The 44,815-nt window shown below is 70.4% G+C and carries 33 protein-coding genes and 5 pseudogenes (1 of these 38 running past the window's edge); 22 read left to right on the top strand and 16 right to left on the bottom strand.

What is annotated here, in order from left to right; all coding sequences use genetic code 11:
• Positions 1-126: 126 nt before the first annotated feature.
• Positions 127-1,293: an FAD-dependent monooxygenase gene (locus ABZ562_RS22930; RefSeq protein ID WP_361482718.1), complete on the bottom strand. Its 1,167-nt coding sequence runs from the start codon at positions 1,291-1,293 to the stop codon at positions 127-129.
• A 608-nt stretch (positions 1,294-1,901) separates the two neighbouring features.
• Between ABZ562_RS22930 and ABZ562_RS22925 the strand changes: the two genes are divergently transcribed.
• The 3 genes from ABZ562_RS22925 to ABZ562_RS22915 all read left to right on the top strand — a co-directional run bounded on the left by ABZ562_RS22925 (position 1,902) and on the right by ABZ562_RS22915 (position 6,249).
• Positions 1,902-4,271 carry a glycosyltransferase gene (locus ABZ562_RS22925; RefSeq protein ID WP_361482715.1) on the top strand — a complete coding sequence of 790 codons (2,370 nt, stop codon included), beginning with the start codon at positions 1,902-1,904 and terminating at the stop codon, positions 4,269-4,271.
• Complete coding sequence (locus ABZ562_RS22920; protein WP_361482712.1) at positions 4,268-5,512, top strand: acyltransferase; 1,245 nt, start codon at positions 4,268-4,270, stop codon at positions 5,510-5,512. Before ABZ562_RS22925 ends, ABZ562_RS22920 begins: the two co-directional genes overlap by 4 nt.
• 125 nt (positions 5,513-5,637) lie before the next feature.
• Positions 5,638-6,249 carry an extensin gene (locus tag ABZ562_RS22915; RefSeq protein ID WP_361482709.1) on the top strand — a complete coding sequence of 204 codons (612 nt, stop codon included), beginning with the start codon at positions 5,638-5,640 and terminating at the stop codon, positions 6,247-6,249.
• 41 nt (positions 6,250-6,290) lie between these two features.
• On the opposite strand, the gene ABZ562_RS22910 is transcribed toward ABZ562_RS22915, so the two are convergent.
• The 5 genes from ABZ562_RS22910 to ABZ562_RS22890 all read right to left on the bottom strand — a co-directional run bounded on the left by ABZ562_RS22910 (position 6,291) and on the right by ABZ562_RS22890 (position 11,790).
• Positions 6,291-7,070 (bottom strand): lysozyme, encoded by a 780-nt coding sequence (locus ABZ562_RS22910; protein ID WP_361482706.1) that lies wholly within the window; start codon positions 7,068-7,070, stop codon positions 6,291-6,293.
• Positions 7,071-7,384: 314 nt separating this feature from the next.
• Positions 7,385-8,014: a TetR family transcriptional regulator gene (locus ABZ562_RS22905; protein ID WP_361482703.1), complete on the bottom strand. Its 630-nt coding sequence runs from the start codon at positions 8,012-8,014 to the stop codon at positions 7,385-7,387.
• A 10-nt stretch (positions 8,015-8,024) separates the two neighbouring features.
• Positions 8,025-10,199, bottom strand: a complete 2,175-nt coding sequence (locus tag ABZ562_RS22900) for a xanthine dehydrogenase family protein molybdopterin-binding subunit (RefSeq protein ID WP_361482700.1) — start codon at positions 10,197-10,199, stop codon at positions 8,025-8,027.
• Positions 10,196-11,197 (bottom strand): xanthine dehydrogenase family protein subunit M, encoded by a 1,002-nt coding sequence (locus ABZ562_RS22895; RefSeq protein ID WP_361482697.1) that lies wholly within the window; start codon positions 11,195-11,197, stop codon positions 10,196-10,198. Before ABZ562_RS22895 ends, ABZ562_RS22900 begins: the two co-directional genes overlap by 4 nt.
• Positions 11,194-11,790: a 2Fe-2S iron-sulfur cluster-binding protein gene (locus tag ABZ562_RS22890; RefSeq protein ID WP_361482694.1), complete on the bottom strand. Its 597-nt coding sequence runs from the start codon at positions 11,788-11,790 to the stop codon at positions 11,194-11,196. Before ABZ562_RS22890 ends, ABZ562_RS22895 begins: the two co-directional genes overlap by 4 nt.
• Positions 11,791-11,840: 50 nt before the next feature.
• Here ABZ562_RS22890 and ABZ562_RS22885 point away from each other — a divergent pair, with 50 nt between their 5' ends.
• On the top strand, positions 11,841-12,992 hold the full coding sequence (locus tag ABZ562_RS22885) for an XdhC/CoxI family protein (RefSeq protein ID WP_361482691.1): 1,152 nt from the start codon (positions 11,841-11,843) through the stop codon (positions 12,990-12,992).
• 79 nt (positions 12,993-13,071) lie between these two features.
• Entirely contained in the window at positions 13,072-14,424 is a 1,353-nt protein-coding gene (locus ABZ562_RS22880; RefSeq protein ID WP_361482688.1) for an MFS transporter, read from the top strand.
• A gap of 52 nt (positions 14,425-14,476) precedes the next feature.
• On the opposite strand, the gene gndA is transcribed toward ABZ562_RS22880, so the two are convergent.
• The gene (gndA, locus tag ABZ562_RS22875) at positions 14,477-15,931 is read right to left on the bottom strand and encodes an NADP-dependent phosphogluconate dehydrogenase (protein ID WP_361482686.1); all 1,455 of its coding nucleotides are present in this window, start codon (positions 15,929-15,931) and stop codon (positions 14,477-14,479) included.
• 1,171 nt (positions 15,932-17,102) lie between these two features.
• Here gndA and ABZ562_RS22870 point away from each other — a divergent pair.
• Positions 17,103-17,708: a dihydrofolate reductase family protein gene (locus ABZ562_RS22870; protein WP_361482683.1), complete on the top strand. Its 606-nt coding sequence runs from the start codon at positions 17,103-17,105 to the stop codon at positions 17,706-17,708.
• A gap of 244 nt (positions 17,709-17,952) precedes the next feature.
• Here ABZ562_RS22870 and ABZ562_RS22865 read toward each other — a convergent pair whose 3' ends face one another.
• The gene (locus ABZ562_RS22865) at positions 17,953-19,152 is read right to left on the bottom strand and encodes a serine hydrolase domain-containing protein (protein WP_361482680.1); all 1,200 of its coding nucleotides are present in this window, start codon (positions 19,150-19,152) and stop codon (positions 17,953-17,955) included.
• Between the two features lie 324 nt (positions 19,153-19,476).
• On the opposite strand from ABZ562_RS22865, the pseudogene ABZ562_RS22860 reads away from it, so the two are divergent.
• Positions 19,477-20,130, top strand: a pseudogene (locus ABZ562_RS22860) (IS5 family transposase); the annotation flags it as partial.
• Here ABZ562_RS22860 and ABZ562_RS22855 read toward each other — a convergent pair.
• Positions 20,127-20,867 (bottom strand): nitroreductase family protein, encoded by a 741-nt coding sequence (locus tag ABZ562_RS22855; protein ID WP_361482677.1) that lies wholly within the window; start codon positions 20,865-20,867, stop codon positions 20,127-20,129. The pseudogene ABZ562_RS22860 and the gene ABZ562_RS22855 sit on opposite strands and share 4 nt — an antisense overlap.
• Before the next feature lie 102 nt (positions 20,868-20,969).
• On the opposite strand from ABZ562_RS22855, the gene ABZ562_RS22850 reads away from it, so the two are divergent.
• Positions 20,970-21,563, top strand: coding sequence for a TetR family transcriptional regulator (locus ABZ562_RS22850; RefSeq protein ID WP_361482674.1), 594 nt, complete (start codon positions 20,970-20,972; stop codon positions 21,561-21,563).
• Positions 21,564-21,714: 151 nt separating this feature from the next.
• Positions 21,715-21,849 (top strand): annotated as a pseudogene (locus ABZ562_RS22845) (leucine zipper domain-containing protein); the annotation flags it as partial.
• Positions 21,850-22,076: 227 nt separating this feature from the next.
• Here the strand turns inward: ABZ562_RS22845 and ABZ562_RS22840 are convergent.
• Together ABZ562_RS22840 and ABZ562_RS22835 are read right to left on the bottom strand one after the other, a co-directional pair.
• Entirely contained in the window at positions 22,077-23,195 is a 1,119-nt protein-coding gene (locus tag ABZ562_RS22840) for a histidine kinase (RefSeq protein ID WP_361482671.1), read from the bottom strand.
• Positions 23,192-23,863, bottom strand: a complete 672-nt coding sequence (locus ABZ562_RS22835; RefSeq protein WP_361482668.1) for a response regulator transcription factor — start codon at positions 23,861-23,863, stop codon at positions 23,192-23,194. Before ABZ562_RS22835 ends, ABZ562_RS22840 begins: the two co-directional genes overlap by 4 nt.
• A 314-nt stretch (positions 23,864-24,177) precedes the next feature.
• On the opposite strand from ABZ562_RS22835, the gene ABZ562_RS22830 reads away from it, so the two are divergent.
• The 5 genes and pseudogenes from ABZ562_RS22830 to ABZ562_RS22810 form a co-directional block, all read left to right on the top strand.
• The gene (locus ABZ562_RS22830; protein ID WP_361482666.1) at positions 24,178-25,497 is read left to right on the top strand and encodes a DUF418 domain-containing protein; all 1,320 of its coding nucleotides are present in this window, start codon (positions 24,178-24,180) and stop codon (positions 25,495-25,497) included.
• A gap of 233 nt (positions 25,498-25,730) precedes the next feature.
• Positions 25,731-25,958: pseudogene (locus ABZ562_RS22825) on the top strand (aldehyde dehydrogenase family protein); the annotation flags it as partial.
• A gap of 401 nt (positions 25,959-26,359) precedes the next feature.
• Entirely contained in the window at positions 26,360-27,403 is a 1,044-nt protein-coding gene (locus tag ABZ562_RS22820) for an alpha/beta hydrolase family protein (RefSeq protein WP_361482663.1), read from the top strand.
• 576 nt (positions 27,404-27,979) lie between these two features.
• Positions 27,980-28,201 carry a hypothetical protein gene (locus ABZ562_RS22815; protein ID WP_361482660.1) on the top strand — a complete coding sequence of 74 codons (222 nt, stop codon included), beginning with the start codon at positions 27,980-27,982 and terminating at the stop codon, positions 28,199-28,201.
• Between the two features lie 55 nt (positions 28,202-28,256).
• Positions 28,257-28,379: pseudogene (locus tag ABZ562_RS22810) on the top strand (integrase); the annotation flags it as partial.
• 168 nt (positions 28,380-28,547) lie between these two features.
• Here ABZ562_RS22810 and ABZ562_RS22805 read toward each other — a convergent pair.
• Together ABZ562_RS22805 and ABZ562_RS22800 are read right to left on the bottom strand one after the other, a co-directional pair.
• Positions 28,548-29,537, bottom strand: coding sequence for a hypothetical protein (locus ABZ562_RS22805; protein WP_361482657.1), 990 nt, complete (start codon positions 29,535-29,537; stop codon positions 28,548-28,550).
• A gap of 91 nt (positions 29,538-29,628) precedes the next feature.
• Positions 29,629-30,018 carry a peptidase inhibitor family I36 protein gene (locus ABZ562_RS22800; protein ID WP_361482654.1) on the bottom strand — a complete coding sequence of 130 codons (390 nt, stop codon included), beginning with the start codon at positions 30,016-30,018 and terminating at the stop codon, positions 29,629-29,631.
• Between the two features lie 735 nt (positions 30,019-30,753).
• On the opposite strand from ABZ562_RS22800, the gene ABZ562_RS22795 reads away from it, so the two are divergent.
• From ABZ562_RS22795 to ABZ562_RS22780, 4 genes and pseudogenes are all read left to right on the top strand, one after another.
• On the top strand, positions 30,754-33,567 hold the full coding sequence (locus ABZ562_RS22795; RefSeq protein ID WP_361482651.1) for a BTAD domain-containing putative transcriptional regulator: 2,814 nt from the start codon (positions 30,754-30,756) through the stop codon (positions 33,565-33,567).
• Between the two features lie 447 nt (positions 33,568-34,014).
• Positions 34,015-37,800: a DNA-binding protein gene (locus ABZ562_RS22790; protein ID WP_361482648.1), complete on the top strand. Its 3,786-nt coding sequence runs from the start codon at positions 34,015-34,017 to the stop codon at positions 37,798-37,800.
• 36 nt (positions 37,801-37,836) lie between these two features.
• Entirely contained in the window at positions 37,837-37,998 is a 162-nt protein-coding gene (locus tag ABZ562_RS22785; RefSeq protein WP_361482645.1) for a hypothetical protein, read from the top strand.
• Between the two features lie 218 nt (positions 37,999-38,216).
• Positions 38,217-38,510: pseudogene (locus tag ABZ562_RS22780) on the top strand (substrate-binding domain-containing protein); the annotation flags it as partial.
• A 195-nt stretch (positions 38,511-38,705) separates the two neighbouring features.
• Here ABZ562_RS22780 and ABZ562_RS22775 read toward each other — a convergent pair.
• From ABZ562_RS22775 to ABZ562_RS22765, 3 genes are all read right to left on the bottom strand, one after another.
• Entirely contained in the window at positions 38,706-39,665 is a 960-nt protein-coding gene (locus tag ABZ562_RS22775; protein ID WP_361482642.1) for a formylglycine-generating enzyme family protein, read from the bottom strand.
• A gap of 66 nt (positions 39,666-39,731) precedes the next feature.
• Entirely contained in the window at positions 39,732-40,046 is a 315-nt protein-coding gene (locus ABZ562_RS22770; protein WP_361482639.1) for a DUF202 domain-containing protein, read from the bottom strand.
• Positions 40,043-40,438, bottom strand: coding sequence for a DUF202 domain-containing protein (locus ABZ562_RS22765; RefSeq protein ID WP_361482636.1), 396 nt, complete (start codon positions 40,436-40,438; stop codon positions 40,043-40,045). Before ABZ562_RS22765 ends, ABZ562_RS22770 begins: the two co-directional genes overlap by 4 nt.
• A 257-nt stretch (positions 40,439-40,695) precedes the next feature.
• Here ABZ562_RS22765 and ABZ562_RS22760 point away from each other — a divergent pair, with 257 nt between their 5' ends.
• From ABZ562_RS22760 to ABZ562_RS22745, 4 genes are all read left to right on the top strand, one after another.
• Complete coding sequence (locus ABZ562_RS22760; RefSeq protein WP_361482633.1) at positions 40,696-41,301, top strand: PadR family transcriptional regulator; 606 nt, start codon at positions 40,696-40,698, stop codon at positions 41,299-41,301.
• A 31-nt stretch (positions 41,302-41,332) separates the two neighbouring features.
• Positions 41,333-43,081, top strand: coding sequence for a sulfatase (locus ABZ562_RS22755; RefSeq protein ID WP_361482630.1), 1,749 nt, complete (start codon positions 41,333-41,335; stop codon positions 43,079-43,081).
• 44 nt (positions 43,082-43,125) lie between these two features.
• The gene (locus tag ABZ562_RS22750) at positions 43,126-44,478 is read left to right on the top strand and encodes an MFS transporter (protein ID WP_361482627.1); all 1,353 of its coding nucleotides are present in this window, start codon (positions 43,126-43,128) and stop codon (positions 44,476-44,478) included.
• Positions 44,479-44,601: 123 nt separating this feature from the next.
• Positions 44,602-44,815: the start of a glycoside hydrolase family 3 C-terminal domain-containing protein gene (locus ABZ562_RS22745; RefSeq protein ID WP_361482624.1), read on the top strand. It continues 2,228 nt past the right edge of the window; the window shows 214 of its 2,442 coding nt (coding positions 1-214); its start codon is at positions 44,602-44,604; its stop codon lies beyond the right edge, outside the window.

Raw genomic sequence — 44,815 nt, 5'->3', positions numbered from 1 at the left:
GCGGGTTGCGAGGCTCCCCCAGCTACCGCTGGGAGGTGCCCCCTGCACCAGACGCCGCTCGCTGATCCGGCCTGATCCACACGACACCCCCTAGCGGCCGAAACCGGGGGCGGTGGCCCTCGAGGGTCAGTAGTCCTTGAGCGCCAGCGAGTCGACCCGCTTGTAGAAGTCCTCCGTGTACTCGTCCTGACCCGGTTCGGTCCCGTCCCCCGCGACCTCGGCTGCCATCCGCTCCTGGTTGACCAGGGCCAGCTCCTGATTGGTGGTCACGAAGTCGCGCAGCTCGCGCTGGTAGGCGGCGAAGGCCGTGGTGTGGTCACCACCCGCGGCCTTCAGCTCACCCGCCAGGACATACGCGCCGATCAGGGCCATGGAGGTGCCCTGGCCGGAGGCGGGCGAACCGCAGTAGCCCGCGTCCCCGAGCAGCGCCACCCGGCCGCGGGACCAGGTGTCCATGTGGATCTGGGCGACCGCGTCGAAGTGGAAGTCGGGCGCGCCCCACATGTACTCCAGCAGCCGTGGCATCTCCCAGCGCGCACCCGCGTACCGCTCGGCCACCAGCCGCTTGTGCTCCGAGGAGGTCCGGTTGCCGAGGACGTGGGCGGGCGGCTCGTCCGAGTCGAACCCGACGTAGACCCGGGCCTCGGTGTTGTCGCGGACGCTCATCACCATCCCGCCCCACGCGCCGCCCGTCATCGGGTAGACGACCTGCCAGCGGTCCAGGCCGAGATAGTTCGGCACGGTCCACACCGCCAGATAACTCCCCAGCGGCCGGAGGAAAGTCTCCTCGGGGCCGAATACCAGCCCTCGGGTGCTGGAATGCACTCCGTCGGCGGCCACCACCAGATCGAAGGTGCGCGATACGCCGCTGTGGAAGGTGATGGCCACCTCATCGGGGCCCTGGGCGAGTGCGGCGATCGAGTCGTCGAAGAGATATTCGATGTTCTTTCCGCCCGCGCCCACGAGAATCGTCGCCAGATCGTCGCGGAGAATCTCGACGTCGGGGCGGTCGAGCTGCCCGCCGCTCACCGTTCGTTCGGTGGTGCTGAACAGTTCCTTTCCGTTGTCGTCGACCGTGGACATCCCGCGCAGACCGGTGCTGTGAGCGCGGATCTCCGCCAGGACTCCCATGCGCTCGCACACCTCCAGCGCCGAGCCCCGGACGTCGATGGCCTGGCCACCGGGCCGCAGCCGGGCGGCCCGCTCCACCACGGTGACCTGGCATCCGTACCGGTCCAGCCAGTACGCCAGGGCCGGTCCCCCGATACTGGCACCGGAAATCAGGACTCTCATATTCCGCATCGTGAACTCCCTTTCGATTCCCCGCATCCGTTCTTTCCGGCAAGAGTGAGCGACGCCACCGACACCGCGCCTACGCGCCGCCTACTCGGCACCGACAGGCCGCCGACAAGGCCGGATCCCGAGGGAAGTACCGGGGCGGCAGTGATCGATTAATGAGAGTGTTACCTGATGGTGTTGTGCCGTTCTGTTGTCATCGATGAGACTGGGGCTTCCGACTGGCCCGTACAAAAGGCCGGTTGGTCGCACTGGTGACGTTCGGTCCTCCCCCCACGATCCGAACAAGGATGGGACCCATGCACACTTCGCCGGCACACGTTCGCGTGTCCCGAGGCCCGTCAAGAGCCGTACGCGCCTGTCCAGTGCAGCGCCGGAGACCCGGCTCCTACGGCGGCGGACCGGCCACGGCCGCCGCGTAGCGACCCCCGAAAACCCACCCGCGAAGCCTCACCAACGGCGAGTCGCCACCCCACGGCCCCCAACGGGCCCATGAACGGCCACGCTCGGCATGCCCCCGCGCGGACGGACCGTCCGCGTGCCCGGCATCGAGCCTCCGTGCCCCGTTCGGTGACGCACGACCTGGCAAGGAAGGAACTCCTCAGGTGCTCATTTCGCACCATCCGCGGTCACTCGCATCATCCGAAGAGCCGTCCGACGGATCGTCCGAACCCGGCGAGTCCGGGACCCCCCAGGCCATCGCCGGCGGCCCGAGCGGACATGTGCTGGCGGTCGGCGCGCCCGGCCCGGGAATCGACCAGCTGACCCGGACCCTGGTGTCCGCGGGCCACGAGGTGAGCCACGCCCGGCCCGGCGAAGTCGGCCGGCAGCTCCGGCAGACCCCGCCCGACGCGATCGTCGCCCTCGACGGCGGCCACGACGGACTGGAGGTGATCCGCGAGGTCCGGGCCGCCCCCGCGGGCCGGGCCCTGCCCCTGCTCATGGTCACCACCGACCCCGGGCCCACCGGCGTCGCCGACATGCTGCGCGGCGGCGCCGACGACTGCGTACCGGACACCTCCGATCCCGTCGAGCTGTCCGCCCGCATCGAGGCCAAGCTGCGCCGGGTCCCGGTGCCGGTCGAGAACCTGCTGCTGGACCCGCGTACCGGCCTCTACTCCCAGCCGCACTTCCTGGGCGAACTCGACCGGGAACTCAAGCGCGCCGACGACAGCCGCAGCGGCGGGGTCGTGGCCATGGTCGGCGTCGCCGAGATGGCCGCGCTGGAGGCCCGGCTGGGGCCCCGGGTGCGCCGCGAGGTCGCCGAGCGGCTGGCCGGTGTGGCGGAGAAGCTGGGCGGGGTGTGCGACCGGCTCGGCTGGGACGACGACGGGCGGCTGCTGATGCTGATGCCGGGCGTCGACGAGGACACCGCGCGCCGTGATCTGCAGAAGTTCGCGAACACCGTGGCCGGCACCCGCTTCGTGGTCGCCGACGAGAACGTCCGGCTGACCCCGGCCATCGGCTGGACCCCGCTCACCGACTGCCCCGACCGCCACCAGGCCGTGGACCAGGCCCGGGACGCCGTGGCCGAGTCCATCCGCCACCGGGATCTGCGCCCGGTGAAGTACGCGGCCTGGATGCGCGGCGCGACCCGGGGGCGACGCCGCCTCACCGTGGCGGTGCGGGCCCTGCTCTCGGCCCTCTCGCCCTTATTCGTCCTCGTACTCGGCGTCGCCATCCCCTTCGTGTTCTACCAGCAGACGTACGAACTGGGCTGGGACATCGGATCGGCCGCCTACTGGGTGGTGGTCGGCGGGCTCATCGTCTCCGCCGTGCTCATCGTGCTGGAATGCCTCTTCTCACTCGACGCCGTGTCCCGCCCCGAGCGGCCCGCGCAGCCGTATCCACCGGCCAGCGCTGTCATCGCCGCCTACCTCCCCAATGAGGCCGCGACCATCGTCGACACTGTCGAATCGTTTCTGCGGCTGGACTACCCCAACGAGCTCGAGATCGTGCTCGCGTACAACACCCCGCACCCGATGCCCGTCGAGGACACCCTCCGGGACATGGCCCGCCGCGATCCGCGCCTGGTGCTGCTGCCGGTGGCGGGGTCCACCTCCAAGGCGCAGAACATCAACGCCGCCGTCACCCGGGTGCGCGGCGACATGGTCGGCATCTTCGACGCCGACCACCACCCGGCCCCTGACGCCTTCCGCCAGGCCTGGCACTGGCTGTCCCACGGATACGACGTCGTCCAGGGCCACTGCGTGATCCGTAACGGCGACAGCTCCTGGGTCGCCAAGCTGGTGGGCGTGGAGTTCGAGGCCATCTACGCCGTCAGCCACCCCGGCCGCACCCGGCTCTACACCTTCGGCGTCTTCGGCGGCTCCAACGGCTTCTGGCGCACCGATCTGCTCGCCCGCACCCGCATGCACGGCTCGATGCTCACCGAGGACATCGACGCCACCATGCGCGCCCTCCACGAGGGCGCCAAAATCGCCACCGACCGCACCCTCGTCTCCCGTGAGCTGGCCCCCACCACCGTCAAGGCGCTGTGGAACCAGCGGTCGCGCTGGGCGCAGGGCTGGCTGCAGGTGTCGCTCAAGTACCTGTGGCGCGCGATGCGTTCCCCCGACTTCACCTTCCGCCAGAAGGCGGGGCTGTTCGTCCTCCTCGGCTGGCGCGAGGTGCAGCCGTGGCTGACCCTGCAGATCCTGCCCGTCCTGCTGTACGCGGCCTGGCGCGCGGGCGGTCCCGGCGAACTCGACTGGGCCGTGCCGCTGTGCCTGCTGGCCACGCTGTTCACGCTCTCCGCCGGAGTGGTGCAGGCGCTGTTCGCCTGGCGGCTGGCGATACCCGAGCTGCGCCGCCGCAGGGCGTGGTTCTGGCGGTATCTCTTCGTGTCGACCTTCTTCTACAGCCACTTCAAGAACATCCTGGCCCGTCAGGCGCTGCTCAAGGAGGTGCTGCGGGACCACCAGTGGCGGGTCACCCCGCGGTCCGGCGGCGGCAAGGCGGTGCCCCGCGCATGAGCACCCTGTCCACGGTCAACAACAACCACAGTCACCCCGCCGCGGCCACCGCCGTGAAGCCGGCGCAGTCCGCGCGCCGCCGCAACGCCGAGATCCAGGGTTACCGGGGACTGGCCGCGATGGCCACGGTCGTCTACCACGTGTGGCAGCAGTACTTCACGTACGACGCGGACGGCTCCCATGCGCCGGTGGCCAACCGCTACGTGAACGCGCTCCCCTCGCTCGAGGTCATCGACTTCTTCTTCGTCCTGTCCGCGCATCTGCTGACCCTGTCGTACGCGCGGGCCGCGATTGACGGCGGCTCGACGAAACCCGCCCGGGTGTTCCTCTTCCGGCGTGCCATCCGCATCGTGCCGCTGTACTTCCTGGCCATCTCGTTCATCTGGGCGACCCGCAATCCGTCGCTGCCCGGAGACTGGCCGGACCTGCTGCGGCATCTCACCTTCACCCAGGTGTTCGACAAGGAACAGATCTTCTACACCATCGGCCCGACCTGGTCGCTGTCGCTGGAGATCATGTTCTATCTGGCGCTCGTCGCACTCGGCCCGCTGGCCGCCCGCGCCTGCCGCCGGCTGCGGAGCAGGGCCGCGCGCGTGGCGGTGTGCGCCGCCGGATGCGCGCTGCTGTACGTGGGTCCGATGGTCTGGATCGCCGTCGCGCACTACGGGTTCGAGGTGCCGCACACCGAATGGCCGGTGTACTTCGGGCCGCAGGCCCGCTTCGGCGGGTTCGCGGCGGGCATGGGGCTCGCGGTGCTGACCGTCGCCCTCGGGGAGCGCGGGCGGCTCGCTCCGAAGGCCGCGATCCCGCTGCGGGTGGCGCCGCTGGTGGGCCTGTACCTGCTGTCGCTGCTCAGCGCGGATCCCGAGGACTTCGCCACCACCTTCTACCATCCGCTCTCCGCTCTGCTGTGGACCGTGCTGCTGTTCGCCACGCTCCATGTGCGGACACAGGGCCGTTTGGAAGCGTGGCTGTCCGCCCGGTGGCTCACCGGGATCGGACTGGCCAGCTACAGTCTGTTCGTCTGGCACGAGCCCATCATGCTCGGTCTCTACGAGGCCGGACTGCTGCCGCCCGCGGGCGAGCAGGGGTTCCCGCTCGCCGTGCTGATCGTGCTGGTGGTGGCGGTGGCCGCGGCGCTGGTGAGCTACTGGGTCATCGAGTACCCGGCGAGCCTGCTCGGGCGGCTGAAGGACGCCAAGGGACAGTCGCGGGACTTCTATCCGGAAGTGGCGCGCTAGGACCGTGCCACCGTGAACGGCGGTGTGTCACTGGTTGTCCCCGGTGTGCGGCCCTTCGCACACCGGGGACCTGTGACTATCATCTGGCTTGTTCTTGACAGTGATAACGGGGAGACATCAGCGATATGGGCCGACACAGCCGCCCCACCCCTGCCCAGCAGGCCCGAGCCACATCCCTCAAGGCGGCCGCGGCCCTCGGAGTGGCCGGGACCATAGCCTTCGGCCTGCACTCCTCGGTCGGGGGCGACAAGTCCACCGAGGCCCGTTCCGATGTCCACGCGTCTCAGGAGCAGATGCCGGACATCGAGCCCACGGCCGATGACAAGCCCACGGGCAGCCATGTTTCGCCGTCCGAGTCGGCGAAGCCGCGGCCGCTCGTGGACCAGACGGACCGGGCCGACCGCACGGGCGGTACGGGCGGTGGCGGTGCGGAGCCCTCCGCGGCGGCCACCCCGTCGCACACACCGAGCGCGACGCCCTCCACGCCCGCGCACACCGATGTGGCCACCACGCCCAACCAGCGTGCGGACCAGACCCCCACCGACGCCCCGTCGCCCACCCGGACACCCGGCGGCGACCCGGCCACCCCCGGTACTCCGAGCGGGCAGCCCGGCGATTCGCCGCAGTCGGGGAACGGCGGTGGTCAGGGGAAGGGTGTGGTCGGTGATGTGGTGGACGGCCTCGGCAACACGCTGGACGGTGTGGTCGGTGGCCTGACCGGCGCACTCGGCGGCTGACCGCTCGCCACCCCGCCCCGGAGCGGGGCGGGGTGGCCGGGTTACCCCTTGGCCAGCGCCTTCAGCGCGGACAGGCTGCCGTTGAAGCGGTTGTGGTCACCCACCACGGGCCCCGTGGAGGTGTACTGCCAGATGGTGTGCGTCTTCCACCCCGTCGGCAGCTCCCCCGGCGTGGCGGCATAGCGCGCCACCCACAGCGGGTTCTCCGAGGCGAAGGCGCCACTGTTGCCGGTGCAGGACTTCCACCAGCCGGTGGACGTGTAGATCACCGGATCGCGGCCGGTGCCGGACTTCACCCGGTCACTGAAGTCCTTGATCCAGCCGACCATCTGAGCCTTCGTCTTGCCGTAACAGGGCGCGCCGTACGGGCTGTATTCCATGTCCACCACGGGCGGCAGCGTCTTGCCGTCGTCCGACCAGGCGCCGCCGTTGCGCAGGAAGAAGTCCGCCTGCTCGGCGCCGCCGGACTTGTCCGGCAGGGCGAAGTGGTACGCGCCGCGGATCATGCCCTTCTTGAAGGCGCCGTTGTATTGCGAGGAGAAGGCCGGATTCGTGTACGTCGTGCTCTCGGTGGCCTTGACGTAGGCGAACCGGACGTTTTTGTTCCAAAGGGATGTCCAGTTGACCGAGCCCTGGTAGTTGCTGACGTCGACGCCTTCCACCGTCGCGGCGTCGGGGGTGGCCGCCGGGGCCGCTTTCGGGGAGGCCTTCTCGTGCGCGGAGAGGGTCGAGCCCATCCAGTCGCGCTCGGGGTGCGGGACGGGCGAGGACTGGGCGCGGCTGGGTGTGGAGTCGGTTTCGGTGTCGGTCGTCGACGCCATCGCGGGGACGAGTGTGGCGAGGACGGTGGCGCCGACCGCGGCCCCCAAACCGCCGACGGCATGCGGCGAGCGCCAGCGCGAGGGGGCCCGGTGACGCCCCTTTCCGGCCTTTAAGGACATCTGTTCCTCCGGAATGGGTGCTCCGTGGGGAGAGCGGTCCGCACCGAAGGTACGCGCGTAGATGAAACATATGGAAGAGATTTTGGAAATTCCATGGGGCCACGCCGCGGTTGCCGTCGTCACTGCCGACGGTATGGCCGCCCATAAAGCGGAAAACCTTGAATTTCCCTGCCGGATGGGGAATTTCGGAGATGTCAGCCGTCCGTGGGCGCGGTGGAATACCCCGCCACCAGGGCCCGCGCCGACCGCGTCGCCCGGGCGGCGACATCCTCCACCACCTCGTCCGGGTCACCGAACACGCCGTCGAGCAGCAGGGTGGCGTACCCGCGGGACAGCGCCTGCAACGCCTCCAGCAGCGCCACCGCCCCTTCCTCCGCGCCGCGCTCCTCCGATACCACCTCGAACGCGCTCGGCAGCAGCAGTTCCACGAACTCCCGCTTGGCTGTGAGCACCTCGGGGTGGGCGGTGCGCACACCGGGTGCGTAGAGGAGTTCGTAGCCGCCCCGGAAGCGGGCGGCCGCGCGCACGACACTGCCCGCCATGGTGGCCAGCCGCTCCTGCGGCGAGGCGACCGTGGCCACCGCTTCCAGATAGCCGGCCCGCAGCCGCCGCGAGACCTCCAGCGCGGCGGCCGCCAGCAGCGCGTCGCGGTCGGCGAAGTGGCGGTAGGGCGCGCCGGGGCTGACGCGGGTGCGGCGCGCGGCCTCCGCGACGGAGAAACCGCGCACCCCGACCTCGTCGACGATCTCCAGCGTCACCCGCACCAGCGCGGCGGCGAGATCGCCGTGGTGGTACGTGGCGCGCCCCTTGCTGGTGGGTGCCATCCGGGCGACCCTACCCGACCGGTTTCCCCTGTTCAGCCGCCCCCGGCGCGCGCTTCCGCGCCCCGGCGCGCGCCGGCCGCAGTGCCTCGCGCGAGCGTTCCACGCGGATCGGCAGATCGCGCACCCGCTGCCCGGTCGCATGGTGGAAGGCGTTGGCGATCGCCGCCGCCGCGCCCACGATGCCCAGCTCACCGATGCCCTTGCCGCGCACCGGATTGGGCGTGTCGTCCCGCTCGTCCAGCCAGATCGCCTCCAGCTTCGGCACATCGGCGCTGGCCGCCACGTGGTAGCCCGCGAAGTCGTGGTTGGCGAAGTCGCCGAAGACCGGATCGACCTCGCCGATCTCCAGCAGCGCCATCGACAGACCCATCGTCATGGCACCCAGGAACTGCGAACGGGCCGTCTTCGGATTGACGATGCGCCCCGCGGCGAACACACCCAGCATCCGGTCGACACGGACCTCACCGGTGTCGGTGTCCACCCGGACCCGCGCGAAGTGGGCGCCGAAGGAGTGCCGGGAGAGCGAGGCCCGCAGCTCCACGTCCTCGGTGGTGTCGGCCCGCACCTCCAGCCCGCCGTGCGGGACCACGCCGCCGTGACGCTCCAGCTCCGCCAGCAGCGCACGGCAGGCCTTGTCCACCGCCCAGCCCCACGAGGCCGTGCCCATTGAGCCGCCGGCGAACGGCGCCGGGCCGAGCGAGGCGCGCCCGATCTCCAGCCGCAGCCGCTCGACCGGGATGCCGAGGGCATCCGCCGCCAGCTGGGTCAGCGCCGTGCGCCCGCCGGTCCCGATGTCGACGGCGCCGACCCGTACCGTGAACGTCCCGTCGGCCTCGGCCCGCGCCGTTGCCGACGAGGGGAACACATAGTCCGGGTGGTGCGCGGAGGCCACGCCGGTGCCCACCAGCCAGCGCCCCTCGCGCCGGATGCCGGGCTTCGGATCGCGCAGCGCCCAGTCGAAGCGCGCCGCGCCCTCCCGCAGACACTCCACCAGACCGCGGCTGCTGAAGGGCTTGCCGCTCTCGGGGTCGACACCGGTGTCATTGCGGATCCGCAGCTCGACCGGGTCGATCTCCAGCTCGGTGGCCAGCTCGTCCATGGCCGACTCCAGCGCGAACATGCCCGGCGTGTGGCCGGGCGCGCGGAACCACGCCGGGGTCAGCACATCGAGCGGCGCCACCTTCACCGTCGTACGGACGTTGGGCGCGCCGTACATCATCCGCGTCGAGCTGCCCGTCTGGTCCGCGAACTCCACCATCGCGGACCGCTGCTGAACCACCTCGTGGTCGATCGCGGTCAGCCGCCCGTCGCGCTCGGCACCCAGCCGGATCCGCTGGATGGTGGGCGCCCGGTAGGGGATCAGCTGGAACATCTGCTGCCGGGTCAGCGCGATCTTCACCGGCCGGTCGAGGTGCTTCGCGGCGAGCGCTGCCAGCACGGCGGGGGAGCGCGGAATGCCCTTGGAGCCGAAACCGCCGCCGACGTACTCCGCGACGACCTCCACCGCGCCCTCTTCGAGCCCGAACACCGCCGCCAGCAGCTGGGAGGACATGAACGGGCCCTGATCGGAGTTGTACAGCGTCAGCCGGTCCCCGTCCCAGACGGCGATGGTGGCATGCGGCTCCATCGGGCTGGTGTGCTCCACCGGGGTGGTGTACACGGCCTCGGTCCGCACCGGCGCGGCCGCCAGCGCGCCCTCGGTGTCACCGCGCTCGACGAACCCGGGGCTGCCGTCGGTCACCTTCTCGGCGACATGGGCCCGCTCGTCGTCGAAGCGCAGCACCACGTCGTGCGGCTCCTGCTCGTAGCTCACCCGCACCGCCGCCGCGCCCTCGCGCGCCGCCTCCAGCGACGTGGCCACCACCGCGGCCACGATCTGGCCGTGGTAGGCCACCTCGGGGGACTGCAGCACGAACAGATCGGGGCTCGCCGGCGCCTCCGTGTTCAGCCGGGGGGCGTTGCCGGAGTCCAGCACCGCCAGCACACCGGGCCGGGCCAGCGCCGGGGCGCCGTCGACCGCCGTCACCCGGCCGCGGGCGATGGTGGCCTGCACCGGCCACACATAGCCCACGTCCGGTGTCGGGAACTCATACGCGTAGCGCGCCGCGCCGGTGACCTTGTCCAGGCCGTCGACCCGGGTCATCGGCGTGCCGACGGTCTGACGGGTGGTGGTCGCGGTGGTCATGCGCGGTCCTTCCTCGCGACGAGATCGCGGATGACCGCGACGATGAGATCGGTGGCCAGGTCCACCTTGAACGCGTTGTCCGGCAGCGGGCGCGCCTGTGCCAGTTCGGCGCGGGCCGCCTCGCACAGCGTCTCCTCGTCCGGCAGGGCGCCGCGCAGCCGCTCCTCGGCGATCCGGGCGCGCCACGGGCGCGGCGCCACGCCGCCGAGCGCGATCGCCACGTCCGTGAGCGTGCCGTCCTCCGCCACCGACACCGAGGCCGCCACGCTCACCAGCGCGAAAGCGTATGACCAGCGGTCGCGCACCTTGCGGTACCGCATGGCGGCGCCGCCCGGGGGAGGGGGCAGCTCGACGGCGGTGATGAGGTCCCCGTGGCCGAGCACGGTCTCCCGGTGCGGAGTGTCACCGGGCAGCCGGTACAGCTCCGCGACCGGGACGGTGCGCGTGGCGCCGTCCACCGACCGCAGATGCGCCACCGCGTCCAGCGCGACGAGCGCCACCGCCATGTCGGAGGGATGGGACGCCACACAGTGGTCGGAGGTGCCCAGCACGGCCAGATCGCGGTGCGCGCCCCCGATGGCCGGACAACCCGAGCCCGGTTCACGCTTGTTGCACGGCTTGGACACGTCCTGGAAGTACACGCAGCGGGTGCGCTGCAGCAGATTGCCACCCACCGTGGCCACCGTCCGCAACTGCCCGGAGGCACCCGCCAGCAGCGCCTGCGCCAGCAGCGGGAAGCGCTCCCGGACGCCCGGATCGCCCGCCAGATCGCCGTTGCGCACGGTGGCGCCGATCAGCGCCGAACCGTCGGCGCGGTGCTCGATCCGGTCGTACGGCAGCCGGGACACGTCGACCAGCAGCCCCGGGTCCGACACCCCGAGCTTCATCAGGTCCACGAGATTGGTCCCGCCGCCCAGATACGTGGCGTCGGGCCGCTCGGCCATCAGCGCGGCCGCCTCGGTGGCATCGCCCGCACGGGCGTAGGCGAACTCCTTCACCGCACGCCTCCGGCACCGCTCGCGGACCGGGCACCCTCGACGCCCTCGGCGGTGGCCGCCTCCATGACGGCGTCCACGATCCCGCCGTAGGCGCCGCAGCGGCACAGATTGCCGCTCATGCGCTCGCGCACCTCCGCCTCGTCCAGCCCAGCGGCCCCCGGCACACCGGCGGCGGTGTCCTCGGTGACATGGCTCGGCCAGCCGCGCCGGGCCTCGCCGAGTGCCCCGATCGCCGAGCAGATCTGGCCCGGCGTGCAGTAGCCGCACTGGAGACCGTCATGGTCGAGGAACGCCTGCTGCACCGGGTGCAGCCCCCCACCGTCGGTCAGAGCCGCGACCCCCTCGATCGAGACGATCTCCCGCCCCTCGGCCGCCACCGCGAACATCAGGCAGCTGTTCACCCGCTCGCCGTCCATCAGCACCGTGCAGGCGCCGCATTGCCCGTGGTCACAGCCCTTCTTGGTGCCCGTGAGACCAACCCGCTCGCGCAGCACATCGAGCAGCGTCGTCCGGTTGTCGATGGTCAAAGCGTGGGTCGTGCCGTTGATCCGCAAACTGATGTCGCTACTCGGAGAGCGATGTGAGAGGCTCATACATTGAATGTATCAACCTCTTACATTCGCGGCGAGGAGAATGGGGAACCATGCGAGACGTCGAAGCGGAGATGCACCGATGGTGGCGCGCCGGTGAGACCTTCGCCCGGGCCACGGTGGTCGCCACCTGGCACTCCTCACCGCTCCCACCGGGCACGAGCATGCTGGTCGGACCCGACGGGTCCGCCGTCGGCAGCGTCTCCGGAGGATGTGTGGAGGGCGCGGTCTACGAACTGGCCCAGGAGGTCACCGCAAGCGGCACACCGGTCCTCGAGCGCTACGGGGTCAGCGATGACGACGCCTTCGCGGTCGGCCTGACCTGCGGGGGAGTCATCGACGTCTTCGTGGAGCGCGTCGACCGCGCCGCCTTCCCCGAATACGACGAGGTGGCCGCGGCGGTGCGCGACGGCGAACCGGTGGCCGAGGTCATCTGCGTGGCCGTCGACGGCCCCGACCCGGCCGGGCGGCTCGGCCGCCGGCTGGTGGTCCGGCCGGACACCGCCACCGGCTCCCTGGGCTCGCCACGGCTGGACGCGGCGGTCGCCGAGGACGCGCGCGGACTGCTGGCGGGCGGGCGCACCGGCACCCTGCGCTACGGCTACGACGGCGTCCGCACCGACGAGGAGTTGACCCTGTTCGTGTCGGTGCACGCCGCACCGCCCCGGATGCTGGTCTTCGGCGCCGTGGACTTCGCGGCGGCCATGGCCCGTATCGGCGGGTACCTCGGCTACCACGTCACCGTCTGTGACGCGCGGCCCGTCTTCGCCACGAAGCGCCGCTTCCCCGAGGCCCACGAGGTGGTGGCCGACTGGCCGCACCGCTATCTGCGCACCGAGGCCGAGGCGGGCCGGGTGGACGAGCGGACCGTGGTGTGCGTCCTCACCCACGACCCGAAGTTCGACGTGCCGCTGCTGGAGGAGGCGCTGCGGCTGCCGCTGGCGTACGTCGGCGCCATGGGCTCACGCCGCACCCACGAGGACCGGCTGCGCCGGCTGCGCGACACCGGGATCGGCGAGGAACGGCTGGCCCGGCTCGCCTCCCCGATCGGCCTGGACCTCGGCGCCCGGACCCCCGAGGAGACCGCGGTCAGTATCGCCGCAGAGATCATCGCCGACCGCTGGGACGGCAGCGGCGCCCGGCTCACCTCGCTGACCGGCCGCATCCACGGGCCCCATGCGGTGCGCCCGGCGGCCGAGGGCTGAGACGGGCACACGGCCCCGGCCGCGGACCGCCATCATGGTCCGACGACCGAAGCGGGCACAGGAGGAGACCACAACAGCCGTGGAAACCGCGCGTAATACCGACGACACCGGAGAACCACGCCAGGGCGACCCGATCGCCGACCCGCCCGACGGCACGGCCGCCCCGCCGAAGACCGGCTGGCGCCGCTGGGTCATGGACACCCGGCCGCTGCGCCACCGCCCCTTCCGCCGGCTGTGGACCTCCACCACCGTCACCGCCGTCGGCAGCCAGCTGACCGCCGTCGCCGTACCCAAGCAGGTCTACGACATCACCGGCTCCTCGGCCTGGGTCGGCTATGCGAGCTTCGCCGGACTCGTGCCGCTCGTGGTGTTCGGGCTGTGGGGCGGTGTGGTGGCCGACCGGATGGACCGGCGCACCCTGATGCTGGTCACCAACGCGGGAATCGCCGTCACCTCGCTGCTGTTCTGGGCGCAGTCCTTCGCCGGTCTCGACTCGGTGCCGCTGCTGATCGTGCTGCTCGCCGCCCAGCAGGGGTTCTTCGGGATGAACTCCCCGGCCCGCAACGCCTCCATCGCCCGGCTCGTCCCCGCCCATGAGCTGCCCGCCGCGGGCGCCCTGCAGTCCACCGTCGCCCAGACGGGCATGATCGTCGGCCCGCTGCTGGCGGGCGCGCTGATACCCGTCGTCGGCCTGCCCGCCCTCTACCTGACCGACGCCGTCGCGCTCTGCGTCACCCTGTGGGCCGTCTGGCGGCTTCCCGCCCTGCCGCCCCTGCCGTCCTCGGGGCCGGCGGGGGAGGGCGAACCGGACGGGAGGCCGCGGGCCGGATGGCGCGATGTGGCCGACGGGTTCCGCTACATCACCGCCCACCGGGTGCTGCTGCTGTCCTTCCTCGCGGACATCATCGCCATGGTCTTCGGCATGCCCCGGGCGCTGTTCCCCCAGCTTGCCTCGCACACCTACGCGCCCTGGGGCGAGGGCTTCGCGCTCGGCCTGCTCTTCGCCGCGATCCCGCTCGGGGCGGTGGCCGGCGGGCTGCTCTCGGGCACCTTCTCCCGGGCCCGCCGCCACGGCCTCATGGTCATCGTCGCCGTGGTGGCCTGGGGCCTGGCCATCAGCGGCGTCGGCCTCAGCTCCAGCCTGTGGTGGGCGGCCGCGTTCCTCGCCGTCGCGGGCGTGGCCGACATGGTGTCCATGGTGTTCCGCGGCGCGATCCTCCAGTCCGCGGCCACCGACCACATGCGCGGCCGGATGCAGGGCGTGTTCACCGTCGTGGTGGCGGGCGGCCCGCGCATCGCCGATCTGCTGCACGGCACGGCGGGCTCCCTCCTCGGGCCCCGCACCGCGGTCGCCGCGGGCGGGCTGCTGGTCGCCGTGCTGATGCTCGGCCTGGCCGTCGCGGTGCCCGACTTCCGGCGCTACACGGCCTGACGGCCGCCCCCGCGCGCGCCCACGGACGGGCGCGCGCGGGGACCGCCCGGCCTCAGGCGCCGCGCTCGCTGCGGTCCTGACCCCAGTAGGTGTGGAACGAGCCGTCGCGGTCGGTGCGCCGGTAGGTGTGGGCGCCGAAGAAGTCCCGCTGCCCCTGCACCAGCGCCGCGGGCAGCCGCTCCGAGCGCAGCGCGTCGTAGTACGCCAGCGCCGCCGAGAAGCCCGGCGCCGGGACGCCCAGCTCGACGGAGGTGGACACCACCCGCCGCCAGGCGTCCTGCGCCTCGCCCAGCGCCTGCGAGAAGTAGTCGTCGGCCAGCAGCGTGACCGGCTTGTGCTCCTTGCCGTACGCCTCGGTGATCCGGTTCAGGAAGCGGGCCCGGATGATGCAGCCGCCGCGCCAGATACGGGCCACCGCACCGGGGTCGATGTCCCAGCCGTACTCCTGGCTGCCCGCCTGGATCTGGTGGATGCCCTGCGCGTACGCCACGATCTTCGACGCGTACAGCGCCTGCTCGACCTCATCGGCGAACCGCTCCGCCGCCTCGCCCGTGAGCCGCTCGGCGGTGGGCCCGGGCAGCCCCTGCGCGGCGTCCCGCACATCGGCGTGGCCCGACAGCGAGCGCGCGAACACCGCCTCTGCGATACCGCTCACCGGAACGCCCAGGTCCAGCGCGGTCTGCACGGTCCAGCGGCCGGTGCCCTTCTGCTCGGCCTGGTCCAGCACCACGTCCACGAACGGCTTGCCCGTCGCGGCGTCGGTGTGCGCCAGCACCTCGGCGGTGATCTCGATCAGATACGACTCCAGCCGGCCGCCGTTCCAGGTGCGGAACACCTCCGCGATCTCGCCCGGCGTGAGCCCCAGCGCGCGGCGCAGCAGGTCGTACGACTCCGCGATGAGCTGCATGTCCGCGTACTCGATGCCGTTGTGCACCATCTTCACGAAGTGACCGGCGCCGTCCGGGCCGATGTGGGTGCAGCACGGGGTGCCGTCGACCTTGGCGGAGATGCTCTCCAGCAGCGGGCCGAGCGACTTGTAGGATTCCACCGAACCGCCGGGCATGATGCTGGGCCCGTTGAGCGCGCCCTCCTCGCCGCCGGAGATGCCGGTGCCGACGAAGTGCAGCCCGCGCTCGCGCAGCGCCTTCTCCCGGCGCCGGGTGTCCTCGAAGTGTGCGTTGCCCCCGTCGATGATCACGTCACCCTCTTCGAGGAGGGGTGCGAACTCCTCGATGACGGCGTCGGTGGGCGCACCGGCCTTGACCATGATGACCAGCCGCCGCGGCCGCTGGAGGGCGGCGACGAATTCCGCGGCGGTCTCGGTGGCGACGAAGTTCCCCTCGTGGCCGTGCTCCTCGATCAGGGCCTTGGTCTTGGCGGACGTGCGGTTGTGGAGGGCGACGGTGTGCCCGTGCCGGGCGAAGTTGCGGGCGAGGTTGCTGCCCATGACGGCGAGCCCGGTGACGCCGATCTGGGCGGTGGGCTGGGTGGTGGACGGGCTGGGCATACGGTGTTCCACTCCTGTCACGCGCGTCGAAATCTTGTGCGAGCAGCAACGACGAGGGGACGGAAGTCCCTCCCGCTCGGTCAGCCGGGTTTCGCCCGGTCATAGTTACACGATGTGCTCGACGCGTGGATGCGTGTCCGAAGAAAGCGGCCGGAGTGTGTCACTTTTCCGCTGTCCGGGAAAGGTGTCGGATTGTGGGGTATCCACAAGGTGGCTGACGGGTGTGCTGCGAGGCCGTTGGGACGGGGGCAGGGCGTAACTCTGAGTGACTGCAAGGTGTGTGACTGCGGCGGGTGCGGGGATTCGGGACGCGGGGCTTCTCCGCGTCGAAACAGAAGAAGCCGATGGCCTCCAGCGTGGCCTGAGCGCCATCTGTGGCGGCTGAGTGGGGGAGGAGGCCGATGCTCCCTCGCTGTTGTTGCGTACAGCCCCCTGGGTCCCAATCTCCTGTTCTGGTCGCGAAGCAGCATCGTGTCGGGGCATGGGGGTGCGGGGTGACAAGGTGTTTGTCGAGGGCTGGCGGCGACCTGCGATGCTGTTCACCCGCTGCGGGTGGATCCGTGAACGCGGGAGCCTCTTCCAGCTATTCTCAGATCGTGTTCGCTTAACTTTGTCATGAAGTTGTCCACCCGGGTCGTGGACCAGCGGGGTGCTGCCTTATGCGGGCGATTCTCCCCGGGCGCTCCCCAACGGGGCGGATTGCCTGGGCCAGGTGCAGGCACGGATCAGCCGAGCCAGAAGCCGGTTGTCCGGAGTGTCGAACAGACCCGTCGTGGTCGTTATACCGCCGCTGTGAGATGGAGGGCCATCCGGGCGGGGAGAGGCCCCGGCAGGTTCTTCGTCTGCTAGTGGTGCACGTGCTACCCCTCTCTTGACCAGCCCAAACGGCTGCCGTGCGACCGGAAGGCGGTGAGCTGGCAGATGGCCCGGATCATGAAAACCGACGATGGATCGACCTGGTGACTCGGTTTCAGGGCCTGTCATTTGGACCATCCCGGCGGCGCGGGGTCTGGTGCGCACATCTGCGGGCCAGATCCCCTCGGGTCGGCCAAGAGGTACCGCACTTCACAGTCGGCTGATCCAGGCCACGGCCTTGATGCTGCGCCGCGGAAGTTCCGCCGATGAGTTTCCGGTGGTTGTGCGGTCTACCTGTCGACGAAGGGAGCGCACCATGCGCAAGATCATCGTTTGCACGTTCCTGACGCTGGACGGTGTCATGCAGGCGCCGGGCGGTCCGGACGAGGACGCTGAGAGCGGCTTCGAGCATGGCGGCTGGCAGAAGCCGGTGGACGACGACGAGGTCGGCGCGGCCATCGCCGGTTGGTACGAGTCCTCCGACGCGATGCTGCTCGGCCGAAAGACGTACCAGATCTTCGCGTCGTACTGGCCGACCGCCGATCCCGACAACCCGTTCACCCATCGGATGAACAGCATGCACAAGTACGTGGCGTCTCGGACCCTGACATCCGTCGAGTGGCAGAACTCCATGCTGCTGGAGGGCGATACCGTCGATGCCGTACGCGATCTGAAAGAGTCCGACGGCGGCAATATCAACGTCGTGGGCAGTGGCGACCTCGCCCAGACCCTCATGCGGCACGGCCTCGTCGACGAGTACCGGCTGACGATCCATCCGGTGATCATCGGCACCGGCAAGCGGTTGTTCGCCGACGGAGCGATTCCCACTGCGCTGGAGCCGCTCAGCGTCTCGACGACGAAGGGCGGCACCATCGTCGGCGTCTACCGGCCGAACGGTAAGCCCAGCTACGACAGCTACTAGGGCATGTTTCGAAAGTGCTGGTCACAGCCATTCGTTGATGGCCGCGACCAGCACGGTCGCCTCATAGCGGACGGCGAGCTTGTCGTACCTCGTCGCCACCGCGAAGAATGGCCGCATCACGGCCTGCCGATTCCCGGGGCCTCAGCAGGCCGAGTGACCTGCGACGTTAAAGGCCAAGCTCAGGAAGAAGGGAGCTCAGACCTCGCAGTGCGGCTACCCGGAAGTCACGCAGCCGGCTCCGGGGTTACTGGTGCCGTGGGAGAGCCTGTGCCTTCTGCGCCGAAAGAGTCTTGTAGACGGTACCGGCGAGGTCGGGCAGCGTGTCCCCTTCGCCAACGGCGCTGTTGACAGCAATTGCGATGATCATGCCAGTCTTCGGGAAGTACATGTGTATCACCCGGTTTCCAAAAGTGGCCCCCTCATAGGCCCAGACCGTCCCGGCCACAGGATGGACGAACTTCACGACACCGAGCCCGAAACCGATGGGATCGTCGGCCGTGACGCTCTTGATGGGCTTACTCGTCTTCGCCGAGACCAGGGACTCCAGCTCGCGCTGCTGCGCTGAGGGCAGCAGTCGACCGCTGTACAGCGCCCTGTTCCAAGCCGTCATGTCTCTCAGTGAACTCACCAGGCCACCCGCCCCCTGCGCCCAGGACAGGCGGAGCCGAGGAAGTGACTTGTTGAGATGCTTCGGCAGGACGGAATGGGTGGAGTACGGCGTCGGCATGCGCGAGGCCGTGTCCGGAGGGCAGTCCGGGGGGAGGCAGGTGTCGTTCATTCCGAGAGGTTCGATGATGCGCTCGGCGAGCCGCTCATGGTAAGTATCGTGCGACGCTCGTTCGACAATCATCTGCGCGAGGAGGTAGTTCGTATTCGAGTACTCGTACTTCGCGGGACCCAGTGGCAGGCCCTCCACATAGGACATCAGGCGCTCCAGCATGAAGCGCGTGGAGGGATTGGCGTCGAAATCCTTCAGGAACGCATTCTGCTCGGTGTAGCTGGGGATGCCGCTGGTCATCGACAGCAGTTGCTTGATGGTGACATCGCGCCACGCCGGATACTGGGGAAGCCACTTTCCCAGCTTGTCCCGTATGGACAGCTTTCCTTCGGCCTCCAGTTGAAGCAGCAGCACGGACGTGAACGCCTTGGTGTTGCTGCCTATCTGCCACAGCGCCTTGCTGTTCACCGGTCGACCACCGCCGTAGCGGGACGTCCCCGCATCGACCGAGATATCAGGTCGCTGATCGGCATAGGTCACCCGAAGGGAGACCGCTGAGAAATGGTCCTTAGTGCCCTGAGCGTCCAGATATTTCTCGAGGTCACTTCGCAGTGACGCGGTGGCACTGCGAACGGATGGCTCCACCACTGCGTGCGCGACGGCCGGCCCACTTCCCGGCACCATCATCCCCGAAACAATCGCCGCGGTGACCGTCGCCAGGGCCACGAGGCGCTTCCCTTGCTGACCGCCCCGCCGACGAAGCCTGTACCTCACTGTCGCTATTACTCCATCGAATCGAACAGAACTGGGAACGACGAGCACGCTACGCAGTGGAGGCACGGCAGGTAATGGGGGTAACCCCCGCTTGGTAGTGGTGCTGCCCCCCCCCTGAGTGAGGCCAATTACAGCTTCGAAGGCAGCCATCTGCCCGTCGGAAGAGGAGAGACCGCGACGGTCATTGACTCATCACTGAGGTGCGACAACTGACTCCTCAGAAGACATCGAGCCCTTTAGCTCTGGTGGATCTCGTGTTTCAGGAACCTCCCTATGCTGCAGGCCCGGGCCGATGCCGAGGAACTGATCACCTGGGACGTCTCGGTGGACTCCACCATCGCCCGCGCCCACGCATGCGGCCGGTGCCCGCAAAAAGGGGATCTGCAGCGTGAGCCGCCCGGTGGGGTCGACACCGAGCCGGACGATCACGGGCTCGGACGTTCCCGTGGTGGCCTGACGACGAAGATCCACCTCGTGACCGAGCAGGGGCAGAAGCCGCTGTCCCTGCTGATCACTGCGGGCCACCGTCACGACAGCCCGCAGTTCCAGCCCGTCCTCGAACGCATCCGCGTGCCTCGCACCGGCCCCGGACGCCCGCGCACCACGCCGGACAGGGTCCGTGCCGACAAAGCCTACGGATCCCGCGCGAACCGCTCCTACCTGCGCAGACGCAGGATCGGATGCACCATCCCGGAGAAGGTCGACCAGGTACGCAACCGCAAGAAGCTCGGCTCCCGAGGCGGCCGGCCACCGGCCTTCGGCAAGGACGACTACAAGGAACACCACATCGTGGAGTGCGGGATCAACCGGCTGAAACGGAACCGCGCTGTGGCCACGAGATACGACAAACTCGCCGTCCGATACGAGGCGACCGTGCTGGTCGCAGCCCTCAACGAGTGGCTGGACCAGCGCTTTCGGGACCGACTCTAGGTGTGGAATGTGGTGGTTGCCTCCAGGTCCGCCCGGCCGGTCGCGACCCGGTTTACCGGCGCATTCTCGTCGGCGTAGCCGAAGGAGATACCCACAAGCAGCTTCCCCTCGTCCACTCCGAGTTGATCGCGGACGGTGTCGGCGTAGAAGCTGAGCAGGCCCTGCGGGCAACTGGCCACGCCGTAGCCGGTCATGGCCAGCAGCAGCGTCTGCAGGTAAGCGCCGGCGTCGGCGGCCAGTCGCGGCCCGCCGTCGCCGGCGACGAACAGGAACGCGGCATGGGGCGCCCCGTAGAAGCCCAGACTTTCCGCGTCGTAGGCCGCGCGAGCCGGGTGGTCGTCGGGGCCGATGCCCAGCGCTCCGTACAGACCGGCACCGAAGGCGGCCCGCCGTTCCTGGTGGACGGGGGCGTACATGTCCTCGGAGTACGGGTAGTCGGCCGTGACGCGTCGCTCGGCGTGAGCCGTTCGCAGGGCGTCGGCCAGACGGTCTCGCCGTGCGCCACCGACCACCTCGACCCGCCACGGCTGCGCGTTGGAATTGGACGGCGCGGTGCCGGCAAGGGAGAAGACCTCGCGCAGAGTGTCCTCGGGTACCGGGTCGGGACGGAATGCGCGGGTCGCGCGGCGCCCGCGGATCAGCTGCTCGGCGTACTCCGACGTTCGCGTCCCACCCGGCTGTGTCCCGCCGGTGGGCGCCTCGCTGGTGCGTGTCCGGGTGAAGACCGGTCCACTCATGGAACTCTCCTCAGGATCGCCAAAGTAAACGCAGTCGTTTACCTTAAGCGCCACTATAGCCGGCCATCCCCTTCGAAGTAAACAAGAACGTATACTTACGTCATGACCACGATGACGACGGCGCCTCGACGGCCGGGACGCGGAGGGCGGGAGCGCATCCTGGCCGCCGCGGCCGGACTGTTCGCGGCCCAGGGGATCAACGCGACCGGCATGGAGCAGATCGCGGAGCGGGCGCCGGTGTCCAAGCGCACCCTCTACGCGCACTTCAGGACCAAAGACGAGCTGGTCCTCGCCCATCTCAAGGACCTCTCCTCGACGGGACGCACCCTGGAGGGCGTGCTGGCGCGCGAGGACATCCCCGCCAAGGAGCGAATCCTCGCACTGTTCGACCCGCCCCCGACCGGCACGGATCCCGTGCGCGGATGCCCGTTCATCGACGCCGCCGCGGAGTTCCCCGACCCCCAGAACGCGGTCCACTCCTACGCCCGCGAACAGAAACTGCTGATGGTGCGGCTGGTGACCGACCTGATTGCGGAACTGGGCTGCCGCGAGCCCGCCGTCCTCGCCGAGCAACTCGTGACCCTCGCGGACGGCGCCGCCAGCCGCGCCATGGTGCTGGGCGAGTCGAACTACGGCCGGCACGCGCGGACAGCGGCAGAGACCCTCCTGGAAAACGCGCTGCCGACCACGATCTGACAGGCCCCACCGGGTTGCTCGGTATGCCTAGCTGTGCTGTCCCGGCACGTTGGTGACGGGCGACGCGCCGTGAAAGGTGCTTGAACGAGGCGAGGGCCTCTGGTTTCGGTGTGGATTGCGACATCTACCACCGGCACACAGGAGGCCCTCGTTGATCCACCGTAACGCCCCGCTGACCCCGACCGGCAGGCTGCGTCTGGCCCGGTGTGTCATCGACGACGGCTGGCCGCTGCGCCGGGCCGCCGAACGGTTCCAGGTCAGCCACACCACCGCCGCCCGCTGGGCTGTTGGAGCTCGGACCTGGCCCGACGGTGCCCAGTGCCAGGAGGATGACGGATCGATCGCCACCTTGGCGACGGCCTGCCGAGCGGCCCGGCCGGTTTTTCGGCGCGTGGCGGCCTGTGATCAGGACGACCACGAAGCCAGCCAGGAAGGCGAACAGCGCAGAGGACCTGCCATGCGCCGGTCCCATCAGCGATTCGACAACTCGTGCCGGGATCCGCCTGATCGGTCTCAGTCCGTGCTGAGGGGAATCCGCAGCCGCACCTGGTAGCCGCCCTCGGTGGTCGGTCCTGATTCCAAGGTGCCGTGCAGAATCTCGGCTCGTTCCCGCAGTCCGACCAAGCCCTGCCGGGAGCCTGGAAGGGACAGGGAGGGACGCGTGGGCGGGGTGTTGGTGACGATCACCCCGACGTCGCTGCCGTCCTGCCACAGCTCGACTGTGGCCGTGGCGCCGGGGGCGTGCTTGCGGACGTTGGTCAACGCTTCCTGGACGGTACGGTAGAGGGCCCGTTGGGCGGGTGTGCCCACGGTGGGCGGAAGCTCACCTGTCAGCTTCACTTGAGTGCCGCTTGATTCCACCAGTTTGTGCAGGTCGGTCAGGGTGGGCTGGGGAGTCAGCTCGGTGGTGTGGCCGCCGGAGGCGCGCAGCAGCGCGACCATGGTGCGCAGTTCGTCGAGCGTGGTGACACTGAGCGAACGGATCGTGCGGGCGGCCTCTTTGGCGTCCGTGTCCTTGGTGGCGACCTGCAGGGCTCCGGCTCGTACGGCGATCAGGCTGACCTGGTGGGAGACCACGTCGTGCATCTCTCGGGCCAGCTGGGCGCGTTCGCGGGCGAGCACGGCTTGGGCGTGCAGGGCCCGCTCGTGCTCCCTGACCTCCTCCACCTCGGCCAGCCGACCCGCCAAGTCCCCTTGAGTCTGGACGAGTTGGCCGAACAGGACCGGGGCGACGGCGGTCGCCAGGTTGTACACGAAGATGATCAGTGTCATGGTCCGGCCGACCTCGGTGAGGCTGGTGAGGGGCCACGGGACGCTGCTCGCGCCGGCTGACAGGGCGACGCACACCGTCAGGAGACGGCGGTTGCGGGAGCGTTCGGCCAGGGCGAACAGCGCCAGGAGCGGAGCGAGGGCGATATCCTGCATGAGCGCGATCGGTAGCGTGAGCAGGAAAACGGCGAGCGGGAACCTGCGCCGGAGGGCCAACGCGGCGCAGCCGAGCCCGGCCAGCGCGACACTGAGTCGCGTCGTGTCCCACAGGTTCAGCCGTAGGTCCGCGGCTGCCGCCACCACGAGGACGATGTCGACGACGGGCGTGGGCACACCCTTCCACAGGGCGCCTGCACGGCTCACCGCCCAACCTCCGGCCGCGGGCGCTCATCCAGCAGTCCGGCCCGTTGCGCCAGCAGCGCGGCCTGCACACGGCTGGTCACCCGTAGCTTGGTGAGGATCGCGCTGACGTGGTCCTTGACCGTGCCGGCGCCCAGGTGGATGCGCGCGCCGATCTCGGCGTTCGACAGCCCTTCCGCCACCAGGACGAGGACGTCGCGCTCGCGGGCGGTGAGCAGCCGGACGCGGCCCGCCGCCTCGTCGACGGCCGCCTCGGTGCCGGGGTGGCTGCGCAGCAGGGTCCTGGAGGCCTTGGGGGACAGCACCACACCGCCCGCGGCCAGGGTCCGTACCAGTTGGGCCAGCTGCTCCGGCTCGGTGTCCTTCAGCAGGAACCCGGCCGCGCCGGAGTGCAGCGCGGTCAGGATGTACTCGTCGGTGTCGAACGTCGTCAGCATCGCCACCACCGGAGCGTCCGGCATCATCCGCAGCTCGCGAAGGACAGTGAGCCCGTCGACGTCCGGCATCCGGATGTCCAGCAGAACCACGTCGGGCCGCTCCCGGCGGACGGTCTCCACGGCGTCGCCCCCGCTAGCGGTCGCGACGACCTCGATGTCGTCGGACGCACCCAGGATGAGCCCGAATCCGGACCGGATCAGCGCCTCGTCGTCCACCACCACTACCCGGATCACGTGCGTTCCGCCTCATATTTGTCCGTGCCGTCCGGCTCTTGCCGTCCCGACCCTAAGGCCCCTGGTGGCCGTGGTGGCCCGCCGAATGGCAGTTCCACCCACGCGGCGGGGTATCACCCACCGGTCGGCAGGCCCGTTCCCTGAGCCTGAGAGCCATCGGCCAACAGCGTGGAGGCGAGGGCGGCCGCCACCGCGATCAGCACGGCCACGCCACGTGAGGGGGACCTTGACCAGGACAGGGCCGGCCGAGGATACCCCGCCGGTCGGCGGGGTGGTCGGGGACGACCGGCAGGGCACCTCCCGAGGCCTGGCGGATGGTCGACCGCTCCCGCCTCGGCGAGGTTGTCCGAGTGACCGAGATCGAAAGCGCGAAGAAGACGCCTCCGCTCCCAACGCCCACACCCACACCCACACCCACACCCACACCCACACCCGAGTCCGCCACGGCGACCGAACGCGGTTCGCCGACGGCGCGGCTGGTCGGGGTGGACCTCGCCCGCGCACTGGCCGTGTTCGGAATGTTCACCGTGCACGTCGGCCCGTTACCGTCGCCCGAGAATGGCGGCTTCGGCGACTGGATCATGAACCTGGCGAACGGCCGGGCGTCGGCGCTGTTCGCCACCCTCGCCGGGTTCTCGTTGATGCTGATCGCCGGTCGCCTCGAGCCGAAGACCGGTCTGGCCGGCCGGCAGGCGAAGGCCCGGATCGCGATCCGGGCCGTGGTCCTGCTGGCGCTGGGCACCGCGTTGGCGATGACCAACTTCGGAGGCGCCGGGATCCTCAACTTCTACGGGGTGTACTTCCTGCTGGCCCTGCCCCTGGTGCGGCTGCGGGCCAGGACGCTCGCGACCATCGCGGTCGCGCTCGCGGTCGTCGCGCCGCAGGTGGCGTTCGGCCTCAGAGCACTGCTCAACGAGTCGATCGTGAACAGCATCAACGCGTACGACCCGATCGCGCGACTCTGCGGCGTGGGCGTGCTCGATCTCCTGCTCACCGGCCTCTTCCCGGTGATCACCTGGATGACGTTCGTGGTCACCGGCATGGCGTTGGGCCGGCTGGATCTGACCTCCGGCGCGGTGCAGCGGAGGCTGGCCGTGCTCGGTCCCGCGCTGATCGTGCTCGGCTACGGTGTCTCGTGGCTGGCGCTCCGGGTGACCGGTGGCTCCCAGGCAATCATGGCCGGGCCGCCCGCCACGAAGGACCCCGGCATGGGATCGGGATCCTTCGATATGGATATCGGTGGTGAGCTGGAGGGGCCCGACGCATGGGGGCTGCTGGCGGCCGAGCCGCACACCGGTTCCACGTTCGACCTCGTCGGCAGCCTCGGTATCGCGATCACCGTGCTCCTGTGCGTGACGGTGGCGATGGCCCGACTGCCGTGGCTGCGCCGACTGGCAACTCCGATCATCGCCGTCGGTACCATGTCCCTGACCATCTACGTGGGCCACATCCTGGTGATCCTTGTCCTGCCCGGCGCAGCGGCCACCCCGCCTGAATCCGCCTCCGTCGCGCTGCTTTGCTGGTTCATCGTCGGGGCCACCCTGTTCGCGGCGATCTGGTCTCGCTTCTTCCGCCGCGGACCGCTGGAGTACCTGCTCAACGGCGCCACGAAACTGGCGAATTCCATTCGATGAACCTCGGGCGGGCCCCCGGGACGCTTAGCCCGAGGTTGCACCAACACCCTCCGTCAAGCCCGGTGCACCGCGCTTGTATTCGATGGAGGTGTGGGCGCAGGATCGCCAGGAGGGCACTGATGGACCATCGCTACGAACACCTCTACCTCGATGGGGAGTGGGTACGGCCCTCCACGACCAGCGTGATCACCCCCGTCAACCCCAGCACGGAGGCAGTGTTCGGCAGTGTGCCCGAGGCGGCCGAGGCGGCAGGCGTCCCGGCCGGAGTGCTGAACATCGTGTCGGCGGCCGGGAAGCGGGCGCCCACCTCGTGTCCCACCCCGGTGTGGACAAGGTCGCCTTCACCGGTTCCACGGCGGCGGGCCGGGCCATCGCCGAGATTCGGGCGGCTGCTCCGCCCGGTGATCCTGGAACTCGGCGGCAAATCCGCGGGCATCGTCCTGGACGATGCCGAACTGGACCCGGTGAAGATCGGGCAGGAGCTTGCTCGGGTACGGCACCGCCCCGCTGGTCCACCTCGATCCCTCGTCCTGCGCTTTCTGGGATCGCATCGGCACCCGCTACGTCACCGTGGTCGAACGGTGGCCGTGATCCGTCCCGACCGCTACGTGGCGGCAATGGCCGCGCCCCTCGAACTCGGCTGGATCAATGCTGAGTTCGAGCGGCCCCTGTCCCCACGGGAGCGCCGGGACGCCGCCCGCGACCCGCACTTGACCGCGTGAGGCGGCACTCGTATCTTTCGCTATGAATTGAAGTAACTTCAATTACGCGCTCGCATGCGATTCTGCGGACACGTCCCTCGGGTTTGCCGTCGGGTTGAAGTCACTTCATCCGTTGCGCGTCGTGTGAGGGAGGCCATGAGTTGGCGACACTCGATCGGAGGCGTTTCTTTGGGGTCGCTTCGGCGGGCGGAGCCGTTGCGGCGATGTCGCAGGGTGTCGCTCTGGCGAGCGGCCGCGACGGGCGAGGGCCGAACCTCGTCGGAGTGCAGGCCGAAAACGGCGCGAGTGTGATCGCGCAGAACCATCTCGATCCTCGCACGGTGGACATCACGATCAAGTCGGTCGCGCTTGGCCACACCGCGCAGGTGCGCATCATTCTTCCGCGTCGGCTCGGGTCGCGGTCCCGTGCCTCGTGGCCGGTCCTCTATCTTCTCCACGGCGGTTACGGCGACTATCTGGACTGGACGCGGCACAGTGACGTCGCGCGCCTCGCCCGTGAGCGTGACGTGCTGGTCGTCATGCCGGACGGCGGAGAACTGGGTTTCTACACGGACTGGTGGGCCCGTGGCGCGGGGAACAAGCCGGGTTGGGAGACGTTCCACTTGGTGGAGCTCGCGCAGATCCTCGTGCGGGGACTCCATGCCACCGGCCGGCGCGCGATCGCCGGTCTGTCGATGGGGGGCTTCGGCGCGATGTCGTACGCCGCTCGTCATCCCGGTTTCTTCCGGGCGGCGGCGTCCTTCAGCGGTACGCTCGATACGCTCCACCCGACCGTCGAGCCGGTCTCCTCCGACCGGTACGCGACGTGGCTTCTGCGGACACACATCACGCCGAACGGGTACGACGCACTCGGCCTCTTCGGCGATCCGACGGCGCAGCGCGCCGTGTGGGCGGCGCACAACCCGGCGGATCTCGTCGAGAGCCTGCGTGGCACGAAGCTGTTCGTGTCCTGCGGCGACGGGAGGATCGGACCGTTGGATCCACCTGGAACCGATCCTTCTGGCATCTCCGTCCGCTTCGAGGCCTCCCAGTTGCTGCAGAACCGGGAGTTCGTCAAGCGGGCGTCCGGTTTCGAACTCGACGTGACCTTCGAGACCTATGCAGGCTCCCACACGTGGCCCTACTGGGCGCGCGAGTTCGGCAAGGCGTTCCCGCTCCTCATGCGGGCGATCGAAGCGGGGTGAGCCCGCGGCGCTCGCCCGGCCCCGGCCGCCTATGACACCGACTACCGGCCGCGCCGGATACCTGCTGACCGCACCACATGGCCCTGGGGCACTCTGGAGTCATGAAGGACCGCGTCACCTCGGCGCCGAAAATGCCGTCGGCCGCCCGGTGGCCGACCTGCTCGACACCCACCTCCGCTGGCGGACCTCCGGCCCGGACGGGTGGCGCGGCACGCTCGAGGTCCGGCACGGGTACACCGGCGGCCTCATCGAGTCCCGCAGTGCGACGCGGCCACGGGAGTCAATCGGCTGCTGTGCGAGCTGGCCGGCGAGAATGCCTCGCCCGACGCCCCGTGCGACCGAGCGGCCAGGGCACTGTTCCCCGACCACCCCGCCGACGACGCCGCGCTGCTGCTGGCCCGGGTCCAGTGAGCTGCGGCTCATTCGCGACCGCTCACTCAGCGCTGGGGCACGAGACAGACACCGGCCGGCAAGGTCACCGGGGCCCTGCTGGAACTGTTCATCCGCCTGACCGGCGAGTCCTCCGACGGGAAGCACCCGGCGCGACCGTTCATCCAAAGGCGGTACGCCATCCTGGTGCGCACCCTCGTCCAGCGACTGCTCGACGTCGCGGCCACCGGCCAGATCCCGCCGCTCACCGAAGCCCAGGCGGAAGCGGAGATCCGCACTCTTTTCGCCACCATGGACGGCCTGGAGATCCAGTGGCTCCTCGACCCGACGGTCGATCTCGTCGGCCTCTTCGACCGGCACCTCGACCAGGCTCTGGAACGCTGGTCCGCGGGGCGCTACTACCCCTGAGGGTTCTGGTCGCAGCCCTGCCGGGGGTGCGGTCGGCCCGGGAGAATCCGCGATGGGACACAGGCGGATCCATGGTGACCTGACCCGGCTCGGGTATCGGATCGCCGCCTCGACGGTCTGGGAGATCCTCAACGCGGATGGTATCGACCCCCGGCCGAGCCCTACCCGAGCCGGGCCCTGACGAAGCAGCCTGGGACATCTCGAACATCGTCCATGGCGCCACTGACAAGCGGCCGGAGTGTGTCAGGTTTCTCCCACCCGCACGAGGGCGCCACCTTGTGGTGTATCCACAAGGTGGGCGACGGGTGTGCTGTAGGACACCGGACCCGAATGGCGGGGGCGGCGGCTACGAGCCGGTGCTCAGCGTTCCCTTTTCCCGGCCGGTGAGGGTGGCCAGCGCCTGGCGTACCAATGCTCGATAGGTGCTGATCTCAGGAGCCCGGTCGTCCATGATCCGGCGACCCTCCCTGCCGATGAGCGAGCGCGCCACGCGGGAGCGACCCACCGCGCGATCACATGTGGCGTCGACGACCGCTTGGGAGACCTCCCGGTGGTGCAGTCGCTCGACGCGGGTGCGGGACATCGTCTGCTGCCTGCTCGCCGCGCGGGCGATCCGATTCCTCGCCTCGTCGGGGGAGCTGAACCGGAAGCCGTGCGAGGACATACAGCCGCTCCAGGGCTTCACGGTGGCTGTGAGCTCCCGTGCTGCTCGCACGCGATTGTCCACCTCCGCGGGCAGATTCACCACGGTGGTGTTGGCGATCAGCCACTTCTTGAGGTCTCCGTAGAGCCGCTTCTCCGCCTGGGCGGTGCAGCCGTCGGTGTAGACGAAGGTGACCTCCCCGGAGGGCAGACGGGCGTCGAGACGGTGCGCCGGAGTACCGAAGAGAGCCGCGGAGTAGCGCTCCTGGCGCCGGCGGGACAAGGACGCGGTGTAGGCCGCGTTGGGGTCGGTCGGCTGCGACGTACGTACGGTGGTGACGCCGTAACCGAACCGGCGGTGGAGCGGTATGTCGTCGCCACGGGCAAGCCCCCGTGCCGCCGTGGCGTCGCCGTCCGCCGGATGCCATGACACCGGCTGGTAGTGCCATCCGCGCCGGGCCATACAAGCGGCGATGGCGTGTTCCTGCGCTTCGAACAGCCGCTTGCGTGTCGTCGGGGCGCCCCGTAACTGGTCCAGATCCTTCGTCGCCGCCGGGGTCGACGTGCTGGAGGCGCTGATCGGCGCATCGCCGCGGTCAGCGGTGCAGGCAGTGGTGAGCAACAGGGCGAGAGCCGAACACGCTGCGCCCAGCGACGCTTTCGACCAGGGCGAACGCGGGTGACGTGCGGACACGGTGGAACCTCCACAGCAGGGGCGGGAGCCCGCGCTGTCCCGGAGGACAGCGCGGGACCGGGGCGGCCGTCGGCCGCCTGTCGGTGCGTCTTCAGCAGTCCCAGGTCCAGATGTTTCCTTCGCCCCGGTTGGCGGGGTTGTGGTGCGACCAGCCGTGTCCCTTGGGCAGGCAGCCGAGGGTCCGTCCGCCGTCGCCGATGAGATAGACGCCCATGCCGGAGGTGCCGGAGTTCCACGACGACTCGTCGTTGTGCCACGAGCCGAAGCCCCGCCAGCTGCGGTTGGTGTCCTTGTAGATGTAACGGGTGCCCTCGTAGTTGTACAAGGACCAGACGCAGTAGTAGCCCGAGACGCACTGCTGGGCCTGCTGGGCCTGCGGGGACGCGGTCGCGGCGGTCGCCGGTCCGGATACGGCAACACCACCCACGGTCGCCAGGGCCAGGGCGGCCGCTGAGGCGGCGGCGCGGAAACTGATTTTCACGGTGCATGCACTCCTTCGGGATCGTGACTCCAGTGCCGGATTTCGAGCACAGCAACAGGCAACCGCTCGCGCATAAAAGCTCGGTGAATTCAGGTGTCATCGAACGGAGGTTCTCCTTCGAAGGTCCTTGTCCTGGTCACTGCCGCTTCCCATGACCTGCCCGGTAGCGCGGAAAGTCTCGCGATCGGACTTTCGGAATCGTGGCTGGTTGCGCACTGGGGCCGCTTCCACCGGAGGACTACCGTGATCAGGCATCCGTTGGAAAGGAAGCATGGGGGCGAGCGGCGAGTGGATCAAGCAGTCTTCAGGCGGCTGTGTGAGGAGCATCAGTGGGGTCGGCCGGAGGCGTTTCTCAGGGCGTACGCCAGGGTCGCGGCCGGCCTGGGGGAGCCCGAGCAGGTGACGGCGCGGCAGTTTCACCGGTGGCGGCAGCCTGATCCGCCGTGCCCGGGACCGTCTCGGCAGCGGGTGCTGGAAGAGATGTTCGACATGCCCCTGGAGCAGCTTGGCTTTACCCTGCCCTCGCACCGCCGCCGATCGACGGCGGACTCATCCACCGCAGCTGATTCCACCACCGATGCGCGGTTGCCGTCAGAGAAGGACGGTGTCACCGGAAGACCGGACAAGCCGCACTGTGCCGCGGACACGGCGTTACGGTTCGCCGTGCTGGGGCCGGTTCGTATCTGGCGTGGTGAACACGCACTTGCCACCCTCAGTCCGCAGGAACAGGCCCTGATGTGTGTGCTGCTGCTCCGGCAGGGACGCACAGCCACCGCGGACGAGTTGGTCGACGCGGTGTGGGGGGACGCACCGCCGCCTGAAGTGATCGCGGGATTGCGTACCTATGCCTTCCGGCTGCGTCGGAAGCTGGGGCCTGGCGTACTGGTCTCGGAAGCCGGGGGATACGCGCTCCGACTGGGGCCGGAGGCGCTGGACATCGAGCTCTGCCGGAAGTACGAGGCGCAAGCGAGGCGTGCCCGGGCAGAAGGGGATCTGCCCGGGGCGCAGAAACTGCTGCACACCGCGCTCGGGTTGTGGGACGGGCAACCGCTGGCCGGGGTCCCCGGCCCGTACGCGCAGGCCCAGCGCGGTCGTCTGCAGGAGTGGCGCCTGGCCCTGTGGGAGGCCGGCCTCGAACTCGGCCTGGAATTGGGCCTCCACACGGAGATGGTCTCGGAGCTGACCGCGCTCACGGCCGAGCACCCGCTGCGGGAGCGGCCGCGCGGCATGTTGATGCTGGCCCTGTACCGCAGCGGTCGGCAAGCCGAGGCCCTGGGCGTCTACACCGATACGCGCCGGCTGCTCGCCGAAGAACTCGGTGTGGACCCCGGCCCCGATCTCGAGCGACTCCACCAGCGCATCCTGCGTGCCGACCCCGCCCTCGCCGCCCCGCCCGCCGCGCCGATGGACTCGGCGGCCGTCCACCCCGCTGTCCCGCGCCCGGCGCAACTTCCCGCGCCGCCGACCGACTTCACCGGCCGCCGGACCGCCGTGGACGCCCTGCGGGAGCAGCTGCTGCGCCCGCGCGGAACAGCGGTGGCCGTCGCCGCGGTGCACGGGCTGGGCGGGGTGGGCAAGACCGCCCTGGCCGTGTACGTCGCCCAGTCCGTACGGGAACACTTCCCCGACGGACAGCTGTACGTGGACCTGATGGGCCACGGCCCGCGCCCGGTCGAGCCCGCGGCGGTGCTCGGCACCTTCCTGCGCGCCCTGGGAACCCCGCCCGCCGCCCTCCCCGAGGGCACGCAGGAGCGGGCGGCGCTGTACCGCTCGCTCCTGGCCGACCGCCGCGTCCTGGTGCTGCTGGACAACGCCCACAGCGCGGCCCGGATACGCCCGTTGCTGCCCGGGGCCCCGGGCAGCGCGGTCCTGGTCACCAGCCGTTCCCGCATGACGGACCTCGACGGCGCCGGCCTGGTCGGTCTGGATGTCATGGACCCGCCGGAAGCCTTGGCTCTCTTCACCCGGATCGTGGGCCCGGCGCGGGCCGCGGAGGAGCCCGAGGCCTGCCGGGAGACGGTTGCGGCGTGCGGCTTCCTGCCGCTGGCGATCCGTATCGCCGCCGCCCGGCTGGCCGCCCGCCCGGCCTGGAAGGTCACTACCCTCACCCGGCGGCTGGCAGATGAGCACCATCGGCTGCATGAACTGCGCACCGGCGACTTGGCTGTCGAGGCCTCCTTCGCCCTGGGCTACGGGCAACTGCCCCCGGAGCAGGCACGGGCCTTCCGCCTGCTCGCCCTCCCGGACGTCCCGAGCCTCTCCCTCCCCACGTCCGCCACCGTCCTCCGCCGCGACCCACGGGGCGACCGCGCCACCGCGGCCCTGCTGGAATCCCTGGTCGACCTGAGCATGCTGGAGTCGACCGCGTCCGATCGCTGGCACTACCACGACCTGCTGCGCCTCTACGCCCGCGAGCGCGCCGAAGCCGAGGAGACCGGCGCGGAACGCCGGGCAGTCCTGTCCCGGCTCCTCGACTTCTACCTGGCCACCGCCACCGGCACCTACGCGCTGCACAACCCCGGCGACCGGCTGCTCGACCATCTGGCCCCGACCACCTGGCCCGGGCTCCAGTTCGACGACAGCAAACCCGCGCTGAGCTGGCTCTTCGACGAAGGGCCCGCGCTGCTCGCCACCGTCCACCAGGCGGTCGACGAGCCGACCCTGCTGCCCCGGGCGGCCGATCTGCTGCTCGCCGGCCAGGACCTGATGGAATCGGGCACCTGTGCGCACCAGTACGAGCAGGCCGCCCAAGCGGTGGCCGACCGTGCCGGCGCCGTGCGGGACACCGGGTCCGAGGGACGGGCCCGGCTCCTCCTCGGCCAGGCGCACCACCTCGCCGGCCGGCTGGACCAGGCACGGGCCCAGGCGCGGCTCGCCCTCACCCTCGGCCGGACCGCCCAGGACCCCCTCACCCACAGCTATGCGCTGAACCTGCAGGGCAACCTCGCCACCGCCCGGAACCGCCACGAGGAGGCGGCGGCCCGCTACCGGCAGGCCATGGAGGTCTTCCGGGCCGACGCCAACCGCTACGGCGAGACCACCATGCTCATGAACATCGCCAGAGCCGACCTGGAACTCGGCCGGAGCGAGCAGGCCATCGCCGCCTGCGAGCAAGCCGTCGAATCCTGGCAGGAACTCGGCGCCCGGCTTCGCCTGGCCAACGGCCACTACGCCCTGGCCCTCGCCCTCCACCGGGCCCATCGCCATGAGCAGGCTCTGTCCCGGCTCCAGCGGGCGCTGGATGGATTCGAGGAAACCAGGCAGCCCTTCTGGCAGGGCATGACCCACTACAGGATGGCCCAGGCGGAACTGGCCCTGCTCCATCCCCAGCGGGCCGCCGTCCAGGCCGAACATGCCCTCGCCCTGCTCAACGACCTCGGCGGCGATCAGCGCCGCGCCCATGCGCTGACCGTGCTCGGGCGGGCGCTGGAACAGCTCGGCCAGTCCGGACGGGCCCGCACCTGCTGGGAGCAGGCACTGCGCCTCCTCGGCCGGTCCGGCACCCCCGAAGCCGACGAGCTACGAGCCCTGCTGGAAGCCCGCCCGTGATGGTGAGGCCCCGCCGGCCCCCGGCACCGGGCGAAGGCCGAGCCGGTGCGCGCCCGGGTCCCGTGGCGCGCACCGGCCTCCACCCCTGTCAGGCGGCCGCCGACGCGCCCGCCGACCGCGGCGGCGGCCAGTTCCCCGTCCCCGTCCCCGTCACGACTCCGGCCGAAGCGCGGGCGACCGTGGTGTACCTGTCCTGGTTGCGCATGGTGATTCCTCCCCGTGTCGAGCCCGTCGGGCTCGCGTGGACAGCCAGCCCCTCGATCAGGGCCGGGCAGGTCATGACCGGGTCCGGGAAAGCGCCGTGCTCCCCGGCCTTCTCGTCCCGGCCACCTCCGAGTTCAGCCGCCGCGGCATTGAATGACAGCCGCCTCCCACCAGGCTGATCAATGGCCGCGCGCGGCCGGGAGGGGAGCGCGGGAGGGCGGGACGGACAGGGAAGGATCACCCATGGCGGGTCGCCGTGAGGCGCCGCTGGATCCGGCCGAGGGGCCGGTGCAGCGGTTCGCATACGAGTTGCGCAAGCTGCGTCAGGAAGCCGGAGGCCCCACCTACCGGGCGATGGCGCGGCAGTCGGACCACGGGGCGAGCACGCTGTCCCAGGCGGCCGCGGGGGAGCGGCTGCCGACCCTGCCGGTCGTCCTGGCCTACGTACGGGCGTGCGGAGGAGACACCGAGGAGTGGGAGCGGCGCTGGCGGCAGGCGGCCGAGGAGGACGCCGCCGAGCCGCGGGCGGAGGACGGCACCCCCGAGCCGTACCGAGGGCTGGCCCGCTTCGAACTGGACGACGCGGCCCTGTACTTCGGCCGCGACCAGCTCATCGAGGACGTGCTGCGGCTGACCCGCGCCCGACGCCTGGCCGCCGTGGTCGGAGCCTCCGGTAGCGGCAAGTCGTCCCTCCTGCGGGCCGGACTCATCCCCCGTCTGCGAACCGCCGACGACCCGCGGCCCGCAGGCGTACGCATCATCACGCCGGGCGAGCACCCGCTGCGCGACCGCGACCGCCGGCTCACCCCGAAGGACGCGACGAGCGGCGACACCTGGCTGATCGTCGACCAGTTCGAGGAGCTGTACACCCTCTGCACCGACCCGGCCGAACGGACGGCTTTCATCGACCTGCTGCTGGAGGCCATGGATCCCGGCAGCGGGATGCGGGTGCTGATCTCGGTACGGGCCGACTTCTTCGGCAACCTGGCCGGTCATCAGCCGCTGGCCGACGCGCTGCGCGACGCCACCCTCCTGACGCCGCCCATGAACGGCGACGAGCTGAGGGAAGCGATCGTCAGACCCGCCCAGGCCACCGGGCTGATCGTCGAACGCGCCCTGACCGCCCGCGTCATCGCGGAAGTGGAAGGCGAGCCGGGCGGACTACCGCTGATGTCCCACGCCCTGCTCGAGACCTGGCGCCGCCGCAAGGGCCGCGCCCTGACCATGGAGAACTACGAGGCGAGCGGCGGGCTGCACGGCGCGATCGCCCGCACCGCCGAGGAGGTCCACGGCCGGTTCAGCCCCGCCCAGGCCGACATCGCCCAGAGCGTTCTGCTGCGGCTGATCTCCCCGGGGGACGGTACGCCCGACACCCGCCGCCCCACCCGACGCGACGAACTCGACTTCGGCGAGGAAGGCGACACCGCCACCGTCATCGAACGCCTCGCCCTCGCCCGGCTGGTCACCCTCGACGGGGACACGATCGACCTGGCCCACGAAGCCCTGATCACCGCCTGGCCCCGGCTGCGGGGCTGGATCGACGCGGAGCGCGACCGGTTGCGCGTCCACCGCCGGCTCACCGAGGCGGCCACCACGTGGCGGGACCTCGGCCGCGACCCGGGGGCGCTGTACCGCGGAGCGCGTCTGACCGTCGCACGGGAGGTGTTCTCCCAGCCCGGCTGGGACGCCCGTCTCATCCCGCTGGAGCGGGAGTTCCTCCGTGCCAGCGGCACGGCTCTCACCCGGGAACGCCGTCGGCGGCACGGTCTGGTCACCACGTTGTCCCTGTTGCTGGTGGCGTCCCTGGTGGCCGGTGTGGTCGCCTGGCAGCAGAACCGCACCAGCGACGAGCGCCGGGTGCAGGCCGCGGCCCGGCGCGTGGCCGCCGTGGCGGAGAACCTGCGCTACTCGGACCCGGTCACCGCGATGCGGCTGAGCCTGGCGGCCTGGCGTACCGCCCCCACCACGGAGACCCGGTCGGCGCTGCTGGGGGCGATGGAACAGCGGGAGGAGGACCGGTTCGCCCCGGTGTCCGAAGACCTGGCCGATCAGCTCTTCCTCAGCGACGACGGACGTGTGCTGGTCCAGGCGACCGGCCGGCAGGTGACGACCTGGGACGTATCCGGCCACCGCAGAACCGGGCGGTACCCCGGCATCGGTGACGACTGGGACGTGAGCGCACTGAGCCCCGACGGCCGTCGGCTCGCCTTGTCCGGGGACGGCGGGCTGATCCTGTGGGACGTGGCCCAGGGACACCGGGTCGGCCCACCTCTCAGCTCGCGATGGCCGACGACGGCGGTGTTCGGCCCGAGCGGGCGCACGGTCCTGGCCGACGACGGCCTCGGCGGCGGCACCGTCACGGTGCGCCTGTGGGATCTGGACCGCCGCCGCACGCTCCTCCAGCAGCGGGTGCCGGGACTCCGTAAAGCGGCCGTCAGCCGGGACGACCGCCTGGTGGGGCTGTGTCCGGAAGACGGGCGGATACGGCTGTGGCGGGTCGCCGGACAGCGCCCGGTGACGCTGCGGAACGCCTACCGGGTGGGGGAGTCCGACGAGTGCGCCGTGGCGTTCAGCCCCGACGGCCGCCGGGTGACCTTCGGAGTCGGAGAGCGGGCGGGCACCTGGGACACGGCCACCAGCCGGCGGATCGACGAGTTCCGGGACAACGGATCCGAGGCGCTGCGCTACACCGAGGACGGAAAGTTCCTGGTGACCTCGGGGCAGGAGGGAATCCAGGTGTGGTGGCGACCGGTGTCGGACGACCCCGTCTTCCAGTACGCCACCACAGCGGACTCGGCGAGCGACTTCAGCATCGGCCCCGGCGCCCGGTTCGTCCGCTACATCGCCGACGCGGGTCCCGACACCGGGGCCGGGAGAGCCGTCCGTACGGTCAGCCTGGGCAATGTGGTACACCAGCGCTGGACCACGGATCCGGCGACGGGCATGTGGCTCGGCCCGGACGGCGCGACGCTGGCCACCGCTCGGCCGTCGCACGGTCAGGAGCGGTTCCGGTTCGTCGATGTGCGCAGCGGCCGCGACAAGGGGAACGCTCCCGGGATCGGCACCTGTTCCGGGGCGGACTCCCCGGGCGGGCGGGGCGGTGAGCCGGCCACCTCGTGCTACGGCCTCGTGGCGTTCGCGGCGAACGGACGCAGCGCCGCCTATACGCTGAACTCCGTGGACGAGCCGGGTTCCCGCCAGCGCGTCGTTCTGTGGCGCGAGGGGAGCGGGCCTGCCGAGCTGACCCTGACCATCCGTCCCAGGGCCCTGGTCCGCCGGATCGCGCTGAGCCCGGATGGCTCGACCCTGGCGGTGTCGCTCCGCCGGGGCGCGGACACGTGGCGGAGCGAGGTCTGGGACGTCCGTACCCGTACGAGGACGCGGGTCGTCAAGGGCGTCGGCGGCGACGCCCTGACCATCTCTCCCGACGGACGGTGGCTCGTCACATCGGACGGCCACGCCATCGATCTGACGTCCCCCTCGGCGCGGGTCAGGCGGCTGTCGGCCGGGGCCGGTACATCGGCCGTCCCGGCCGCCGGGGGAGCGGCGTCCTGGACGGGCGTCGAAGTGATGGCCTTCAGCCCCGACGGCCGGTATCTGGCGGCGGGCGACCACTCCGGCAGGGTGACACTGCTCGACGGTGGTCTGAGCAAGCGCCTGGGCACCATGTCCGGGCTGATCACCGACGCCCACCAGGACTCAGCGGCACCGGTGACCGCGCTGCGCTTCGCCCACGACAGCCATACCCTGGCCGTGGCCGGACTTGACGGGACCCTCCGGCTGTGGGACGCCGCCGCCAACCAGCCCCTGGGATCCGTCCTCCCCACCCCGTCCGACCCCGTCCAGTCCGTCGCGTTCAGCCGGGACGACGGCACCGTGACGGTGGCCAGCGATCACATCCCGTCGCAGACGTACCGCGTCTCGGACGACCAGGCGGCCGTCGCGGTCTGCGAACGAGCCCGGGGCGGGCTCTCGCGGGACGACTGGGAGCGGATGATTCCCGAAGTGCCGTACCGCCGGCTCTGCTGAGCGTTCAGCCGCGGGTGAATATGGCCGCGCGGGCGCATGGCGGTTCCCGATCTTCACCGGCTCGGTTATCAGCCCAACCGCGCGGCGCGCGGTCTGATCACCGGGCGTACGGGCCATCTGGGCGTGATCGTTCCTGACCTGCTCGATCCGTTCTTCGCGGAGGTGTGCAAGGGGGTGCGGGGCGGGCCCGGGGGCTGAGGCACGCGGTGTTCGTGAGTGACGCCGAGCGGGACGAGGGTCTGGAACTGGACGCGATCCGTACGCTGGCGCCGCAGGTGGACGGGATGGTGCTGGCCGCACCGTAGCTGAGCGGCGAGGAACTGCGGTCGCTGGGCGAACTCGGCGACAAGCCGATCGTGCTGTTGCACCGCAAGGAGCCCGGCTTCGCGAGCGTCACCGCCTATCTGGTGGAGGGGATGACCGACGCGCTGACGCATCTGCACACTCTCGGCCACCGCAAGATCGCGTACGTGGGCGGGCCGCGCACCTCTTGGGCGGCGCGGGAGCGGGCGGCCGGTATCGAGGCGATGGCGGAGTCCGGCAAGGTCGGGATCATCCACGTCGGACATGTCGCTCCGCACTTCGACGGCGGTATCACCGGGGCCGCCGATGTCGTGCTCGCCAGCGGGGCGAGCGCGGTGGTGGCGTTCAACGACATCATCGCGTTCGGGTTGCTCAGCCGGTTCACCGCGCGTGGGGTCCGCGTACCGGACGAGATGAGCGTGGTCGGCTGCGACGACATCGCCCTGTCGGGCATGGCCGCGCCGCCCCGTCCACTTAGCGAGCCCCTGGCATCTGCCATCCCCATGGGTCGCATCGATCACCCGGCCCGGCGGAAAGGCCCGGAGATGGGAAGCCTTCTCCCGTCTCCGTGGGGTCGGGAGCGGCCACCGGCTGGGCCGCCTTCAGGCTCCGGGCGTGGTGTTCCACGCGACGCGGAAGCCGGTGTTCCCACTCGAGCTGTCGGGGGTGTTGCTGGTGCGGGCGGCTACTCGGTAGCGGTTGCAGTAGGAGTCGTGGCACAGGTACGAGCCGCCGCGCAGGACCCGTGTGGTGCCGTTGCCGGGACCGGTGGGGTTGGCGCGGGGGCCCTCCGCCCTGGAGGGGGCGGTGGTCCACCAATCGGCGCACCATTCCCATACGTTGCCGGCGACGTTGTGCAGGCCGTAGCCGTTGGGCCGGTAGGCGGTGACGGGGGCGGTGCCGGCGTAGCCGTCCTCGGTGGTGTTGTGGGAGGGGAAGCGGCCCTGCCAGATGTTGCAGCGGTGCTCGCCGCCGGGGGTGAGCTCGTCGCCCCAGGGGAAGCGTTTGCCTTCCAGGCCGCCGCGGGCGGCGTACTCCCACTCGGCTTCGGTCGGCAGCCGTGATCCCTCCCAGTGGCAGAACGCGTTCGCGTCCGTCCACGAGACGTGCACCACGGGATGGTCGGAGCGGCCGGACAGGTCGCTGCCGGGCCCTTCCGGCGCTGCCCAGTACGCCCCCTGGACCCCGCACCACCACGGAGTGCTCTTCGGGCGTGGGGAAACGCGGCGCGGTTCGCCGGACAGGAACGTGGCGAAGACGTATGACCAGCCGAACCGTTCGGCCTCGGTGCGGTATCCGGTCGCTTCGACGAAGGCGGTGAAGCGCTGGTTGGTCACGCAGTGGGCGTCGATGGCGAAGGGGCCCACGGCCACGTCGCGGACCGGCCCCTCGCCGTCGCCGGGGTTGGTGTCGGCGTCCTCACTGCCCATCAGGAACGTTCCGCCGGGGAGGGGTATGGCGGAGTCACGGTCGCCTTGACCGTTCCCTTCGGGCGGCGGAGTGGAGGGGGAGACAGCGGTCGGGTCGCCGGGCCGGCCGGGCGGACAGCAGTGTGGGGACATGTGCGGCGATCACTTTCGTTCGGTGAGGTGGGCGCCGGGCCGTGGCGTGCGCAGGGCCGGCCGATGTCAGTGAGCGAGCAGCGCCGCCTGCGCGGTGACCAGGAGGCCGGCGACCGTGGCGCAGGAGGCCACGGCCCGCAGCCGGTGCCGGTCGATGCCGGATGACCTGGTGGTCAGGGCCGCCGTCACGACGAGGCAGGCGCCCGCCGCGGTGACCAGCGGGGCCTCGTGTGTCAGCCCGAAGCGCAAGCTCAGTGCCGCGGCCACCAGTGCTGAGAGCCCCGTGCGGCGGCGCGCGAGTGCGGTCCGCTCCGCTTGAAGGCCGGGGTCGCGCGGGCCTGCGGAGTGCGGGGTGTTTCCGGAGGGGCGCCAAGTGGTCACCGTACTCTCCAGACCAGCAGCAACACGGCGACCCCCGCCAGGGACGCGCCCCAGGCCAGTGCGGTCAGCAGCCGGGTCATCGGGAGCGGGCGGTTGTGCCGCATCGCGCGCTGGACCCGCAGCCAGCGCCCGTAGGACGAGGCGCACAGCGCTGTCCCGGTCACGGCCAGCAGCGCCCCGAGCGCCGCGCCCGCCTCGCTGTGTGCCAGTGGCTGGACGAACTGGGCGACGGCGACGGCGACGGCGCCGGCCAGCAGGGCCAGGCCGGCTCTGATCCAGGCGAGGAACGTGCGCTCGTTGGCCAGGGAGAAGCGGTAGTCCGGCTCCTCGCCCTCCTCGTACCACGGTATGGCGGCGCCGGGTCGCGGTTCGCGCGGTCCGCTGGGTCTCATGGTCGTTTCCTCTCTGTGCCCGCGATCCGACCAGGCAGGAGGGGCTGCGCGCACCCAGGGCGCGCACCGGGAGAGGCGGCGGTGGGACGCCCGGCCCCGGATCGCGGCGCTGGGGGTGCCGCTCGTTCCGGTCTGTCCGAACCCTTGCGGAGGCATTCGACATGTGTCATGGTCTCCCCACCTTAGCCATTCCACTTGTGGCATGCATTACCCGCCGGACAGGGACAGTCCCGCGGAGCCGCCGTGAGGAGCGAGCGATGAAGCTCGAAAGCATTCTGCTGGGTGTGCTCGCCCGGCATCCCAGTACCGGGTACGACCTGAAGAAGTATCTGGACACCCATGGGCGCTTTCTGCGTTCCAACACCCAGATGAGCCAGGTCTACCGCTCACTGGGAAAGATGGAATCCAGCGGGTGGGTGATCCACACCGTTCAGCAGCGAGCCGGTGCCACCGACGCCAAGACGTACCGGATCACCGATGAGGGAATGACCGTCTTCCTCGACTGGCTCACCGGCCCGTACATCCCCCCGACACGTTTCCAGGACCCCGATTTCGGTGCGCGGCTCGCCTTTGCCGGATTCATGACGCGGGAGCAGGTGCTGCGTCTGCTCGACACCGAACTCACGACGCGCCGCGAGCAGGTGGCCCGCTACCGCTTCCGCGACCGCCGCGAGGCCGTCGATACGTCCGCACCGTTCGACGAGGACCTGGCGACGCTCGTGGGCGAGTGGGCCCACGAGTCCGGGGCGCGGGCGATAGACGCGTATCTGGAACGCCTGGAGGCGCTGAGGAGCGTGCTGCTCGACGCTCCGGAGGGCGCGAAGGCGTCGGATCTCCTCCTGCTTCTCCGCGACGCCCGCTGAACGCGCCCACTGAACGAAGGAAAGACTTCCCGTGCGTGCCATCATTCTCATGTTCGACAGCCTGAACCGGCACATGCTCGCTCCGTACGCGGATACGATCGTGGACGCGCCGAATTTCGCGCGGCTGGCTTCCCGCGCGGTGACGTTCGACAATTTCTACGCCGGATCGATGCCGTGCATGCCGGCCCGCCGGGAACTTCACACCGGGCGTTACAATTTCCTGCACCGTTCGTGGGGGCCGCTGGAGCCTTTCGACGATTCGATGCCGCAAATGCTGCGGGACGCGGGAATCCACACCCACCTGGTCTCGGACCATCCGCACTACTGGGAGGACGGCGGGGCGACGTATCACACCCGCTACACCACGTGGGAATTCTTTCGCGGCCAGGAAGGCGACCCGTGGAAGGGCGTCGTCGACGGGCTCCGCGAGGGCGAAGGCCATCAGCTCCGGCGGCAGGACGCGATCAACCGCACCTATATGCCCACCGAGGCGGAGCATTCCCAGACCCGTACCGTCGACGCGGGTGTGCACTTCCTGCACACCAATGCCGAGGCGGACCGCTGGCTGCTGCAGCTGGAGCTCTTCGACCCGCACGAGCCCTTCTTCGTGCACGAGCCGTACACCTCCCGCTATCCGGACGACCACGCCGGGCCCGAGTTCGACTGGCCCGGCTACCAGAAGGTCACCGAGCCGACGGATCAGGTCGAGCACGCACGGCGCCGCTACGCAGCGCTCGTGTCGATGTGCGACCACTCCCTCGGCCGGGTGCTCGACGTGATGGACGAGCACGGCATGTGGGACGACACCCTGCTGATCGTCAACACCGACCACGGCTTCCTGCTCGGCGAGCACGGCTGGTGGGCGAAGTCGGTGATGCCGTGGTTCAACGAGCTCGTGCACCTGCCGATGTTCCTGTGGGACCCGCGCACCCGGGGCGCGGACACCCGTCGGGGCGCGCTCGCGCAGACCATCGACATCGCACCCACGCTGCTGCGGTACTTCGGGCTGGAGTCGCCTCCCGACATGCAGGGGCGTGACCTCGCGGCCGTACTCGGCGACGACCGGCGCCTGCGCGACGGCGCGCTGTTCGGCATCCACGGCGGCCATGTGAACGTCACGGACGGCCGCTACGTGTACATGCGTGCCGCGGTGAGCCCGGAGAACGGCCCGCTGGAGGAGTACACCCTCATGCCGACGCACATGCGGGCGCGCTTCGGCGTGAAGGAACTCGCCGACTGGGAGCCGGCCGATCCGCTCCCGTTCACCAAGGGCTTGCGCACCCTGCTGATCCCCACCACCGGCGGGTGGATGAACCCGTGGCGGCACGGAACCCTGCTCTTCGACCTCGACAACGACCCCGGGCAGCAGCACCCCCTTGACGACCCGGAGACCGAGCTGCGGATGCTGCGTCTGCTGGCCGATCTCCTGCACGCCAGTGACGCCCCCCGCAGCCAGTTCGAACGGCTCGGCATTCCCTGCGACGGCGAGATCACCGAGCGGCACCTGCTCGTCCGGGACCAGGCGCACCGCGCGGCGGCACTCGCGGAGCCGATGCCGGCGCCGGAAGAGCTGCGATACGGCGGTCTCCTGGAGCGGCCGGTGCTCGAACTGCTCCGGGACCCGGCCCTCAGGACGGTGGTCGAGGACCACATCCCCGACGTCGCCCACACCGAACTCATCGCTTTCCCCGCGGAGTCGACTCTGCTCGACCTGGCGCGGTGGGCGGTCATCCCCACCAGCACGCTGCGGTCCCTCGCGGCCTGCCTTCAGGACCTGTAGCCACCTTCCCCATGGCTGCCTGAGAACACCGACAGGAACGTCCCATGGCAACGGAACAGTCCGCGGCACCGACCGCCGCACCCACCACCGCCACCGCCTCCCGCGTCCCCCACCGCTGGCGCAACCTGCTGACCCTCACCGGCGTCATGGCCGTCGACAACACCGAGGGCAACGCCACCTCCACCCTCTTCCCCTCCATAGCCGGCGCTCTCGGCCTGACCAGTGGCAACCTGGGCACGCTCGCGGCGCTCGGCAAGGTCGCCTCCGTGCCGACCGGTCCACTCTGGGTGTGGCTGGCGGGACGCATAGGCCGCCGCGCCACCCTGGTGCTCACCACCGTCCTCGGCGGCCTCTTCGGGGTCCTCGCGGGATTCGCGCACAACTTCGGCACCCTGCTGCTGTTCAACACCCTCATGGCCGCCTGTGTGATCGGCGTCTCCCCGATCAGCAACGCCGTCATCGCCGACTCCTTCACCGACCGCGAACGGGGCAAGGCGGTCGGCATCCTCTATGGCATCACCAATACGTTCGGGCAGGTCATCGGCCCGGTCATCGCGCTCTTCACCGGCTTCAGCGACGGCTGGCGCTACGGGATGTGGGCGATCGGCGGAGTCTGCGTCCTGTCCGGGCTCATCGTCGCCATCGCCTTCAAGGACCCCGGCGTCGGCGCGGCCGAGGAACAGCTCGCGGACCTGAACGAGACGGCCCGGGCGAAGAACACCGTGACGGTGAAGTCCGTGCTGTCCCTGTTCCGCATCCCGACCTACTCGGTGATGATGCTCTCCCGGCTCCTTTCCGGACATCTGCTCGTCGTCATCTTCGGGGTCCAGTTCCTGGTCTCCGAGCGCGGCTTCAGCAACGCCGTCGCGGCCGTGGTGGGCATTCCGTTCGGCGCCGGATACCTCGCCGGGACCGTCGGCGGCGGCTACCTCCTGGCCTTCGTCGACCGGCGGTGGCCCCAGCGGGGCCGGGTGTCCTACCTCCAGCTCGCGCAGGTTCTCTTCGCCGTCGTGGCCTTCTTCGGAACCCAGTTCCACTACTCCGGCGGGATCGGAATCTACTGCGTCTTCTGGGCCCTCATGGGCTTCGGCCAGGGCGTGAACCCCGCGGTGAACCGGCCGCTGGTGACCGCGGTCGTCCTCCCCGAACTCCGTGGCCAGGCGTTCGCCATCTGGCTGTCCGTCTTCGAGACCATCGCCTGGGCCATCTTCGCCGTCGCCGCCGGCCAGCTCGCCGAGAGCCTCGGCCTCCAGGAGGTCTTCCTCTGGGCCATGGTGGTCTGCATGCTCCTCAACGCCGCGGTGCTCGGCGTGCTCCACACCACCTACCCGAAGGACGCGCGGCGCGTCACGTTCGCACTCGAGGAGCGCCGCAGGCTCGCCCACGACACCGCATGACCCGCGGGTGCCCGTCTCCGGCGAGAAGGTACGCCTCACCCGCCCCCGGCGGAGGAACCTCAGCGGAAAAACTCAGCGGAAAACCTCACTTCCCCCCCTCATCCCACAGAGAAAGGCAGCACCGTGTCCGCCAACCCCGCGGCCCCCGATGTGCAAGAACTCCTGGGTCGCCTGACCCTCGCCGAGAAGGTCAAGCTGCTCACGGGGCGCGACTTCTGGTCGACCTGGCCCATCGAAAAGATCGGACTGCGGAGCATCCTCATGTCCGACGGCCCCTCCGGGGTACGCGGACCGGTCTGGGACGAACGCGAGCCCTCCCTGAACCTGCCCAGCGCGA

It is taken from the genome of Streptomyces sp. NPDC019937, from assembly GCF_040631655.1.
Taxonomy (GTDB): Bacteria; Actinomycetota; Actinomycetes; order Streptomycetales; family Streptomycetaceae; genus Streptomyces.
Note: the sequence above shows the minus strand (reverse complement) of the source record. Positions and strands in the feature narration are given on the sequence as shown.

Excerpts from the sequence above, each read along its gene's own strand:
- ABZ562_RS22930 (WP_361482718.1), bottom strand. The coding sequence starts at position 1,293 with ATGAGAGTCCTGATTTCCGGTGCCAGTATCGGGGGACCGGCCCTGGCG.
- ABZ562_RS22920 (WP_361482712.1), top strand. The coding sequence starts at position 4,268 with ATGAGCACCCTGTCCACGGTCAACAACAACCACAGTCACCCCGCCGCG.
- ABZ562_RS22915 (WP_361482709.1), top strand. The coding sequence starts at position 5,638 with ATGGGCCGACACAGCCGCCCCACCCCTGCCCAGCAGGCCCGAGCCACA.
- ABZ562_RS22910 (WP_361482706.1), bottom strand. The coding sequence starts at position 7,070 with ATGGCGTCGACGACCGACACCGAAACCGACTCCACACCCAGCCGCGCC.
- ABZ562_RS22905 (WP_361482703.1), bottom strand. The coding sequence starts at position 8,014 with ATGGCACCCACCAGCAAGGGGCGCGCCACGTACCACCACGGCGATCTC.
- ABZ562_RS22900 (WP_361482700.1), bottom strand. The coding sequence starts at position 10,199 with ATGACCACCGCGACCACCACCCGTCAGACCGTCGGCACGCCGATGACC.
- ABZ562_RS22890 (WP_361482694.1), bottom strand. The coding sequence starts at position 11,790 with ATGAGCCTCTCACATCGCTCTCCGAGTAGCGACATCAGTTTGCGGATC.
- ABZ562_RS22885 (WP_361482691.1), top strand. The coding sequence starts at position 11,841 with ATGCGAGACGTCGAAGCGGAGATGCACCGATGGTGGCGCGCCGGTGAG.
- gndA (WP_361482686.1), bottom strand. The coding sequence starts at position 15,931 with ATGCCCAGCCCGTCCACCACCCAGCCCACCGCCCAGATCGGCGTCACC.
- ABZ562_RS22870 (WP_361482683.1), top strand. The coding sequence starts at position 17,103 with ATGCGCAAGATCATCGTTTGCACGTTCCTGACGCTGGACGGTGTCATG.
- ABZ562_RS22855 (WP_361482677.1), bottom strand. The coding sequence starts at position 20,867 with ATGAGTGGACCGGTCTTCACCCGGACACGCACCAGCGAGGCGCCCACC.
- ABZ562_RS22850 (WP_361482674.1), top strand. The coding sequence starts at position 20,970 with ATGACCACGATGACGACGGCGCCTCGACGGCCGGGACGCGGAGGGCGG.
- ABZ562_RS22830 (WP_361482666.1), top strand. The coding sequence starts at position 24,178 with ATGGTCGACCGCTCCCGCCTCGGCGAGGTTGTCCGAGTGACCGAGATC.
- ABZ562_RS22795 (WP_361482651.1), top strand. The coding sequence starts at position 30,754 with ATGTGTGTGCTGCTGCTCCGGCAGGGACGCACAGCCACCGCGGACGAG.
- ABZ562_RS22790 (WP_361482648.1), top strand. The coding sequence starts at position 34,015 with ATGGCGGGTCGCCGTGAGGCGCCGCTGGATCCGGCCGAGGGGCCGGTG.
- ABZ562_RS22785 (WP_361482645.1), top strand. The coding sequence starts at position 37,837 with ATGGCGGTTCCCGATCTTCACCGGCTCGGTTATCAGCCCAACCGCGCG.
- ABZ562_RS22775 (WP_361482642.1), bottom strand. The coding sequence starts at position 39,665 with ATGTCCCCACACTGCTGTCCGCCCGGCCGGCCCGGCGACCCGACCGCT.
- ABZ562_RS22765 (WP_361482636.1), bottom strand. The coding sequence starts at position 40,438 with ATGAGACCCAGCGGACCGCGCGAACCGCGACCCGGCGCCGCCATACCG.
- ABZ562_RS22760 (WP_361482633.1), top strand. The coding sequence starts at position 40,696 with ATGAAGCTCGAAAGCATTCTGCTGGGTGTGCTCGCCCGGCATCCCAGT.
- ABZ562_RS22750 (WP_361482627.1), top strand. The coding sequence starts at position 43,126 with ATGGCAACGGAACAGTCCGCGGCACCGACCGCCGCACCCACCACCGCC.